This is a genomic window from Luteimonas sp. TWI596 (assembly GCF_039674105.1).
In the GTDB taxonomy this organism is placed as follows: domain Bacteria; phylum Pseudomonadota; class Gammaproteobacteria; order Xanthomonadales; family Xanthomonadaceae; genus Luteimonas.
In genome coordinates, this window is sequence record NZ_JBDJMU010000010.1 from 1 (window position 1) to 54,082 (window position 54,082).

Annotated in this window: 55 protein-coding genes and 3 pseudogenes (1 of these 58 cut by a window edge); 20 read left to right on the forward strand and 38 right to left on the reverse strand. The window is 70.3% G+C overall.

All coding sequences use genetic code 11. From position 1 onward, the window contains the following. Nucleotides 1–174: leucine zipper domain-containing protein (locus tag ABE487_RS09210; protein ID WP_346451583.1), on the reverse strand; the 174-nt coding region annotated here is incomplete at its 3' end. Between the two features lie 90 nt (nucleotides 175–264). On the opposite strand from ABE487_RS09210, the gene ABE487_RS09215 reads away from it, so the two are divergent. Then, nucleotides 265–948 carry a LysM domain-containing protein gene (locus ABE487_RS09215; RefSeq protein WP_346451125.1) on the forward strand — a complete coding sequence of 228 codons (684 nt, stop codon included), beginning with the start codon at nucleotides 265–267 and terminating at the stop codon, nucleotides 946–948. A gap of 120 nt (nucleotides 949–1,068) precedes the next feature. On the opposite strand, the gene ABE487_RS09220 is transcribed toward ABE487_RS09215, so the two are convergent. Both ABE487_RS09220 and ABE487_RS09225 read right to left on the reverse strand, forming a co-directional pair. Continuing rightward, on the reverse strand, nucleotides 1,069–1,587 hold the full coding sequence (locus tag ABE487_RS09220) for a hypothetical protein (RefSeq protein ID WP_346446960.1): 519 nt from the start codon (nucleotides 1,585–1,587) through the stop codon (nucleotides 1,069–1,071). Between the two features lie 70 nt (nucleotides 1,588–1,657). Then, complete coding sequence (locus tag ABE487_RS09225; protein ID WP_346446959.1) at nucleotides 1,658–2,365, reverse strand: SGNH/GDSL hydrolase family protein; 708 nt, start codon at nucleotides 2,363–2,365, stop codon at nucleotides 1,658–1,660. A gap of 222 nt (nucleotides 2,366–2,587) precedes the next feature. Here ABE487_RS09225 and ABE487_RS09230 point away from each other — a divergent pair, with 222 nt between their 5' ends. The 5 genes from ABE487_RS09230 to ABE487_RS09250 are packed head-to-tail and all read left to right on the forward strand — an operon-like array spanning nucleotide 2,588 to nucleotide 6,034. Then, complete coding sequence (locus tag ABE487_RS09230) at nucleotides 2,588–2,968, forward strand: diacylglycerol kinase (RefSeq protein ID WP_346446958.1); 381 nt, start codon at nucleotides 2,588–2,590, stop codon at nucleotides 2,966–2,968. 52 nt (nucleotides 2,969–3,020) lie between these two features. Next, nucleotides 3,021–3,800, forward strand: coding sequence for a TerC family protein (locus ABE487_RS09235; RefSeq protein WP_346442990.1), 780 nt, complete (start codon nucleotides 3,021–3,023; stop codon nucleotides 3,798–3,800). Nucleotides 3,801–3,804: 4 nt separating this feature from the next. Then, a complete protein-coding gene (lgt, locus tag ABE487_RS09240) occupies nucleotides 3,805–4,695 on the forward strand; it encodes a prolipoprotein diacylglyceryl transferase (RefSeq protein WP_346442988.1) in 891 nt (296 codons plus the stop codon). A 2-nt stretch (nucleotides 4,696–4,697) separates the two neighbouring features. Beyond that, on the forward strand, nucleotides 4,698–5,492 hold the full coding sequence (locus ABE487_RS09245) for a thymidylate synthase (RefSeq protein WP_346451127.1): 795 nt from the start codon (nucleotides 4,698–4,700) through the stop codon (nucleotides 5,490–5,492). Beyond that, entirely contained in the window at nucleotides 5,489–6,034 is a 546-nt protein-coding gene (locus ABE487_RS09250; RefSeq protein ID WP_346451128.1) for a dihydrofolate reductase, read from the forward strand. Before ABE487_RS09245 ends, ABE487_RS09250 begins: the two co-directional genes overlap by 4 nt. Here the strand turns inward: ABE487_RS09250 and ABE487_RS09255 are convergent. From ABE487_RS09255 to ABE487_RS09305, 11 genes and pseudogenes are all read right to left on the reverse strand, one after another. Next, entirely contained in the window at nucleotides 6,019–6,636 is a 618-nt protein-coding gene (locus ABE487_RS09255) for a DUF1287 domain-containing protein (RefSeq protein WP_346451130.1), read from the reverse strand. The genes ABE487_RS09250 and ABE487_RS09255 overlap by 16 nt on opposite strands. 5 nt (nucleotides 6,637–6,641) lie before the next feature. Beyond that, nucleotides 6,642–7,469: pseudogene (locus ABE487_RS09260) on the reverse strand (symmetrical bis(5'-nucleosyl)-tetraphosphatase); the annotation flags it as partial. Further along, nucleotides 7,469–7,852, reverse strand: coding sequence for a Co2+/Mg2+ efflux protein ApaG (gene apaG / locus ABE487_RS09265; protein ID WP_047137325.1), 384 nt, complete (start codon nucleotides 7,850–7,852; stop codon nucleotides 7,469–7,471). The gene apaG and the pseudogene ABE487_RS09260, both read right to left, overlap by 1 nt. A gap of 38 nt (nucleotides 7,853–7,890) precedes the next feature. Beyond that, nucleotides 7,891–8,700, reverse strand: coding sequence for a 16S rRNA (adenine(1518)-N(6)/adenine(1519)-N(6))-dimethyltransferase RsmA (rsmA, locus tag ABE487_RS09270; protein WP_346451132.1), 810 nt, complete (start codon nucleotides 8,698–8,700; stop codon nucleotides 7,891–7,893). 28 nt (nucleotides 8,701–8,728) lie between these two features. Further along, nucleotides 8,729–9,076, reverse strand: coding sequence for a tRNA-binding protein (locus ABE487_RS09275; RefSeq protein ID WP_346442979.1), 348 nt, complete (start codon nucleotides 9,074–9,076; stop codon nucleotides 8,729–8,731). After that, complete coding sequence (gene pdxA, locus ABE487_RS09280) at nucleotides 9,073–10,053, reverse strand: 4-hydroxythreonine-4-phosphate dehydrogenase PdxA (RefSeq protein ID WP_346446955.1); 981 nt, start codon at nucleotides 10,051–10,053, stop codon at nucleotides 9,073–9,075. The genes ABE487_RS09275 and pdxA overlap by 4 nt, the downstream gene beginning before the upstream one ends. Before the next feature lie 3 nt (nucleotides 10,054–10,056). Further along, a complete protein-coding gene (locus ABE487_RS09285) occupies nucleotides 10,057–11,376 on the reverse strand; it encodes a peptidylprolyl isomerase (protein WP_346451133.1) in 1,320 nt (439 codons plus the stop codon). Then, nucleotides 11,373–13,850 (reverse strand): LPS-assembly protein LptD, encoded by a 2,478-nt coding sequence (gene lptD / locus ABE487_RS09290; RefSeq protein WP_346442974.1) that lies wholly within the window; start codon nucleotides 13,848–13,850, stop codon nucleotides 11,373–11,375. Before lptD ends, ABE487_RS09285 begins: the two co-directional genes overlap by 4 nt. Nucleotides 13,851–13,953: 103 nt before the next feature. Next, nucleotides 13,954–14,865 (reverse strand): histone deacetylase family protein, encoded by a 912-nt coding sequence (locus ABE487_RS09295; protein ID WP_346443091.1) that lies wholly within the window; start codon nucleotides 14,863–14,865, stop codon nucleotides 13,954–13,956. 40 nt (nucleotides 14,866–14,905) lie between these two features. Next, nucleotides 14,906–15,457, reverse strand: a complete 552-nt coding sequence (locus ABE487_RS09300) for a cob(I)yrinic acid a,c-diamide adenosyltransferase (RefSeq protein WP_346442973.1) — start codon at nucleotides 15,455–15,457, stop codon at nucleotides 14,906–14,908. 5 nt (nucleotides 15,458–15,462) lie between these two features. After that, nucleotides 15,463–16,050 (reverse strand): hypothetical protein, encoded by a 588-nt coding sequence (locus tag ABE487_RS09305; protein ID WP_346442971.1) that lies wholly within the window; start codon nucleotides 16,048–16,050, stop codon nucleotides 15,463–15,465. A 100-nt stretch (nucleotides 16,051–16,150) separates the two neighbouring features. On the opposite strand from ABE487_RS09305, the gene ubiH reads away from it, so the two are divergent. The 3 genes from ubiH (at nucleotide 16,151) to ABE487_RS09320 (ending at nucleotide 18,845) form a co-directional block, all read left to right on the forward strand. Then, nucleotides 16,151–17,359, forward strand: a complete 1,209-nt coding sequence (gene ubiH / locus ABE487_RS09310) for a 2-octaprenyl-6-methoxyphenyl hydroxylase (protein ID WP_346451134.1) — start codon at nucleotides 16,151–16,153, stop codon at nucleotides 17,357–17,359. Continuing rightward, a complete protein-coding gene (locus tag ABE487_RS09315) occupies nucleotides 17,356–18,534 on the forward strand; it encodes an FAD-dependent oxidoreductase (RefSeq protein ID WP_346451135.1) in 1,179 nt (392 codons plus the stop codon). Before ubiH ends, ABE487_RS09315 begins: the two co-directional genes overlap by 4 nt. A gap of 89 nt (nucleotides 18,535–18,623) precedes the next feature. Next, entirely contained in the window at nucleotides 18,624–18,845 is a 222-nt protein-coding gene (locus tag ABE487_RS09320; RefSeq protein WP_346451136.1) for a hypothetical protein, read from the forward strand. Between the two features lie 22 nt (nucleotides 18,846–18,867). Here the strand turns inward: ABE487_RS09320 and ABE487_RS09325 are convergent, their stop codons facing one another. From ABE487_RS09325 to ABE487_RS09355, 7 genes and pseudogenes are all read right to left on the reverse strand, one after another. Beyond that, nucleotides 18,868–19,809, reverse strand: coding sequence for a DUF808 domain-containing protein (locus ABE487_RS09325; RefSeq protein WP_346442964.1), 942 nt, complete (start codon nucleotides 19,807–19,809; stop codon nucleotides 18,868–18,870). A 78-nt stretch (nucleotides 19,810–19,887) separates the two neighbouring features. Further along, nucleotides 19,888–20,226 carry a hypothetical protein gene (locus tag ABE487_RS09330; RefSeq protein ID WP_346442962.1) on the reverse strand — a complete coding sequence of 113 codons (339 nt, stop codon included), beginning with the start codon at nucleotides 20,224–20,226 and terminating at the stop codon, nucleotides 19,888–19,890. A gap of 21 nt (nucleotides 20,227–20,247) precedes the next feature. Further along, entirely contained in the window at nucleotides 20,248–21,345 is a 1,098-nt protein-coding gene (gene rlmM / locus ABE487_RS09335; RefSeq protein WP_346451138.1) for a 23S rRNA (cytidine(2498)-2'-O)-methyltransferase RlmM, read from the reverse strand. A gap of 1 nt (nucleotide 21,346) precedes the next feature. Then, the gene (locus ABE487_RS09340) at nucleotides 21,347–21,907 is read right to left on the reverse strand and encodes a nucleoside deaminase (protein ID WP_346451140.1); all 561 of its coding nucleotides are present in this window, start codon (nucleotides 21,905–21,907) and stop codon (nucleotides 21,347–21,349) included. A 40-nt stretch (nucleotides 21,908–21,947) separates the two neighbouring features. Then, complete coding sequence (locus ABE487_RS09345; RefSeq protein ID WP_346451142.1) at nucleotides 21,948–22,325, reverse strand: hypothetical protein; 378 nt, start codon at nucleotides 22,323–22,325, stop codon at nucleotides 21,948–21,950. Nucleotides 22,326–22,419: 94 nt separating this feature from the next. Continuing rightward, nucleotides 22,420–22,970 (reverse strand): annotated as a pseudogene (locus tag ABE487_RS09350) (CPBP family intramembrane glutamic endopeptidase). Nucleotides 22,971–23,104: 134 nt separating this feature from the next. Further along, complete coding sequence (locus tag ABE487_RS09355) at nucleotides 23,105–24,874, reverse strand: glutamine--tRNA ligase/YqeY domain fusion protein (RefSeq protein WP_346451144.1); 1,770 nt, start codon at nucleotides 24,872–24,874, stop codon at nucleotides 23,105–23,107. 244 nt (nucleotides 24,875–25,118) lie between these two features. Here ABE487_RS09355 and ABE487_RS09360 point away from each other — a divergent pair, with 244 nt between their 5' ends. The 3 genes from ABE487_RS09360 to msrA all read left to right on the forward strand — a co-directional run bounded on the left by ABE487_RS09360 (nucleotide 25,119) and on the right by msrA (nucleotide 28,984). Continuing rightward, nucleotides 25,119–27,269 (forward strand): diguanylate cyclase, encoded by a 2,151-nt coding sequence (locus ABE487_RS09360; protein WP_346451145.1) that lies wholly within the window; start codon nucleotides 25,119–25,121, stop codon nucleotides 27,267–27,269. 62 nt (nucleotides 27,270–27,331) lie between these two features. Next, nucleotides 27,332–28,264 (forward strand): DMT family transporter, encoded by a 933-nt coding sequence (locus ABE487_RS09365; RefSeq protein ID WP_346451147.1) that lies wholly within the window; start codon nucleotides 27,332–27,334, stop codon nucleotides 28,262–28,264. A gap of 66 nt (nucleotides 28,265–28,330) precedes the next feature. After that, on the forward strand, nucleotides 28,331–28,984 hold the full coding sequence (msrA, locus tag ABE487_RS09370) for a peptide-methionine (S)-S-oxide reductase MsrA (RefSeq protein ID WP_346442949.1): 654 nt from the start codon (nucleotides 28,331–28,333) through the stop codon (nucleotides 28,982–28,984). Nucleotides 28,985–29,005: 21 nt separating this feature from the next. Here the strand turns inward: msrA and ABE487_RS09375 are convergent, their stop codons facing one another. The 4 genes from ABE487_RS09375 to ABE487_RS09390 form a co-directional block, all read right to left on the reverse strand. Beyond that, nucleotides 29,006–29,926 carry a LysR substrate-binding domain-containing protein gene (locus tag ABE487_RS09375; protein ID WP_346442948.1) on the reverse strand — a complete coding sequence of 307 codons (921 nt, stop codon included), beginning with the start codon at nucleotides 29,924–29,926 and terminating at the stop codon, nucleotides 29,006–29,008. Between the two features lie 94 nt (nucleotides 29,927–30,020). Beyond that, on the reverse strand, nucleotides 30,021–31,601 hold the full coding sequence (gene ahpF / locus ABE487_RS09380) for an alkyl hydroperoxide reductase subunit F (protein ID WP_346451148.1): 1,581 nt from the start codon (nucleotides 31,599–31,601) through the stop codon (nucleotides 30,021–30,023). Between the two features lie 170 nt (nucleotides 31,602–31,771). Further along, entirely contained in the window at nucleotides 31,772–32,335 is a 564-nt protein-coding gene (gene ahpC / locus ABE487_RS09385; RefSeq protein WP_346446945.1) for an alkyl hydroperoxide reductase subunit C, read from the reverse strand. A 700-nt stretch (nucleotides 32,336–33,035) separates the two neighbouring features. Continuing rightward, the gene (locus tag ABE487_RS09390) at nucleotides 33,036–33,998 is read right to left on the reverse strand and encodes an alpha/beta hydrolase (protein WP_346451150.1); all 963 of its coding nucleotides are present in this window, start codon (nucleotides 33,996–33,998) and stop codon (nucleotides 33,036–33,038) included. Between ABE487_RS09390 and prmC the strand changes: the two genes are divergently transcribed. The 3 genes and pseudogenes from prmC to ABE487_RS09405 all read left to right on the forward strand — a co-directional run. Then, nucleotides 33,997–34,836: a peptide chain release factor N(5)-glutamine methyltransferase gene (gene prmC / locus ABE487_RS09395; protein WP_346446943.1), complete on the forward strand. Its 840-nt coding sequence runs from the start codon at nucleotides 33,997–33,999 to the stop codon at nucleotides 34,834–34,836. The genes ABE487_RS09390 and prmC overlap by 2 nt on opposite strands. A 46-nt stretch (nucleotides 34,837–34,882) precedes the next feature. Next, nucleotides 34,883–35,824 carry a prolyl aminopeptidase gene (pip, locus tag ABE487_RS09400; RefSeq protein WP_346446941.1) on the forward strand — a complete coding sequence of 314 codons (942 nt, stop codon included), beginning with the start codon at nucleotides 34,883–34,885 and terminating at the stop codon, nucleotides 35,822–35,824. Nucleotides 35,825–35,946: 122 nt separating this feature from the next. Further along, nucleotides 35,947–36,165, forward strand: a pseudogene (locus ABE487_RS09405) (alkylphosphonate utilization protein); the annotation flags it as partial. 38 nt (nucleotides 36,166–36,203) lie between these two features. Here ABE487_RS09405 and ABE487_RS09410 read toward each other — a convergent pair. Genes ABE487_RS09410 through ABE487_RS09420 form a run of 3 tightly spaced genes read right to left on the reverse strand, consistent with a single transcriptional unit; the run spans nucleotide 36,204 to nucleotide 38,371 of the window. Next, on the reverse strand, nucleotides 36,204–36,770 hold the full coding sequence (locus ABE487_RS09410) for an NUDIX hydrolase (protein WP_346446940.1): 567 nt from the start codon (nucleotides 36,768–36,770) through the stop codon (nucleotides 36,204–36,206). Between the two features lie 54 nt (nucleotides 36,771–36,824). Next, nucleotides 36,825–37,781 (reverse strand): 5'-3' exonuclease H3TH domain-containing protein, encoded by a 957-nt coding sequence (locus tag ABE487_RS09415; RefSeq protein ID WP_346451152.1) that lies wholly within the window; start codon nucleotides 37,779–37,781, stop codon nucleotides 36,825–36,827. Next, nucleotides 37,778–38,371 (reverse strand): nitroreductase, encoded by a 594-nt coding sequence (locus tag ABE487_RS09420; protein WP_346451154.1) that lies wholly within the window; start codon nucleotides 38,369–38,371, stop codon nucleotides 37,778–37,780. Before ABE487_RS09420 ends, ABE487_RS09415 begins: the two co-directional genes overlap by 4 nt. Before the next feature lie 72 nt (nucleotides 38,372–38,443). Here ABE487_RS09420 and ABE487_RS09425 point away from each other — a divergent pair, with 72 nt between their 5' ends. Then, nucleotides 38,444–40,756 (forward strand): DUF1631 family protein, encoded by a 2,313-nt coding sequence (locus tag ABE487_RS09425; RefSeq protein WP_346451155.1) that lies wholly within the window; start codon nucleotides 38,444–38,446, stop codon nucleotides 40,754–40,756. Between the two features lie 42 nt (nucleotides 40,757–40,798). On the opposite strand, the gene ABE487_RS09430 is transcribed toward ABE487_RS09425, so the two are convergent. From ABE487_RS09430 to ABE487_RS09460, 7 genes are all read right to left on the reverse strand, one after another. Further along, a complete protein-coding gene (locus ABE487_RS09430) occupies nucleotides 40,799–41,254 on the reverse strand; it encodes a DUF3106 domain-containing protein (RefSeq protein WP_346451156.1) in 456 nt (151 codons plus the stop codon). A gap of 3 nt (nucleotides 41,255–41,257) precedes the next feature. Further along, nucleotides 41,258–41,653 (reverse strand): hypothetical protein, encoded by a 396-nt coding sequence (locus ABE487_RS09435; protein ID WP_346446933.1) that lies wholly within the window; start codon nucleotides 41,651–41,653, stop codon nucleotides 41,258–41,260. Continuing rightward, nucleotides 41,650–42,264: an RNA polymerase sigma factor gene (locus ABE487_RS09440; RefSeq protein WP_346446932.1), complete on the reverse strand. Its 615-nt coding sequence runs from the start codon at nucleotides 42,262–42,264 to the stop codon at nucleotides 41,650–41,652. Before ABE487_RS09440 ends, ABE487_RS09435 begins: the two co-directional genes overlap by 4 nt. Nucleotides 42,265–42,471: 207 nt before the next feature. Continuing rightward, nucleotides 42,472–43,869, reverse strand: coding sequence for an NAD(P)(+) transhydrogenase (Re/Si-specific) subunit beta (locus ABE487_RS09445; RefSeq protein WP_346451158.1), 1,398 nt, complete (start codon nucleotides 43,867–43,869; stop codon nucleotides 42,472–42,474). 112 nt (nucleotides 43,870–43,981) lie between these two features. Next, the gene (locus ABE487_RS09450; RefSeq protein WP_346445747.1) at nucleotides 43,982–44,281 is read right to left on the reverse strand and encodes an NAD(P) transhydrogenase subunit alpha; all 300 of its coding nucleotides are present in this window, start codon (nucleotides 44,279–44,281) and stop codon (nucleotides 43,982–43,984) included. Further along, entirely contained in the window at nucleotides 44,278–45,393 is a 1,116-nt protein-coding gene (locus ABE487_RS09455) for an NAD(P) transhydrogenase subunit alpha (protein ID WP_346451220.1), read from the reverse strand. The genes ABE487_RS09450 and ABE487_RS09455 overlap by 4 nt, the downstream gene beginning before the upstream one ends. 128 nt (nucleotides 45,394–45,521) lie before the next feature. Then, nucleotides 45,522–46,271: a sulfite exporter TauE/SafE family protein gene (locus ABE487_RS09460; RefSeq protein WP_346451160.1), complete on the reverse strand. Its 750-nt coding sequence runs from the start codon at nucleotides 46,269–46,271 to the stop codon at nucleotides 45,522–45,524. A 93-nt stretch (nucleotides 46,272–46,364) separates the two neighbouring features. Here ABE487_RS09460 and ABE487_RS09465 point away from each other — a divergent pair, with 93 nt between their 5' ends. Further along, nucleotides 46,365–47,270, forward strand: a complete 906-nt coding sequence (locus ABE487_RS09465; protein WP_346451161.1) for a LysR family transcriptional regulator — start codon at nucleotides 46,365–46,367, stop codon at nucleotides 47,268–47,270. Nucleotides 47,271–47,290: 20 nt separating this feature from the next. Here the strand turns inward: ABE487_RS09465 and ABE487_RS09470 are convergent, their stop codons facing one another. The 3 genes from ABE487_RS09470 to ABE487_RS09480 all read right to left on the reverse strand — a co-directional run bounded on the left by ABE487_RS09470 (nucleotide 47,291) and on the right by ABE487_RS09480 (nucleotide 49,685). After that, the gene (locus ABE487_RS09470; protein ID WP_346445743.1) at nucleotides 47,291–47,758 is read right to left on the reverse strand and encodes a DUF2269 domain-containing protein; all 468 of its coding nucleotides are present in this window, start codon (nucleotides 47,756–47,758) and stop codon (nucleotides 47,291–47,293) included. After that, the gene (locus ABE487_RS09475) at nucleotides 47,739–49,058 is read right to left on the reverse strand and encodes an SDR family oxidoreductase (protein ID WP_346446923.1); all 1,320 of its coding nucleotides are present in this window, start codon (nucleotides 49,056–49,058) and stop codon (nucleotides 47,739–47,741) included. The genes ABE487_RS09470 and ABE487_RS09475 overlap by 20 nt, the downstream gene beginning before the upstream one ends. Nucleotides 49,059–49,271: 213 nt before the next feature. After that, complete coding sequence (locus ABE487_RS09480; protein ID WP_346445050.1) at nucleotides 49,272–49,685, reverse strand: hypothetical protein; 414 nt, start codon at nucleotides 49,683–49,685, stop codon at nucleotides 49,272–49,274. Between the two features lie 98 nt (nucleotides 49,686–49,783). On the opposite strand from ABE487_RS09480, the gene sufT reads away from it, so the two are divergent. The 3 genes from sufT to ABE487_RS09495 all read left to right on the forward strand — a co-directional run. Beyond that, nucleotides 49,784–50,335, forward strand: a complete 552-nt coding sequence (gene sufT / locus ABE487_RS09485; protein ID WP_346445113.1) for a putative Fe-S cluster assembly protein SufT — start codon at nucleotides 49,784–49,786, stop codon at nucleotides 50,333–50,335. 437 nt (nucleotides 50,336–50,772) lie between these two features. After that, the gene (locus ABE487_RS09490) at nucleotides 50,773–52,506 is read left to right on the forward strand and encodes a S8 family peptidase (RefSeq protein ID WP_346445052.1); all 1,734 of its coding nucleotides are present in this window, start codon (nucleotides 50,773–50,775) and stop codon (nucleotides 52,504–52,506) included. A 133-nt stretch (nucleotides 52,507–52,639) separates the two neighbouring features. Further along, nucleotides 52,640–54,082 carry the 5' portion of a pre-peptidase C-terminal domain-containing protein gene (locus ABE487_RS09495; protein WP_346451162.1) on the forward strand. It continues 879 nt past the right edge of the window, so 1,443 of the gene's 2,322 nt are visible here — the first part of the coding sequence; its start codon is at nucleotides 52,640–52,642; its stop codon lies off the right edge, out of view.

The window sequence follows — 54,082 nt, forward strand, 5'->3', positions numbered from 1 at the left end:
CGCCAGCCCAGCCGCCCCTTCGCAGCGGAAGCGATCGAGCCACTTGTAGGCGGTACGCGGACTGACACCGCACGCCTGCGCAGCTTCTACCACCCGCAATCCTTCTTGCAGCACCCGGCGCACCAGAAGCGCTCGACCATGGGGCGTCAATCGGGCATGTTTATGCAGGTTCATCCGGGGCTCCTGGGGCTGGGTTGGCTTGGTAACCCCCCATCTTCCAGAGACGCCCCGGATGAACAACCTACTGAAAGATCACAGCTAGCGATGACCGCGATCGGCAGCACCTCGTCCCATCACATCGCCTGGGGCGATACCCTCAGTGCACTGGCCGTCCGCTATGGCACCTCGGTTGATGCCCTGATGTCGGCCAACAGCCAGATCCGCGACCCCAACAAGATCTACGCCGGCGACACGCTCAACATCCCCGGTGCCGCAGGCGGCGCAGGCGGCAGCCAGGGGAACGGCAGCGTCGGCGGCACGGGCGCGGTCGGCGATACAGGGGCGGTCGGCGACACGGGGGGGGTCGATGCGCGCAACCCGGCCGCGATCGCCGAGCAGTTCATCGGCCGTAACGCAGGCGAACTCAAGTACAGCGACGAGCTCCCGATGCAGTCGTGGGTGCCCAACAACGTCAACTGTGCAAACTTCGTCTCGGCGGTGCTGCAGAAGGCCGGTGTCATCGACGCCGGGCAGGCCAGCGCCTCGGTCGATCAGTTGGCCAGCAACCTCAAGGGCGACGGTTGGCAGACGGTGTCGCTCGCCGATGCCCGGCCTGGCGACGTCGTATTGATGCAGAAGAACGGCCAGTCGCATGTGGTGCTGTTTGCTGGCTTCGAAGGCGGCAAGCCGCAGTTCATCGGCTCCAACAACGTCAACGCCGATGGCTCGCAGCGCATCAGCTGGGGCGGTGCCTCGGGCAACTACGAGATCATCACCCCGCCGCGCTGAGGCGTCATTGCGATGACCCGCACAAGGCCGGCAATTGCCGGCCTCTGTGTCTGTGTGGCATTCGTCCGTGTGCTCAGGGGCGCGCAGCGGCCCCCGGCGGTGCGCGCCCGCTCGCCGACGCTAGAACCCGAACAGCTGACGCGGGGCCGCATGCGTTTCCGGCCACGTCAGCCAGGCCACATCGGACGGCCCGATCGCGTGGTCGAGCACCGTCCATCGGGGCGTAGGGGGATCCAGCTCCGTCGATGCGCCGTCGTCGGTCGGCGGCTCACGCGCGTCCTCATCGGCGCTGCTCTGTGCAGGCTGCGCGCGCAGCAAGGCCACATAGACATCGGACATGCCACCGGCCGCGGCACGTTCGGCGTAAGGCGTGCCGGCATAGTCCGGACGACCGCCCCCGGGCGCGCGCAGCGTGCCTTGCAGGAACGCCCAGTCGCCCAGCCGGTCCAGGCGCTCGACCTCGACGACCACGCGATCACCGAGCGCGCTGCGCAGTGGCGCGGTGGCGGCGTCGAGCAGCACGTCGTAGCCCGGCGCACCCGGGTGTTGCGGCGCAACGGTCGATTGTGCGAATGCGTGCGACATGGGAACTCCCAGGGTCAGCGCGGCCAGCAGGCCGGCGGCGAGGCGGTGGCGCATGGCCGTGCTCCGGGTCGATACCGGTCGCAGTCTGGTCCGACCCGCATTCGGGCCGGGTGAACGCCCGGTATCAACGGACCAGATAGGGGCCGATGATGTCGCGCCACAGGGCGTAGCCGGCAGCGTTCATATGCAGGCGATCTTCGATGAACAGGTCTTCGCGCGGCACCCCGTTCGCATCCAGCATCGGGGTGAAGACATCGATGTAGGCGACGTTGCGCTGGGTCGCGGCCCAGGCGCGCAGTGCGTCATTGGCCTGACGCTGGATGCCCAGCAGGTTCGCGCGCGACGGGCTGGGCTTGATGCCGAGCAGCGCGATCTGAGTGCCCGGCAGTTCGGCGTGGATGCGCCGGACGAAGGCCTGCGTGTCGGCCAGTACCTGTTGCGCCGAACGTCCGTCGGCGGTGTCGTTATCGCCGGCGTAGAGCACGATCTGCCGCGGCCGGTAGCGCAGCGTGATCTCATCGGCGTACCACACCGAGTCACGCACCTGCGAGCCGCCGAAGCCGCGGTTGAGCACCGGCACGTCGGGAAAGTCCATCGCCAGCGTGTCCCAGAAGCGCACCGATGAGCTGCCGGTGAACACCACCGGCCGTTCCGGCGGCGGCGTTGCGGCATCCTGGGCGGCGAACCGAGCCATGTCGGCCGCCCATTCGGGTGACGACACCGGATCCAGGCCTGCGGTGAAACTGCGCGAGCTGGCGCAGCCGGCCAGCAGCACCGCGACGAGCGACAGGACGGCGGCGGCGTGGAGACGGGCGAAAAACAGTGCGTACATCGGGACAGGACCGGGTTCGAACGAGCCGCCAGTCAAACAGCCCCTGTCGCGCGATGCAAACCACGGCCGGCCCGGGGCCTGGGATGTGGCAGAATCGCCCGGTCGCGACTGTCCCTCCCGATCCGGTCTGTCATGCTTTCGACCCCTCCGCGGCCCGTGCTCCGCGTCCTGCCGGTGCGCATCCGGCGTTCGGCGACGGCTCGCCGGGCGCGGGCGTGAGCGATGGCCGACGACACCGGACATTGGCCGCGCGGGCCGGCACGCATGCTCAAGGCCACGGTGTGGTCCTGCCAGGGCCTGCGTGCGGCCTGGCTGCACGAGTCGTCATTCCGGCTCGAGGTCTGTGTGCTGGCGGTCCTCGCGCCGCTGGCGCTGTGGCTGGGCGACACCGGCGTGGAACGGGCGCTGCTGCTCGGCAGCTGCCTGCTGGTGCTGGCGATGGAGTTGTTGAATTCGGCGATCGAGGCGGTGATCGAGCGCTACGGCGCCGAGCACCACGAGCTTGCCGGACGGGCCAAGGACATGGGATCGGCCGCGGTGTTCGTGACGATGATCAATGTGGTGGCGGTATGGACGCTGATCCTGCTGCCGCGCTGGCTGTAGACGCCGCCGCGAGCCCCGCGGTGGCTGGACCCCAAACGAGGATGCCCTCCCCATGATGGAACTGCTGACCGACCCCCAGGTCTGGATCCTGCTGATCACGCTCAGTGCGATCGAGATCGTGCTGGGCATCGACAACCTGGTCTTCATCTCGATCGCCGTCGGCAAGCTGCCCGTCGAGAAGCGCGAGTTCGCGCGCAAGTTCGGTATCGCCGTGGCCTGCATCACGCGCATCGGCCTGCTGTTGACGCTGGCCTGGCTGGCGCGGCTGACCGATCCGCTGTTCGAGTTGTTCGGTCGTGGCATCTCGGTGCGCGATCTGATCCTGATTCTCGGCGGCTTGTTCCTGATCGTGAAGGGCGCGATGGAGATCCGCGAGCAGCTCAAGGGCGAGGATCCTGAAGCCCACGGCAGCATCGGCAAGGCGACTGCGTCGTTCGGTGCGGTGATCGCGCAGATCGCGGTCATCGACATCGTGTTCTCGCTCGACTCGGTGATCGCCGCGGTCGGCATGGCCGGCGAGTACGTGCCGGTGATGGTCTGCGCGATCCTGCTGGCGGTGACGGTGATGCTGCTCGCGGCGCAGCCGCTGGGCAAGTTCATCGACGCCAACCCGACGGTGAAAATGCTGGCGCTGGCGTTCATCGTGCTGATCGGTGTCTACCTGCTGCTCGACGGGTTCGGCCTGCACATTCCCAAGGGGTACATCTACGGCTCGATGGGATTCTCGGCGTTCGTCGAAATGCTCAACCTGTGGGCCAAGCGCAACGCGATGCGCAATCGCGGCGAGGTGACGCCGCCGGTCGACGCGCCCACGCATCCGCTGCCGCGCTGATCCGATGATCATCCTTCACCAGATCGATCCGATCGCGCTGCAACTGCCGCAGATCGGCCCGTTCCATCCGTCGGTCCACTGGTACGGCGTCATGTACCTGCTGGGCTTCGGTATGGCCTGGTGGCTGGGGCGGCTGCGCATCCGCGCCGGCCGCCTGCCCGGCGTCGATGTCGAGCGCTTCGGCGACCTGCTGTTCAACGGCATCCTCGGCGTGATCCTGGGTGGCCGCATCGGCTACGTGCTGTTCTACACGCCGGGCGAGCTGATGGCCGACCCGTTGATGCTGTTCAAGGTCTGGGACGGCGGCATGAGTTTCCACGGCGGCCTGCTCGGCGTGCTGGTGGCGGCCTGGTGGTGGGCGCGGCGCCAGCGCCTGCACTTCTTCGACGTGATGGACTTCGTGGCGCCGCTGGTGCCGCCGGGCCTGGGCTTCGGCCGGCTGGGCAACTACATCGGCGCCGAGCTGTGGGGCAAGTACACCCAGGCCGGCTGGGGCGTGGTGTTTCCGACCGATCCGGCCTTCGCGGGCTGGTCGGCCGAGCGCCTGCAGGCCGAGTTTGCGACCGGTGCGCTGGATCAGTTCGCACGCCACCCCTCGCAGCTCTACCAGGCGTGCCTGGAGGGGCTGGCGATGTTCGTCATCCTGTGGGTGTTCTCGCGCAAGCCGCGTGCGCGCTACGCGGTCTCGGGGATGTTCGCGTTGCTCTACGGCGTGTTCCGGATCCTGGTCGAGTTCGTGCGCGTGCCCGATGCGAACATCGGCTATCTGGCGTTCGGCTGGGTCACCCAGGGTCAATTGCTGTCGCTGCCGCTGGTCGCGCTGGGCCTGTTCCTGCTGTGGCGCTCGCGCAGCGCGCCGGTGCTGCAGCCGGCCGTGCCTGTGCAGGCGGGCTGAGCATGCGCCAGTACATGGATCTGCTGCGCCACGTGCTCGAGCACGGCAGCGACAAGGCCGACCGCACCGGCACCGGTACGCGCAGCGTATTCGGCTGGCAGATGCGCTTCGATCTGGCCGATGGCTTTCCGCTGGTCACGACCAAGAAGCTGCACCTGCGCTCGATCGTCCATGAGCTGCTGTGGTTCCTGAAAGGCGAGACCAACATCGGCTACCTGAAGGCCCACAAGGTCGGCATCTGGGACGAGTGGGCCGACGCCGACGGCGAACTGGGACCGGTCTACGGCAAGCAGTGGCGCCGCTGGACCGGCAGCGACGGCCGCGAGCTCGACCAGATCCGCTGGGTCGTCGATGAGATCGTACGCAATCCCGACTCGCGCCGGCTGATCGTCAGTGCCTGGAACGTCGCCGACCTGCCGCAGATGGCGCTGATGCCCTGCCACACGATGTTCCAGTTCTATGTCGTCGACGGCCGCCTGAGCTGCCAGCTCTACCAGCGCAGCGGCGATATCTTCCTCGGCGTGCCGTTCAACATCGCCAGCTATGCGCTGCTCACGCACATGGTCGCGCAGGCGACCGGGCTGGGCGTGGGCGATTTCGTGCACACGCTCGGCGACGCGCACCTGTACGCCAACCACTTCGAGCAGGCGCGCGAGCAGCTCACGCGCACGCCGCGCCCGCTGCCGCGGCTGCGCTTGAACCCGGCGGTGAGCGATTTGTTCGCGTTCGGCTACGACGACATCGCTTTCGACGGTTACGACCCGTTACCGGCGATCAAGGCGCCGGTCGCGGTATGACCGAGCGGCAGTCGGCCGTGTCCGGCATGGCGGCCGAACGCGACACGCCGCGAATCGTGTTGATCGCCGCGCTCGATCGCAATCGCGCGATCGGCGGCGGCAATGCGCTGCTGTGGCATCTGCCCGACGACCTGAAGCGCTTCAAGGCGTTGACGCTGGGCCAGCCGGTGCTGATGGGGCGACGCACCGCCGAGTCGATCGGCCGCGCGCTGCCCGGTCGCCGCAATCTGGTGCTCACGCGTTCGGGCCGTGCGCCGTTCGACGGCATGGAGGCGGTCGCGTCGCTCGATGCGGCGCTCGCGCTGGCCGCAGGCGACGGCGCCCAGGCGCTGTGCGTGATCGGCGGCGGCGAGGTCTACGCGCTGGCGTTGGCGCGCGCCACGCACTTGTCGCTGACCTGCGTCGATGCCGAGGTCGACGGCGCCGATGCCTGGTTTCCGGCGTTCGATGCCGCCGACTGGATCCAGACCGCGCGGCATGAGCACGCCGCCGACACGCGCCACGCGCACGCCTTCGCATTCGTCGACTACCGCCGCGCCTGAGCGGCCGACGCCGGCGCGAGCATCGGTCGGTAATGGCCGATGATGCGCCAGCGCAGCAACACGTTTTCCTCGCGCGTGCCGCGGGCGATGTTGTGCAGCACCAGGGGCGTGCCGTCGCCGGCCTTGCGGTCGGACACGATGCCGATGTGCAGCAGGCCGCTGTCCAGGCGCCAGGCGACGATGTCGCCCGCTCGGTAATCGCCGCGGGCTTGCACGACGGGCCGCGACCAGCCCTGGCGCGCGAACCAGGTCGTCTGGTTGGGGACGCGTCGATGGTCGATGTGCGGGTCGGCGGCCAGGTGCCGCCACTGGCGCGGGTAGGCCTGCGGATGGGCGCGCTTGTCCTGATGGATGCGCTGCTGCAGATCGATGCCCTGCGTGCGCAGCGCGCGCACCACGACATCGGTGCAGACGCCGCGGTCGGCCGGCACGTCGCCGCCGGGATAGTCCAGGCGCACGTAGGCCGGGTCGTAGCGGACGGTGACGCCGACCTGACGCCGGGCCGCGTCCGCCAGCGGATGCGCGAAGGCCGCCGCCGACAGCAACAGTCCGGCCAGTGCGAGCGCCGCCAGTGCGGCGTGCGGGCCCGGACGCCGCCTCATCTCGCCGGTGGCGGCACGTCGCGTCCGGGCACCTGCACGATGCGCAGCGTCTCGGCATCGAGCTGCAGTGCGGTCAGCTTGCCGCCCCACACCGCGCCGGTGTCGAGCGCGTGGATGCCGTGGCCGATGAACAGGCCCAGCGTCGACCAGTGACCGCAGACGATCTTCAGGTCTCGCTCGGCACGCCCCGGGACCTCGTACCAGGGATAGAGCCCCGGCTGCTGGGTGCCGGGCGCGCCCTTCTCTTCGAATGCGATGCGGCCCTTGGGCGCGCAATAGCGCATGCGGGTGAAGATGTTGATGATCGCGCGATCGCGATCAGGCCCGGTCAGGTTCGGCGACCACGCCGGGCGATCGCCGTACATGTTGCGCAGCAGCTTGCGATAGCCGGGGCTGCGCAGCTTGCGTTCGATCTCGGCGGCGTGCTTCTCGGCCAGTTGGGTGGTCCAGCGCGGCGCAAGACCGGCGTGCAGCATCATCCAGCCCAGCGCGCGGTCCACGTGCAGCAGCGGACAGGCGCGCAGCCAGTCGAGCAGCACGTCGCGGTCGTGCGCGAACAGCACACCGCGCAGATCCGGATTGACCTTGCGCTGGTCCTCTTCGCGACGCTCGGCGATCGCCAGCAGCGACAGGTCGTGGTTGCCCAGCACGCTGACGACGTTCTCGCGCAGCGAGTGCACCAGCCGCAGCGTCTCGACCGATTCGCCGCCGCGATTGACCAAGTCGCCGCAGAACCACAGCCGGTCGACGGCCGGATCGAAGCGGATCGCCTCGAGCAATCGCGCGGTCGCACCGTAGCAACCCTGCAGGTCGCCGATCGCCCAGATCGCCATCAGTGCAGGGTACGCGGGACCGACAGCGTGAACGGCGGGATCGGGGCGTCGAAGTGCGCGCCGTCGTCGCCGACCATGTCGTAGCTGCCCTCCATCGTCCCGACCGCCGTCGACAGCACGGCGCCGGAGGTGTACGTGAAGGCCTCGCCCGGCTCGAGCCGCGGCTGTTCGCCGACGACACCGTCGCCATGCACTTCCTCGACGCGGCCATTGGCGTCGGTGATGATCCAGTGGCGCGAGACGAGCTGGGCCGGCAACCGGCCGACATTGCGGATACGGATGGTGTAGGCGAAAACGTAGCGATCGTCGTCGGGGGTCGATTCCTCGTCGAGGAAGCGCGTCGCGATCTGGATTTCGAGGGTGTAGTCGGCAGTCTCGTCCATGGCGCGCTCAGTGTAGCGGGCGGCAATGAATGCTTCGACTATGTCGTGGCCGTATGGTTGGCCAGGCGCACGAAATCGGCGACCGACAACTGCTCGGCGCGCTGCTGGGGGTCGATGCCGGCCGCGATGATCGCCTCGGCCTCCATCGTGCCGCCCAGCGCGTTGCGCAGCGTCTTGCGGCGCTGGCCGAAGGCCGCGCGGACGATGTTGGCAAAACGCATGGGATCGTCGATGCCGATGCGTTCGGGCGCGCGCGGGACCAGCCGCACGACCGCCGAATCGACTTTCGGCGGCGGCCGGAACGCGCCCGGGCCGACCACGAACAATGCAGTGACATCGCAGTAGGCCTGCAGCATCACACTCAGTCGCCCATAGACCTTGCTGCCCGGCCCGGCGGCCATGCGCTCGACCACTTCCTTCTGCAGCATGAAGTGCATGTCGACGATCGCGGCGGCATGCGCCAGGGCGTGGAACAGGATCGGCGAGGACAGGTTGTAGGGCAGGTTGCCGACCAGCCGGATCGGCGTGCCGTCCGCGAGCGCGGTCAGGTCGACGTCGAGCACGTTGGCATGGACCAGGGTCAACGCGCCATGCGCAGCCGCCTGCGCAGTCAGCGGCGCCAACAGGTCACGGTCGAACTCGATCGCCGTCAGGCTGCCATGGCGGTCGAGCAGCGGGAACGTCATCGCGCCCTGGCCGGGCCCGATCTCGACCAGGCGCTCGCCGGGCTTGGGGGCGATCGCCAGCACGATCTTGTCGACGACCCCGCGCTCGTGCAGGAAGTTCTGGCCGAGCGATTTCTTGGGCGGTTCGGTGAAGCTGCCGGAGGCGGCGGAGGATCGGATCATGGGACGGGTCGCAGAAAAAGAAGGGAGCTCACAGCAGCCGGGTGCCGGGCGCGATGTCGCCATCGGGAACGCACAGCCGGACCTTGCCTTCGGCGTCATGGAAACCGGTGATCAGGCACTCCGACATCAGCGGCCCGATCTGCTTGGGCGGGAAGTTCACCACGCCCACGACCAGCCGGCCGACCAATGTTTGCGGCGCATAGTGGTCGGTGATCTGCGCGCTGGACTTGCGCACGCCGATCTCCGGGCCGAAGTCGACCTGCAGCACATAGGCCGGGCGCCGCGCCTTGGGGAACACCTCGGCAGACACCACGCGGCCCACACGCAGGTCCACGCGCAGGAAATCGTCCCAGCCGATCGGCGTGCCCGCGGTCATGCCGCGGCCCTGCGGTGGCGGGCGAGCGCCGCGCACTGGTCGATCGCGCAGAACAGGCTCGACGGGTCGGCGCGGCCGCTGCCGGCGAGTTCGAGTGCCGTCCCGTGGTCCACCGCGACCCGGGGATAGGGCAGGCCCAGGGTCAGATTGACCGCCGATTCGAAGCCGTTGTGCTTGAGCACTGGCAGGCCCTGATCGTGGTACATCGCCAGCACCGCGTCGACATCGGCCAGACGCATGGGCAGGAAGGCGGTATCGGCCGGCAGTGGGCCGTCGAGGGCGAGGCCTTCGGCACGCAGGCGCGCCAGCAGGGGGGCGATGATGTCGCGCTCCTCGAAGCCCAGATGGCCGTCCTCGCCGGCATGGGGATTGAGGCCGAGGACTGCGATCCGCGGTGCCTGCAGCCCGAAGTCGCGACGCAACGCAGCATCGAGGATGCGCAACACGCGCTCGAGCGTGGGCGCGGTGATGGCATCGGGGACGGCGCGCAGTGGCAGGTGGGTGGTCGCCAGCGCCACGCGCAGTTGCGGATTGGCGAGCATCATCACCACATCGCAGCCGGCGTCGTCGGCCAGCAGTTCGGTCGTGCCGGTGTAGGGCACGCCGCCGGCATTGATCGCCGCCTTGTGCACCGGGCCGGTCACCAGGCCGTCGAAGCGGCCTTCGCGGCAGCCGGCCGCAGCATGCAGCAGGGCATCGACGATGCTGCGTGCATTGCGCGGATCGGGCGTGCCGAAGGCGGGGACGTGCGCATGCGGGAATTCGATCAGGCGCAACGTGCCCGGGGGGACCTGTGGGGCCTGGGCATCGGCGAAAGCGATCGGCAGCGCGATCGCATCGGCGGCTCGGCGCAAGGCCTCACGATCGCCGATCGCGACCAGGTCGGCCCCGCAAGCGCGCCAGGCGGCGCGCACGCACAGCTCCGGGCCGACGCCGGCCGGCTCGCCCGGCACCAGCGCCAGCCTGGGCCGGGTCATCGCTCAGCCGCCGCCGCCGATCTCAGGATCGGGATTGGGGCCGATGCGGACGCTGACGTAGGCCTCACCGCGCATCTCGCGCACGTAGCGGTCCCACTCGTCCTCGAGCTTGCGTTGGCCGATGGCCTCGCGCGCCTGTGCGCGCCGGTTGTTGTCGTTGCCGGCCGACTGGCGGCTGGCCATGCGCTGGACGATATGCCAGCCAGCCTGCGTGCGGAAGGGCTGGGAGACATCGCCGTCGCCGAGCGCGGCGACCTGGCCGCCGAAGTCCGGGCCGAACTCGTCCTGGGTGAACCAGCCCAGGTCGCCGCCGTTGGCCTTGGTGGCATTGTCCTCGGAGCTGTCGCGGGCGATCTGCGCGAAATCGGCGCCGCCCACGATGCGCGCGCGCAGCGAGTCGGCGCGCGCCTTGGCGGCGCTGTCGTCCTCGCCCTGGGCGCGGATCAGGATGTGGCGGGCCTGGTACTCGGTGACCGTGCCGGCGCCGCCACTCTGGCTCGCGTCGCGCACGTCCACCAGCTGCAGCAGCTGGAAGCCGCTGGGGCCACGGATCGGGCCGATGACCTGGCCGGGCTGCAGCGACGTGACCGAGGTCGCGAACGCCGCCGGGATCTCGTCGGTCCGGCGCCAGCCCAGGTCGCCGCCTTCCAGCGCGTTCGGGCTGTCGGAGTAGCGCACCGCTGCGGCCGAGAACTCCATCTCGCCGCGGTCGATGAGGCCCTTGATGCCGTTGATCTTCTGCTGGCCGGTCTGGATCTGCTCGGGCGTGGCGCCCTCGGGCAGGGCGACGAGGATGTGCGCCAGGCGGTACTGGGCGCCGGTGGCCTGCGCCGACAGGGCGGCATCGACCTCGGCGTCGCTGACCGAGATGCGGGTCTGCGCGAAGCGCTGGCGCATGCGCTGGATCAGCAGCTCGTCGCGCAGCGAGGCGCGGAAGTCGTCGAACGACATGCCGTCGCCGGCCAGCTGGCGACGCAGCTGGTCCATCGAGAAGTTGTTCTGCTGCGCGATCGCGGCGATGGCCTGGTCGACTTCTTCGTCGCTGACGCGCACGCCCGTCTGCTGGGCGCGTGCGGTCTGCAGGCGCAGCGTGATCAAGCGCTCGAGCACCTGCCGCTCGAGGATCTCCTGCGGCGGCAACTGGTCCTGGCGGGTCGCGTACTGCGCGCGGATGTTGTTCACCGCGCGGTCGAGTTCGCTGGCGAGGATCACGTCCTCGTCGACGACCGCGGCGATGCGATCGAGCGGTTGCAGGGTCTGGGCATGCGCGGCGGCGGCGCACAGCACGATGGCGGCCGCGAGGGAACGGATCAGTGTCTTCATTGGCTCAGGCCGGGAGTGATGGAGTCATCGTCGTCGCTGTTGCGCAGTTCCGACGGCGGCACGAGATAGAGGTCGTCACGGTAATAGCCCAGAATAGCACGGCGCAGACGGCCTTCCGTGTCCGGTCCGGCCGACCCCAGGCCCTTGAGTTCGACTTCGAACATGATGGCGTTGTTCATCTCGCCCTGGCGGTTGCGCAGGTAGCGCCGGCCGACCACGCGGGTCGCCAGGCAGCAACTGTCCCACTGCACGCCGGCCACCGCTTCGAGCAGCTGGTTGTCGGCGAGCGAGTAGTAATAGCGCCCGACCAGGCTCCAGGTCGGGTTGATCGGATACAGGAACGACAGGTCGGCCTGCTCGATGAGGTTGCTGCGCCGGCGGTAGGCAAAGTTGACGATGCCGTCGTCGCCGATCAGATACCGGGTGCGGACACTGGCCAGGTCCTCGCGGCGGAGCTTGGGGTCCCACTGGTAGCCGGCGCTGATCGTCCAGCGGTCGTTGATCGCGTAGGTCGAGTCGGCGACCCAGGCCGAGCGCCCGCGCTCGATCTGGGTCTCGTTGCCGACCGTCACCCGCGAGTCGTCCAGGTACACGATCTGGCCCAGGCTCGCGCTGAGTTTCTCGCGGCCATCGGACTCGCGTATCAAGCGCGTGCTCACCGCCAGCGTCACCTGGTTGGCGTCGGCCTGGCGGTCGGCGCCCGAGTAGCGATTGTCGCGGAACAACTGGCCCCAGCCGAAGGTCAGCGGGCTGGTGTCGAACAACGGCAGTGCCGACTGGTCGCGATACGGCGAGTGCAGGTAGTAGAGCCGCGGCTCGAGGGTATGCAGGTAGTCCTCGCCACGGAACCGGGTGTTGCGGTCGAAGAACAGCCCCGCATCGAGCGATGCGATCGGCTGGCTGCGGCTGGGCGCGGTGTCGCGCAACTGGCCGAAGGCCGCCTGGTACTGGCCCTGCAGTGCGTCGGGGATCGGGACCCCGCCACCGATGCCCAGCGCGCCGCGCGCGCGCTGGTCGGCGATCGAGTCAGCCAGCTCCCGGTCCAGCCCGTAGGCGGTATGCCGCCAGGCGAGGGTGGGGCGCAGGAACCAGCTCGGGCCTTCGAGCGGCATCGAGATGTAGGGCTTGAGGTCGACCCGGCTGCCGCCGGGCTTGGTGACGTCGTCAACGTGCGAGAACCGGGTCGCGGTGGCGTTGACGCCGGCGGTGAACCAGCGGCCGTACGGCCGTTCCCAGCTGAAGTAGGCGTGCGGCAGGCGGTTGTAGGGCAGGATCGACTCGGGCAGCGTGTAGTCGGTCAGCATCTGGTAGTCGGCCAGCACGCCGGCGTTCCAGTAGCCTTGCGGGCCCGACCGGCCCTGGCCGAACACGCCGAGCTGGCTGACGCCGCTGATCGACGAGATGCCGTCGACGTTGTTGCTGGCGTCTTCCAGATACCGCGGGTCGCTCATCCAGGTCAGGTTCGCACGAGCCTGCCAGGTCGGATTGAGGTCGGCAGAGCCGCTGAAGCTCAAGAACCCGCGGTCGTCCTTGCGGCGGTTCTTGGCAATCGGCACCTGGGTCTGCTCGAGCTCGCGCTCGCGGCTGGCGAGCTTGTCGGACGGCAGATAGGCCACGTCGAGCACGCCGCGGGTGGCGTCGGTCATGAACCGGAACTCGGTGCCCAACTGCAGACCGCGTTTGCTCATCCAGCGCGGCTCGAGCGTCATGTCGTAGTTCGGCGCCAGGTTCAGGTAGATCGGCTGCGAGTAGTCGAAGCCGTTGCGGCTGGACTGCGAGATCCGTGGATAGAGCAGGCCGGAGATGCGGCGCTCGTCGATCGGGAAGCGGAACCACGGCACGTACAGCACCGGGACCTTGCCCACGCGCAGGGTCGCGTTGCGCGCGGTGCCCATGCCCAGGTCGGTGTTGACGTCGATCTGCTGGGCCTTGAGCTCCCACCAGCGGTCGCTGGGCGGGCAGGTCGAGTAGGTCGAGCCCAGCAGCGCCCCCTGCGCGCCCTCCATGCGGATGTGGTCGGCACCGCCGTTGCCCCGCCGGGCCGTGAGCTGGTAGCGCACGTTGTCCATGCGGTAGGCCTCGGACAAGGTGTCGCCCTGCAACGTGTCGGCGACCACGCGCATGCCTGCATCCTGGTAGCGGACGTTGCCGCTGGCAACGAACGTGCCGTCCTCCTCGGAGTAGTCGAGATCGTCGGTGCCCAGGAACTGGTCGCCGCGCCGCAGCGTCACATTGCCCGAGAAGCTGCTGCTCTCGCCGGTGACCCCTTCGAAAGCGTCGCCGTCGATGTCGGTCGGCTGACTTTCACGGTCCTCGACCGAGCCCACCGGTGCCTGGGCGTCGGCGAAGGCCGGGACGGCATCCTCGACCGGGCACAGCGCCCAGTAGTTGGGGCGTGGCAGGTCGTCGGCCTGGGCCGTGAGCGACAGCGCGATGCAGAACGGAAGGGGCAGCAGGCGGAGGGCGGGGCGCACGGTCGATCCGTTCGGCCAAAACGGGCGCCAGCATGCCGCATCCCATGTGTAGCGGCAATGCAGCCCCTCGACCTTCCGTTCACGTCCGCAGGCGCGGCCCCGCTCAGCCTGCCAGTGCCTGAAGGTGGGCCACGGCGCACTCGCGCAGCGCTTGCAGGTCGTAGCCGCCTTCGAGCATCGACACCAGGCGCCCCTCGGCGTGGCGGTCGGCCAGTGCGACCAGTTCGCGGGTCAGCCAGGCGAAGTCCTCGGCCTCGAGCTCGAGTTGGGCCAGCGGATCGAGGCGATGGGCATCGAAGCCGGCCGACACCAGCACCAGTTGCGGGGCGAAGGCATCGATCTCGGGCAGGATCCGCTCCCGCCAGGCCTCGCAGAAACGGGCGCTGCCGGTGCCTGGCGCCAGTGGGATGTTGACGATGTTGCCGACCCCGCGCTCGCGGCGCAGGCCGGTATCGGGGAACAGCGGCAACTGGTGCGAGCTCAGATACTGCACCCGCGGCTCCTGCTCGAAGATCGCCTGGGTGCCGTTGCCGTGGTGCACGTCGAAATCGACGATCGACACCCGCATCAGCCCGTAGCGGTCCAGTGCGTGGGCCGCGGCGACGGCGATGTTGTTGAACAGGCAGAACCCCATCGCGATGTCGGCGGTGGCGTGGTGGCCGGGGGGGCGCACAGCGCAGAACGCCCGGCGCAGTTCGCCGTTGCAGACCAGATCGACCGCGGCGACACCGGCGCCCGCGGCATACAGCGCGGCCTGGGCCGAGCCGGGCGAGAGCACGGTGTCGGCGTCGAGTGGGATGCGGCCGGTCGGCTGCGATTCGAGCACCGTCTGCAGCAGGGTCTCGTCGTGCACCCGCAGCAGTTGCCCCCGGGTCGCGGCCGGGGCCTGGCGCAGATCGAGGTCGGGGAACGCGGCCCGCAGCGCCTCGATCACCGCGACCAGCCGCTGCGGTCGCTCGGCATGGTCGGGGCCGGTGTCGTGGTCCAGGCACGCGGCATGCGAGAACACCGGCACCTGCCGGTCGTCGCCGCCGAAGCCGATCGGGTGGTGCATGTCAGGCGTGCCGCCGGGGTTGCCACAGCACCTCGCCGTGGCCGTCGCCCCGGGCGAGCACCCGGGCCAGCACGAACAGCAGGTCAGACAGGCGGTTGAGATAGCGCAGTGCCTGCGGCCGGACCGTCTCCACGCGCGACAGCGCGACAGCCTCGCGCTCGGCGCGGCGCACGATGGTGCGCACGAGGTGGCAGCGCGCCGCGGCCTCGCCGCCGCCGGGCAGGATGAAGTCCCGCAATGGAGGCAGCGTGTCGTTGTAGCGGTCGAGCTGCGCTTCGAGTTCCGCGATGTCCGCGTCTTCGATCGCGGCGTGGCCGGGGATGCACAGTTCGCCGCCCAGGTCGAACAGCCGGTGCTGGAGCGCGGTCAGCAGCGTGCGCACGTCCTCGGGCAGCGGCGTGGCGAGCAGCAGGCCGAGGGCCGAATTCGCCTCGTCGACAGTGCCGTAGGCCGCCACCCGCAGCGCGTCCTTGCCGGTCCGGCTGCCGTCTCCCAGGCCGGTCGAGCCGTCGTCGCCGGTGCGGGTGTAGATCCTGGAGAGGCGATGGCCCATTGCGCTCAGTCGGCGCCGAGGGTGTGGGCCGCGGCCGGTCGCGGCAGAACGCGGGCCAGCAGCATGTGGGCCATGACGGCGGCGGCGACGTAAAGCGCGGTCGTCCACAGGTAGGCCGGCAGCCAGTCAGTGTAGTTCTTCCACCAGCCGGCCAGGGTCGGCGACGTGACGCTGTCGCTGATCCAGTAGAAGCTGCCCTGGGCCAACAGGTGGCAAAGCGCGACCGATACGATCAGCGCGGCTGCAAGCCTGGCCAGCGCGACGGATGCGCGTCTCCCGCGGTACCCGCCCAACCAGGCGCCGCCCATCCACAGCGCGAAATGGGCCGGGATCAGGCACCAGTAGGCCGGCGATACGCAGTAGTGCTGCCAGAACGACAGCCCCTGGGCGTGGATGACGAGGGCATCGATCGCCACGGCCAGGATCATCAGTGCCGGAAATGCCAGGCGCGTCCATGGCCGCAAATAGAGACCGCCGAGGAAGAACACCGCCCAGGAGGCATCGGGAACCGCCGCGAAGTGATGCACGCGGGTTGCGGCCATGAGCAAGGCCAGCGAGGCGAGGATCATGGCGCGGCGGGCGGTGGCGGACATGCTGCTGTTCCCGGCGGAGACGGACGTGACCGGCATTCTATCGGAGCGCCGGCAAGCCGGCGTGGCGCGGAGCACCGGGCCGAACGCTTATCATCGCGCCATGAACCATGCACATCAGGTCCTGATCGTCGGTGGCGGGCTGGTCGGTGCCAGTCTGGCGATCGCCCTCGATCGCGCCGGCGTCGACACCGGGCTGGTCGAGGCGACGCCGCCCGAAGCGATGCCGGCGGTGTTCGACGAGCGCAATCTCAGCTTCGCCGAGGCCACGGTCAACGCGCTGACCGCGCTGGGCGTGCTGCAGAAACTGCAGATGCCGCCGGGCCCGATCCGCCGCATCCACGTCAGCCGCCAGGGCGACTTCGGCCGCCTGCGGCTGGACGCCGCCGACTACGGCCGCGACCAGTTCGGGCAGGTCGTCGTCGCCCGCGACTTCGGTCAGGCGCTGGAGGCGCGGCTGGGCGAACTGTCGCATCTGACCCGCTACCGGCCCGCGCGCTTCATCGGGCTGGAGCCGGAGGCCGATGGCCGTCGCATCGCGCGCATCGCGGGCAGCGACGGCGAGCAACGGATTGGTGCGGCGCTGGTTGTCGCCGCCGACGGCACGGCGTCCGCCGTCCGTGCGGCATTGGGCATCGACACCCAGGAACACGACTATCGCCAGGACCTGTTCGTCGCGCGGCTGCGCACGGCGCGGGCGCCGGACGGCAGCGCGTTCGAACGCCTGACCGACAGCGGCCCGACCGCGCTGCTGCCGCGTGGAGATCGCCACTACGGTCTGGTGCACGGCGTCGATCGCGACGCCGCCGACGCGGTCGCCGCCCTCGACGAGGCCGCGTTCCTGGCCCGCGTGCAAACGGCGTTCGGCTGGCGTGCGGGTCGGTTCGAGACCGTCGGCCCGCGGAGCCGCTACCCGCTGCGCCGCGTCGTCGCCGAATGCACGGCCGCTGCACGCGCGGTGCTCGTCGGCAATGCAGCGCAGACCCTGCATCCGATCGGCGCGCAGGGCTTCAACCTCGGCTTGCGCGATGCGCTGACGCTGGCCGAACTGGTCGCCGACGGTGGCGATCCCGGCGCGCCAGCATTGCTGGCGGCCTGGGCGGCGCGCCGCCATGAGGATCGTACGCGTACGCTGGCGTTCTCCGACGGCCTGGCGCGGCTGACCGCGAATCCGTCGCCGCTGCTGCGCCCGTTGCGCAGCGCCGGGTTGCTGGCGCTCGACGCCGACCGCAGCCTGCAGGCGATGCTCGCCGGCGGCGCGATGGGCTACCGCGGCGACGTGCCGGCGCTGTGTCGCGGAGCCACGGCATGAGCCGGCGCGGCGTGCGCGATGTCGTGGTCGTCGGCGGTGGCGTGGTCGGTGCGGCCTGTGCGTTGGCGCTCGCTGGCCAGGACCTGGACGTGGTGCTGGTCGAGGCCCGGCCGCCGGCCGGCTGGACGCCGGCCGAGCCGGACCTGCGCGTGTATGCGTTCGCGCACGACAACGCGCGCTTGCTGGCGCAGGTCGGCGTCTGGGACGCGGTGCGCGCCGCACGCGCCCACCCCTATCGGCGCATGCGGGTCTGGGACGCCGGCGGCGGCAGCGAACTGGACTTCGACGCCGATGCGCTGGGCATGCGTGAGCTGGGCTGGATCGTCGAGCACGGCCTGCTGGTGGATCGGCTCTGGGCGCAGTTGGCCGCGGCCGGGGTCGAGGTGCGCAGCCCGGCGACGGTCGAGGCGCTGGAAACGGCCGCAGGTTCGGTCGCGCTGCGGCTGGCCGACGGCCGCCGGATCGAGGCGCGGCTGGCGATTGCGGCCGACGGCGCTGGCTCGGCGCTCCGCCGGCTGGCTGGAATCGGTGCGCAGGCCCACGACTACGGCCAGAGCGGCGTGGTGGGATATGTGCGCGGTGAGCGGCCGCACGAGGACACAGCCTGGCAGCGCTTTCTGCCGACCGGCCCGCTGGCGTTGCTGCCTTGCGGCGACGGCACCTGTTCGATCGTCTGGACGCTGCCGGCCGACGAGGCCGCGCGCGTGCGCAGCCTGGGCGACGTCGCGTTCGCCGACGCGCTGACGCGCGCCGCGGAAGGGCGCTTCGGGCACCTGACGCCGGTCTCGGCGCGGGCGGCCTTTCCGCTGCGCCGCCAACTGGTCGACAGCCAGCACGCCGGGCGCGTGCTGGTGATCGGCGATGCCGCGCATGTGGTGCATCCGCTGGCCGGCCAGGGCGTGAACCTGGGGCTGCGCGATGTCGCAGGCCTGGCGGAGGCGGTGGCACAGGCCCGCCGCCGCGGTGCGCCCTGGGATGCGCCGCATCGACTGGCGCGCTGGGCGCGCACCCGGCGCAGCGACAACACCGTCGCGGCCCACGCATTCGAGGCCATCAACCGCGTCTATTCGACCGACGCGCTGGCACCGACGCTGCTGCGCAGCCACGCGCTGGGCATCGCGCAGGCGCTGCCGCCGCTGCGCAATCTGCTGTGGGCGCGCGCGGCCGGTCGCTGAGCCGACGCGGCGTCGCCGGCCTGTGGGCGGCGGCCTGCGCGGCAGCGTGGCTGGGCGCGGCGCCTGCATTCGCGCTGCGACAGTGTCCGATGGTCAGCGACGATGCGGGGCTGTTCGCGTTTCTCGGCGTCGCCTGCCTCGTGTTGGCGGTCGTCGTCGGCAGCGCGGTGCCCTGGACGACGTTCCGCCGGCTCCGTGGGCGGCGGGCCGCAGTTGTCGCCGTGGGCATGCTGCTGGCGATCGCCGCGATGCTGGCGATCTGGGGCGCGGGTCTCTGGGTCTGGGGCACCTGGGCGGTCATGCGCTGCTGACCAGGCGGCGCCCGTTGTCGTGTCAGCCCGCCGGTGGGTGCGCCTTGTCCGGACGCAGGCGGCGGACGCCCGACACCACTGCGACTGCCAGGCCGCCGGCAACCACGCCCACGACCGCATTGATCAGCGTCGGGACCAGCGCGTCGAGCACGGTGCCGATCGTCGGCAAGGCACCCAGGCCGGTTGCGGCCTCGTCGATCCAGGTCGCCAGATCGTGGATGGCGTGGGTGATGATGCCGCCGCCGACCAGGAACATCGCGGCGGTCCCGACGATCGCCAATCCTTTCATCAGCCAGGGGGCGGCACGCAGGATCGCGCGGCCCGCCGCCTGCGCCGTTGCCGAGGCGCGACGGGTCAGCGCCAGGCCGGCGTCGTCGAGTTTCACGATACCCGCGACCAGGCCGTAGACCCCGGCGGTCACCAGCGCCGAGATGCCGACGAGCACGCCCAACTGGGTCGCGAAGGGTTGACCGGCGACGGTGCCCAGGGCGATCGCGATGATTTCGGCCGACAGGATCAGGTCGGTACGCACCGCGCCGCGGATCTTGTCGCGCTCGAACGCCACCGGATCGACATCGGCCGCAGCCAGCGCTGCGGTGCGTGCGGGCTTGTCGGCATCATCGCGCGCGCGGTGCACGAGCTTGTGCAGAACCTTCTCGAAGCCCTCGTAGCACAGGAACAGGCCGCCGGCCATCAGCAGCGGGGTGACCAGCCACGGTAGCCAGGCGCTGATCGCCAGGGCGCCGGGCACCAGAATCAACTTGTTGCGCGCCGACCCTTTGGCGACCGCCCAGACGACCGGCAGTTCGCGGTCGGCCTGCACGCCGGTGACCTGCTGCGCGTTGAGGGCCAGATCGTCGCCGAGCACGCCCGCGGTCTTGCGCGCGGCGACCTTGGTCATCAACGCGACATCGTCGAGCACGGTCGCGATATCGTCGAGCAGGGTCAGCAGGCTGAAAGCCATCGCTAGGGCGCCAAAAAAGAGAGGTCGGCGCGCAGTATCCGTCAGCGCGGTGAGCGCGCGATCACGCGCCCCGGGACGTCACCGGGCCAGCGCGTAGGCGGCGAGCGCGAAGGCCAGCGCCGCGGCGGTCGCAGCGGCCACGGCCAGCCGGTTGGACAGCACCAGCCGCCGCTCCAGGCGCTCGGCGCCCAGTTGCAGGACCTCGATGGTCTTCTGCATGTCGGCGGCGAGTTTGGCGATGGAGTCGGCGTTTTGGCTCGCCGCGTCCTGCAACTCGCCGATCTGCGCGTCGATCACGTCCATCCGCCGCTGCTGGCCAAGATCGGCCTGGGGCGGGGTGCGGGTGAAGATCGGCCGTGCCAGGCGCACGATCTCGGGCAGGTACGGGGCGACGGCGGTGATCCAGCCTGCGGCCATGGGAAGTCCTCCAGTGCGCGCCTACTCGACGCTGGCGTAGACCGTGATCTCTTCGCGGTCATGGTAGAGCTGGCGGGCACGGACCGTCAGCGTCGCATGCTCACCTGCGTTGTTGGCGAACAGGTCCAGCGCCAGCAATGTTTCCTGCCAGCGCTTCTTCATCGGCAGCTTGAGATTGAAGATCGCGTGCCGGCACCAGCCCTCGCGGAACCAGGTGGCCATGCGTTCGGCCACGCGGCGCGGCTGCTCGACCATGTCGCACACCAGCCAGTCGACCGGACCGACGGGTTGATAGCGGAAGCCGTCGACGCGGTGGTGATCGACCAGGCCGGTGTCGAGCAGGTCGGCCTGCATCGGCCCGTTGTCGACTGCGACCACGCGCATGTGCTCGCGCGTCAGCACCCAGGTCCAGCCGCCGGGGGCCGCGCCCAGATCGACCGCGCGCATGCCCGGCTTGATGCGCGCATTGCGCTCGCGCTCGGTCAGCAGGGTCATGAAAGCCTCTTCGAGCTTCAGCGCCGAGCGCGACGGCGCCTCGGTGTGGGTGCGCAGGCGCGGGATGCCCATCGCCCAGGGCGCGCTGTCGCCGACGACCGATTGCGCGATGAACGCGTGGGTCCCGCTGACGAAGAAGACATGCAGGCGCGGGAAGCGCGCTTCGTCCTTCTGGCTCAGGAAGCCGCGCTTGCGCAGCGCAGGGCGCAGCGCGTTGCCGAAACTGCGCGCCAGGCCGGCGAGCTGCTTGCCGTCGTCGGAATCGGGATGCTCGACGATCAGCTCGCCATGACGTCCGCGGCCGGCCAGGGCTTCGAAGATCGGCGTGATCCGATCGCTCGGGTCCAGGTCGCGCAGTTCGGCCAGCAGCATCAGCTTCTGGCGCGCGAAGATCAGTTCGCGGAACGGCAGTTCGTGAGTCAGGGCCGGGCCGTTGTCGGAATGGAACAGCACATAGCCGTCGCCGCGCCGGGTCTGCGCATAGCCGGCAACGCGCACGCCAGCGGCGCGTTCGGTCAGCTCGGCGGCCAGGTCGGACTCGAAACCGGGGCGGCAATAGCACAGCAGGCCGCTGACCGGCGGGACGGTGTCGGGGTCCGGCTGGGCCGGGTCGATGTCGCGCATGTCAGTACTTCGCTCCTTCGGACTCGCCGTAGGCGCGCAGCACCTTGCAGGCCTCCTCGCGCAGCAGGTCGCGCACGACCGCGATGCCGCGCTCGGTCAGTGCGCCGACCCAGTCCTCGGGCAGCGGGCCTTCGTCGAACGGCGTCAGCGCCTCGACATCCTCGGCGCGGGCGCCGATCAGCAACCGGTCGATGCCGGCCCACACGGTGGCGCCGTAGCACATGCAGCACGGCTGCGACGAGGTCGCCAGGGTGACCGGGCCGATGCGCTCGTTGAGCCGCGGCGTCTGCAGCCGTTGCTGGGCCAGCATGTAGGCCATCGTCTCGGCGTGGGCGACCGAGCAGGTGTGGGGCATCACCCGGTTCACGCCGACCGCCACGATGCGGTCCTGGCCGTCGAAAACCGCGGCGCCGAACGGGCCGCCACTGGCGGCCTCGACATTGCGCTGCGACAGCGCGATCGCGAGTGCGACCTTGGCCTCGTCGCCGGGATAGGCGCGCGCCGTGTCGACGTGCTCGTGGACCCAGGCGGGCAGGGTGAGGTGGACTTGTGCGTACAGCATTGCGGATCCCTTGGAAGAAGACAGGCGGCGAAGGCCGCGGTCAGCGCGTGTGCACGCGCATCGGTGCCGCTTCGCAGCGGTTGGAGACGCAGCGACAGGCCTCGATCTGCCGGAAGCCGCAGACCGATGCCAGGCCGCGCGCGGCGCAGTCGGCGGCGACGGCCTGCGGATCGACCGCAGCGTCGCGATGGACGCAGGCCGGATAGACGCCGCAGCAGTTGCCGACATTCTTGACTGCGCAGTCGGCATCGACGTTGCAGCCGGTGTCGGGGGCCAGCGGATTGCCGGCCCCGGCCGACAGAGCGGGAGGCGCGCCGGCCGGCGGCGATGTTGGCGTGTGCGGCGCCGCGCAGGCTGCAAGCGCGAGCACCGAGACCAGGGCGCAGAGGCCGAACAGCAGGGAGCGCAAACGATTCATCGGCGCGATGGTACCGCTCCGGCCCCGTCAGCGTGTCGAGCGCGCGATGTGCTCGCGTGTCGGGCGCGGGCGCGGCGAGCGAACCGGCGTCGCCTCAGACCCAGCCCAGGTACAGCGTGGTCACGCCCCAGGTGTCGATCAGACCATGCGCCAGCACCAGCGCCCAGAGGTTGCGGCCCGAGCGCAGGTAGGCCGCGCAGAACAGCCCGCCCACCAGGCCGGTCAGCACGATTCCCGCCAGCCCCTGATCTGCATGCATCAGACCGAACACGACGCCGCCGGCCAGGATCGCGAGGGCGTCGCCGGCGCGCGTGGTACGCAACAGCGCCGTGAGCTGATGCATCAAAAAGGCACGGAAGACGAGCTCTTCGCCAACGCCGCGCTGAGCCAGGCGCCCAGAACCAGGTCGCGCGCCATCGGGAGGTTGCCGCGCAGCGCGCCGTAACCGCTGTGATCCACCGGCGTCCCGGTCAGTCGGTCGACCAGCGGTTCGAGCACCGGGCCGACGATGCCTGCGACCAGGACGACCAGCGCAGCCGTCCAGCCGAGCGTCGCCCACAGGCGCTGTCGCCCGACGCCGGCGGCCGGCCAGCGGCGCGTCTCGACCAGCACCCAGGTCACGGCGAGCGCGCCGACGATCGGCATCCGCCAGGGAAAGGGCAGCCACGGGACGTCGGCCAGCGACAGCACCGTTGCGATCGCCCCGAGGCGAACGAGCGGGTGCGTCATCCACGGCGGACTGGCGTGCTCGTCCGGCACCGACGTGGGCGTGTCGGCGATCAGCCGCCGGGCTTGGCCGATGCCCAGACGTCGCGCAAGGTGACGCTGCGGTTGAACACCGGCCGGTCGGTGGCGTGGTCGTAGCGGTCGGCGACGAAGTAGCCCAGACGTTCGAACTGGAACGCCTGCTCCGGCGCGGCCTGCGCGGCGGCCGGCTCTACGTAGCCGGTGGTGCTGCGCTTGGAGTCGGGATTGAGATGGTCGCGGTAGGTCTTGCCGGCGGATTCGTCGTCCGGCTTCTCGACGACGAACAGGCGGTCGTAAAGCCGCACTTCGGCTTCGACTGCATGCGCCGCACTGACCCAGTGGATCGTGCCTTTGACCTTGCGGTTGGCGCCTTCCATGCCGGGCCGCGACTCGGGATCGAGCGTGCCGCGCAGTTCGACAATCGCACCGTCGGCGTCCTTGATCACTTCGTCGACGCGCACGATGCCGGCGCCACGCAGGCGGACCTCGCCACCGGGCACCAGTCGCTTCCAGCCCTTGGGCGGCACTTCGGCGAAATCCTCGCGCTCGATCCACAGCTGGCGCGAGAACGGCACCTCGCGCGTGCCCTGCGCCTCGTCCTTGGGATGGTTGGGGAAGGTCAGCGTTTCGGCATGGCCCTCGGGCAGGTTGCTCAGCACCAGCTTGAGCGGGTCGATCACCGCCATGCGCCGCGGCGCGCGCGCATCGAGGTCGTCGCGCAGCGCACCTTCGAGCACCGAGAAGTCGATCACCGAATTCTGCTTGCTGATGCCGACCCGGTCCACCAGCAACCGCAGGCTCGAGGGTGTGTAGCCGCGGCGACGCAGCCCCTGCAGCGTGTACATGCGCGGGTCGTCCCAGCCGTCGACCAGGCCGTCGGCGACCAGTTGGGTGAGCTTGCGCTTGCTCATCACGGTGTAGTTGATGTTCAGGCGCGAGAACTCGATCTGGCGCGGCTTGCCCGCCACCACCGGCAGGCCGCGTGCGCTCAAGGAGGCGAGCAGTTCGCGATGTCCGGCCAGGTCGACCCGGTCGACGACCCAGTCGTAGAGCGGCCGATGGTCTTCGAATTCCAGCGTGCACAGCGAATGGGTGATGCCTTCGACCGCATCGCCCAGCGCGTGCGCATAGTCGTACATCGGGTAGATCGGCCAGGCATCGCCGGTGTTCTGGTGGGCGAGGTGCTTGATCCGGTACAGCGCCGGGTCGCGCAGGTTCATGTTGCCGCTGGCCATGTCGATCTTCGCGCGCAGCGTGCGCGTGCCGTCGGCGAACTCGCCGGCGCGCATGCGCCGGAACAGGTCCAGGTTCTCGTCCACGCTGCGGTCACGGAACGGCGAGTTCCGACCCGGCTCGGTCAGGGTGCCGCGGTACTGGCGGACCTGTTCGGCGGTCAGGTCGCAGACGAAGGCATCGCCCTGCGCGATGAGCTTCTCGGCGGCCAGGTAATAGACCTCGAAGTAATCCGAGGCGTGGCGCAGTTCGGCCCAGTCGAATCCCAGCCAGCGCACGTCGTCCTCGATCGCGCGCACGAACGCCAGGTCTTCCTTCTCCGGGTTGGTGTCGTCGAAGCGCAGGTTGCAGCGCCCGCCGAACTCGTCGGCGATGCCGAAGTCCAGGCAAATCGCCTTGGCGTGACCAATGTGCAGATACCCGTTGGGCTCAGGCGGAAAACGGGTCCGGACCGTGGTGTGCCGGCCGCTGGCGAGGTCGTCGCGGACGATCTGCCGGATGAAGTCCTGGCGGACCGGAGCGGCGGCATCGGTGGGCGGGGCGGCGGATTCGATCGGACCTGCGGACATGGGGCGGACGGCTCGGGAGAGGCGGAATGAACTGCGCAGTGTAGCGGACCGGTCGGCGGAGACTGCGGTGGCGGGAGCTGCCCGCAGTGCCGCGCTTCTGTGACCGCCAATGACATAATAGTGTGACGGAGTACGGATTTCCGACGGGAAGGAGCAGGATGCAGCGCGACAGCGACAACGCGCGCGGGCAACGCGTGGGCGACGATGCGTCGGCCGCGCGCTGGCGTGTGCGAGAGGGCCGCCGATGACGAGCAGCGAACGTGCGCGTGCGATTCCCGGCCATGGTTGGGTACTGGCCGGCTGCCTGCTGTTATTGCTGGGCCTGTTCGTCGCGTTGGTCGCCTCCACCCAGTTGCGGCCGGGTGAGCGCCGCGCGGTCGAGATCCTGGCGCCCGCGCCCGATGCGGCCCCCGAGGTCGAGGCGCGCTTGCGCTTCACGCTGCCCAGCGGCGATGCCGCCGGCGGACGCTGGGCGCTGTGGTTTCCCCGCGAGATGGTCGAGGGGCTGCAGTTGTACGCAGCCGATGGCTGGCACAGCGAGCCGCGCGGCTTCTTTCGGGTCGGCGATGACGAGGGCATGTTGCCGACCGGCTACGGCTTCGTGTTGCCGGACTGGCAAGGCCCGGTGGAACTGACGCTGCATGCCGACCGGCCGCTCCCGGCGACGATGCGGCCGGTGTTGGCCCGCGCTGTCGATGTGCGACGGATCGAGCGCTCGGGCGTCGCGCTGGCCGGTGCGGTCTACGGCGGGCTGATGGCCCTGGCGGCGATGGCGCTGGCACTGGCGCACGCCTCGCGCGACCGCCTGTTCGTCGGGTTCTTCGGCTATGTGGTCGTGTTGGTGCTGCTGCTGCAGGCCCGCAACGGGCATCTGTACGGTTTGCCCGGCGCGTCGCTGCTGGGGGCGTGGCGCGAGCAGGGCGTCTCGGCCCTGGCCCTGCTGTATGCCGCGGTCTGGCTGTCGCTGGTGCGTGCCTACGCGATGCCCGGGCGCGGCGATCGTCTGGTGGGCATCGTCCGCGTGTTGGGGGGCGTGTTGACGGCGCTGGCCGTAGTCTGTGCCCTGCGCCTGCCGGCGCTCGATGGCGTCATGGAACGCATCACCGCGTACGGCTGGCTGCTGGCAGGCGTTGCTGGGCTGGCAATGCTGGTCGACGGCGCCCGCCGCGGTGTCGTGCTGTCCGGCTGGCTGCTGGTGACCGCGCTGGTGCCCGTCGTCGCCGGCGCCTGGGCGGCGCTGGTCCGGCACGGGCTCGTCCCCGACGTACCGCTCGTCCATCTGGGGTATCAGGGCGGCGCGGTGGCCTTCGTGCTGGTGTTGGGCCTGGCGCTGGTGCAGCGCATCGGCGACTACCGCGACCAGCGCGACCGCGACCGGATCGCGCGGCTGGAGACCGAGCGCCGCATGCGGCGGGAGGCCGCCCGCGCGAACCTGTCGGCCGCCCTGCAGGCCCAGCTTGACGGACTGGACGCGGGGGACCTGCCGGCCTGCGGCTTTCGCTTGCTGGTCGAACACCTGATGCCCTTGGTGCCTGCCGAGTCGTGCGCGGTGATGCTGCGTGGCTATCTTGGCGTGGACCGGGTGTTCGTCGAGCCGGTCGGTGTGGCCGCGCGCGTCGAACGCAGCCTGGGCTCGCGCGAACAGGCCCTGCGCCGGCTGGCCGTGGCAGGTGTGGCGACCCAGCAACCCGCGCCGGAAGAGGGGCGCGGGCCGGCGATCGAGGCGTGGGTGCCGTTGCAGATGCGTACGCCGGTCTGGGGCGTGCTGGTGATGCGCCGTGCCGGCGACGCTGGATTCCTGCCCGAGGACATGGCGTTGATCGCCGAGCTGCTGCGGCTGGTGCAGCAGCACGTCGACCAGGCGGCGGCCGCGCTCAAGCTGCGCCGTTCGGCGGAGATGGACGCGCTGACCGGGACGATGAACCGCCGCATGCTCGATCAGTGGGTGGCGCGGATCTTCGCCGATGCGGTCCGCGACGAACGGCCGGTGTCGGTGCTGTTCGTCGATCTGGACCACTTCAAGTCGGTCAACGACCGGTATGGCCATGCCTGCGGCGACGACTGCCTGCGCCGGGTTGCTGCCGCGCTGCAGGGCGCGTTGAGCGACGGCGCGGTGTTCGGCCGCTACGGCGGCGAGGAGTTCATCGTCGTGCTGCCGGGCCTGGAGGGCGCAAGGGCGCGGATCATCGGCGAGCGCATGCGCATGGCGGTCGAGGAGGTCGATGTCCGCCACGAAGGCGCACGCGTCGGGCTGTCGGTCAGCATCGGCATCGCGACCCGACGCCGCGGCGAGCGCACCGCCGCCGAGACACTGGCGCGCGCAGACAAGGCGCTCTACGCCGCCAAGCACGAGGGCAGGAACCGCGTCCGGATGGCGCCGGCGGTGTTCGCCTGAGGTGCTGGCCGGGGGCAGGGCGCTGCTACGCTGCCGTTCCCCCCCATCGTCGGATTGGTGCCATGCAGGAGGTTCCCGCCGGCCGCGCCGCGCTCGCGAGCATGCTGGCCGGCGCCGTATTGATCGGCAGCAATGGCCTGATGGTGCGCCTGGCCGGCACGCCGCCGACGATTTCGGCGTTCTACCGCATGCTGTTCGCTGGCGCGCTGCTGATCCTGTGGGTCGCGCTGCGCCGCGATTGGCGGCCCATTCCTGCGCGACTGTGGTGGCTGGCATTGCTGCCTGCCGCCGCGTTTGCGGCCGATCTGTGGTTATGGCATCGCAGCATCCTGCTGATCGGCCCCGGTCTGGCGACGCTGCTGGCGAACGCGCAGGTGTTCTTCATGGCGCTGGCCGGCATGCTGCTGTTCGGCGAACGCCTGGGGCCGCGCTTTTTGGGCGGCATCGTGCTCGCGTTCGCGGGGCTGTGGCTGCTGCTGGGCGCCGACTGGGCCACGCTGCCGGCCGACTACCGCTGGGGCGTGTGGCTGGGGCTGGGAACCGGGCTGTGCTACGCGGTCTACAATATCGGTCTGCGCCAGGTGCAGCGCGCCGGGCTGCGGTTGGCGCCGCTGCGCGCCGCGCCGATCGCGCAGGTGCTGGCGCTGGTGTCGTTGCTGTGTGCGGTGCTGCTGGGCCTGGCGGGTCTGGCCGAAGGCGTGTCGTTCGCGATCCCGAGCTGGCGTGCCCTGGCCTGGTTGCTGTTGCTGGCCGGGCTCGGGCACTGCCTGAGCTGGATGCTGATCTCGCGGGCGATGCAGCAGTTGCCGGTCGCGCTGGTGGGCCTGTTGTTGCTCGCCCAGCCGGTCTGCGCGTTCGTGCTCGATCTGGTGGTGCTGCAGCGACCGACGGTGCCGCGCGAATGGCTGGGGCTGGCGTGTACCCTGGCCGGCATCTTCCTCGCCGGGCTGAAGGGCCGCGATCGCGCACGGGCCTCGCAGCCGCAGCGCCCTTGAACCCCGGGTCGGGATGCCGCATCCATGAGGGGCGGCGACCGGCCGCATCCGCAGGAGGGTTGGACGATGCTGGGAATCGGAGCGTGGAAGCAGCGCCTGCCACGGGCGCAGGACGCACTGCCCGGCCGCGACACGCCGCTGCCGCTGCACAATGCGCATGCCGTGCATGGCCGTCCGCTGCGCGATGCCTTCGACGGCCTGGAGCAGGTGCAGTTCGGCATGGGCTGCTTCTGGGGCGCGGAGCGCAAGTTCTGGTCGCTGCCCGGCGTGGTGACGACGGCGGTCGGCTACGCCGGCGGGCTGACCCCCAACCCGACCTACCGCGAGGTGTGCTCGGGCCAGACCGGGCATGCCGAGGTCGTGCTGGTGGTCTACGACCCGGCGCAGGTCGCCTTCGAGCATCTGCTGCAGCTGTTCTGGGAAGGCCACGATCCCACCCAGGGCATGCGTCAGGGCAACGACGTCGGTACCCAGTACCGCTCGGCGATCTACTGCACCACCGCCGACCAGCATGCGCTGGCGGTGCGCAGCCGCGATGCCTACCAGGCGGGGTTGCAGGCCGCGGGCTTTCCGGCGATCACCACCGAGCTCGCGGGGCCGCCCGCGCCGACGTTCTACTACGCCGAGGACGAGCACCAGCAGTATCTGCACAAGCATCCGGGCGGCTACTGCGGGCTGGGCGGCACCGGCGTCGCCTGCCCGGTGGGCGTGGCGCTGTAGCGTCGCCGACGCGCGGAAAGCTCAGGCGGCGCGCGGCGCCGCCGGGTCGAGCAAGCCGGCCGGCAGCGCGCGCAGCGCCTCGGCCAGTCGCAGCAGGAATTCGTGCATCGCCGAGCTGCGGCGCCACACCATCGCGATCCGCCGCGTCGGGCGGGTATCGCTGAAATCGAGCAAGTGCAGGTGCGGCGACGGCGCCACCGGTGGTTTGGTCGCGAGCACCGGCAGCAGGGTCACGCCGACGTTTGCGGCGACCATCTGGCGCAGCGTCTCCAGGCTCGTGGCGCGGAACTCCGCGTGCTCGGCGGCGCCCGACAACCGGCACACATCCAGCGCCTGCTCGCGCATGCAGTGCCCGTCCTCGAGCAGCAGCAGCTTCTGCTGCGACAGCGCCGGCAGGTCCAGGCGGTCCTGCGCGGCCAGCGGATGACGGTCGGATACCGCGAGCACGAAGGGCTCTTCGAACAGGAACTGCGTGTGCAACTGCTCATCGTCGAGCGGCAGGGCGAGAATCGCCGCGTCGAGCCGGCCGTCGTGCAGCCGAGACAGCAGCACGTCGCTCTTTTCCTCGATCAGCAGCAGCTCGAGTTCGGGGAAGCGTGCGCGCACCAGCGGCACGGCGTGCGGCAGCAGATAGGGACCGAGCGTGGGAAACACGCCGAGCCGGATCGAGCCGGCCTCGGGGTCGGCGCTGCGCCGCGCGACGTCCTTCATCTGTTCGATGTCGGCGACGATCCGACGCGCGCGCTCGGCGATCTGCTGGCCGGTCGGCGTCAGCATGACCTTGCGCGGCGCCCGCTCCACCAGCGCCACGCCCAGTTCCTCTTCCAGCTTGCGGATCTGCGTCGACAGCGTCGGCTGGCTGACGAAGCAACTGGCGGCGGCGCGGCCGAAATGCCGATGTTCGGCCAATGCGACGAAGTAGCGCAGATCCCGCAGGTTCATCGCTGTGCGCTCCAATTGCCCTGCGCCGACGCGCTGCCCGGTCGCCGCGATGCGACGATCGGGCAGGCCGCATGGTGCGCGGGCGCGCCCATGCTCAGGCGGCCGCCGCCTGAGCGGCCGGCGCCGAGTGCCGGATCAGATGGTCGAACGCGCTCAGTGCCGCCTTCGACCCTTCGCCCATCGCGATGACGATCTGCTTGTAGGGCACGGTGGTCGCATCGCCGGCGGCGAACACGCCCGGCACGCTGGTCTGGCCGCGGGCATCGACGACGATCTCGCCGCGCGGACTCAACTCGACCACGCCCTTCAACCATTCGGTGTTGGGCAGCAGGCCGATCTGCACGAACACGCCTTCGAGCTCGACACGGTGGTCGCTGCCGCCAACGCGGTCGCGGTACACCAGGCCATTGACGCGGCTGCCGTCGCCGAGCACCTCGGTCGTCTGCGCGCTGGTGACGATGCGCACGTTCGCCAGGCTGCGCAGCTTGCGCTGCAGTACCTCGTCGGCGCGCAGCTGCGCGTCGAACTCGATCAACGTGACGTGGGCGACGATGCCGGCCAGGTCGATCGCGGCCTCGACGCCGGAGTTGCCGCCGCCGATCACCGCCACGCGCTTGCCCTTGAACAGCGGCCCGTCGCAATGCGGACAGTAGGCCACGCCCTTGTTGCGGTATTGATCCTCGCCCGGCACGTTCATCTGCCGCCAGCGCGCGCCGGTGGCCAGTACCACGCTGCGCGAGCGCAGCGAGGCGCCGTTCTCCAACTGCACCTCGATCAGCCCGTCGTCGCCGGCCGGCACCAGACGCGTCCCGCGCTGCAGGGTCATGATGTCGACCTCGTACTCGCGCACGTGCTGCTCGAGCGCAGCGGCGAGCTTCGGGCCCTCGGTCTCCTTAACCGAGATGAAATTCTCGATCGCCATCGTGTCGAGCACCTGGCCGCCGAAACGCTCGGCGGCGATGCCGGTGCGGATGCCCTTGCGCGCGGCGTAGATCGCCGCAGCCGCGCCGGCCGGGCCACCGCCCACGACCAGCACCTCGAACGGTGCCTTGTCGGCGATCTTCGCGGCCGCGCGCTTCGCCGCACCGGTGTCGAGCTTGGCGACGATCTGCTCGAGCGTCATCCGGCCCTGATCGAACTTCTCGCCGTTGAGGAACACGGTCGGCACCGACATGATCTCGCGCGCCTCGACCTCGTCCTGGAACAGGGCGCCGTCGATGGCCACGTGGCGGATGCGCGGATTGAGCACGGCCGCCAGATTCAGCGCCTGCACCACGTCCGGGCAGTTCTGGCACGACAACGAGTAATAGGTTTCGAACAGGTAGTCGCCCTCGAGCGCGGCGACCTGCTCGAGTGTCTCCTGCGCGGCCTTCGACGGATGGCCGCCGACCTGCAGCAGCGCCAGCACCAGCGAGGTGAACTCATGCCCCATCGGCAGGCCGGCGAAGCGCAGCGAGATGTCGTGACCGGGTGAGGTCAGCGCAAACGACGGGCGCCGCGCATCGTCACCGCCCACATCGATCGTGATGCGATCGCTGGCTTGGGCGAGATCGTCGAGCAGACTGCGCAGCTCGTCAGACTTGGGGCTGTCGTCGAGCGAGGCCACGATGTGGATCGGGCGCACGGCGCGGGCCAGGTAGCCCTTGAGCTGGGCTTTGAGGTCGGCTTCCAACATGGACGGCTCCTGGAGGCAGGGTGGGCGGCGCGCGACGCGCCGTGATCGCGCATCGGGCGGCGGGAGGGAGGCGAACCGGAAACCGCGCGTTGTGCACGGGCTCCGGTTCGCCTCCATCCCCGAGGCGGGGATGGAGGCGGCCGCGGCACGCGCCGCGGCCGGCACGCGGATCAGATCTTGCCGACCAGATCCAGCGACGGTGCCAAGGTCTTCTCGCCTTCCTTCCACTTGGCCGGGCAGACCTCGTTCGGATTGGCGGCGACGTACTGCGCGGCCTTGAGCTTGCGCAAGGTCTCGGTGACATCGCGGGCGATGGCGTTGTCGTGGATCTCCAGCGTCTTGATCACGCCTTCGGGGTTGATGACGAAGGTACCGCGCAGCGCGAGGCCTTCTTCCTCGATGTGCACGCCGAACGCGCGGGTCAGCTGATGGGTCGGGTCGCCGACCAGCGGGAACTGCGCCTTGCCGACGGCCGGCGAGGTCTCGTGCCACACCTTGTGCGAGAAGTGCGTGTCGGTGGTGACGATGTAGACCTCGGCGCCGGCCTTCTGGAACTCGGCGTAATGCTCGGCGGCGTCCTCGACCTCGGTCGGGCAATTGAAGGTGAAGGCGGCCGGCATGAAGATCAGCACCGACCACTTGCCCTTCAGGCTCTCGTTGCTGACTTCGACGAACTCGCCGTTCTGGAACGCAGTGGCCTTGAACGGCTTGATCTCGGTGTTGATGAGGGACATGGAAACTCCTTGGGTGAAGAGGGTGCGGCCGTGAACGGCCGGCGGCCGGAGAGACCGGCTGGGCATAGGTTAGGCGCGCTCTATCGATATGTAAAATCGATAAGTTGAATCCTATCGATAGGTTCAGGCTATCGTTTGCGGATGGGCGGATTTGCCCATGAAAACGCTTGCAATGGCTGTTGCACTGCAGCAATATCAGGCGCAAGGGGCCGGTCGACGCAACATCGGTGACTCGCCCAGGCGGTCCAGGCCGCACACTCCGTTCCGTGTCCGTACCTCCCTCCCACACGTGTCACGGAATCTTTGAAGGCGGCTTCGGCCGCCTTCATTTTGTCTGTCTGCAAGCGCGAGGACGGGCTTTGCTCCGGACGGGCAGCCGCCTGCTGGCCGGAAACCGCTCTCCCCTCGGCAAGGCCGCTGCACGGTCCGGCCACGCGACAACACTACCCGGCTCGATCCGTCAGGATAAAACCGGGGTCAGAGTGCAATTTCGCGGGGCGAAAATTGCACTCTGACCCCGGTTTTGGACCCCCGGTTTTGTGAGGCGCGCGCGGCCGAGTCAAGGCTTGCAAATGCCACGCGTGCGTCGCGTGGCCGGACCGCGAAGCGGCCCCGAAAGAGGGGAAGGCGGCTTCTGTCGGCGGGCAGTGGCCGGTCTGAACTGGAGAATTAGTCTTCCCTCCCCCCCAAAAGAAGACCCTCAGTCGGTCAGCGCGCCCGCCGCGTTGCGAGCTGCATCTGGTCCGGACGCTGATGTCGGCCCCGTCGTGGACACGAAGTCCAGCACCGCAGGCAGCACCGTCGGGGCCCGCGCCGGGTTGTAGAACGCGGCTGCGGGCGCGAAATGACGCGCACCAGTCAGCACCCGCAGCGTCGAGGCCTCGCCGTGACCGCGTAGCGCCGCGTCCAGGCGCCGGCTGTTGTCCACGTCGACTGTGCGGTCGGCATCGCCGTGCACCAACAGGAATGGCGGCTCGTCGCCATCGACGAACCGCAGCGCCATCGCGTCGGGCCATTGCGTGCGCGGCCCGAACACGGGCGCCAGGCGCGGTCCGATCGCAAAGTCATAGGGGCCGGCCAGGCCGATCACCCCGGCCAACTCGCGCGGTGCCATGCCGACCGCCGCAAGATGGCGCGCATCGGTGCCCAGCAGCGCCGCGATCTGCGCGCCGGCCGAGTGCCCGGCGACGAACAGCCGTCGCGGATCGCCGCCGTACGCCTGTACGTGATCGCGGGTCCAGCGCACCGCCCGCGCCGCGTCGCCGACGAAATCGGGAAAGCCGGCCGCCGGATACGTGCGGTAGTCGGCAACGATCGCGAAGATGCCGTGCTGCGCCAGCCGGCTGCCGACGAAGCGGTACTGCGCCCGGCGGCCATGCCGCCACGCACCGCCATAGAAGAACACCACGACGGGTGCGCCGCTGACCGGTGCGGCCGGCCGGTAGATGTCGAGCGACAGCGCGCGGTCGACGTCGTAGACCGCGCTGGCCGCGGGGCGTTCGCTGTGTCGGTTGACCACTGCGAAGAACGCGCTCTGGCAGGCGCAGAGCGTGAGCGCGAACAGCGCCGCAAGGCAGATGCGCAGCGATGAAGGCATCGGCGGTCGCTCAAGCGAGAAGGCGGCCACCATGCCGGCGTCCGCACCGCTACGATGTGAAGTCATGGCTACGTCTTCTCCCCGACTCGATGCGCTGCTGCGCGCCGCCGCGTCGCGTATCGACGCCACCGACGCCCGCTGGCTGCTCGCGCATGCCGTCGAGCGCTCGCACAGCTGGCTGTTCGCGCACGGCGACGCCCCCATCGAGCCGGCGCAGGCCGCGCGCTTCGAGGCGTTGGTGGCGCGCCGCGCTGCGGGCGAGCCGGTCGCCTACCTGATCGGCCGTCGTGGGTTCTGGCGGTTCGACCTGGCGGTGTCCCCGGCGACGCTGATTCCTCGACCCGAGACCGAGCGGCTGGTCGAACTGGCGCTGGCACGGCTGCCGGCCGGGCCCGGCGCCGCGGTCGCCGACCTGGGCACCGGCAGCGGTGCGGTTGCGCTCGCGCTTGCGGTCGAGCGTCCGGACGTCGAGGTGGTCGCGACCGATTCAAGTGAAGACGCACTCGCCGTCGCGCGCGCCAATGCCGCCGAACTGGAGCTGGCGCGCGTGACGTTCCTGGCCGGCGACTGGTACGCGCCGCTCGCAGGCCGCCGCTTCGATGTGTTGGTCAGCAACCCGCCGTACATCGAGGCGGACGATCCCCACCTGGCCCGCGGCGATCTGCGCTTCGAGCCGCCAACCGCGCTGGCCTCCGGCGACGACGGCCTCGATGCGATCCGCGTGCTGGCCGGTGGCGCCTGTGCGCATCTGCGCCCCGGCGGCTGGTTGCTGGTCGAACATGGGCTGGCGCAGGGTGCGGCAGTGCGCGCGCTGTTCGAAGCGGCCGGGCTTGGCGAGGTGGCGACCGTGCGCGATCTCGAGCAGCGCGACCGCGTGACCTTCGGACGCGCCGAAGGCACCTGACCGCGGCTGTTAGAATGGCGGCCGGTTCCTTTTCGGATGCCCGTGCATGCGACAGCTCTATCCTGCCATCGAACCCTACGACACCGGTTCGCTGGCCGTCGACGATCGACACGTCCTCTACTACGAACAGTGCGGCAACCCGAAGGGCAAGCCGGTCGTGCTGCTGCACGGCGGTCCGGGCGGCGGTTGCAGCCCGAAGATGCGCTGCTTCCACGATCCGGCGAAGTACCGCATCGTGCTGTTCGACCAGCGTGGCGCGGGACGCTCGACGCCGCATGCCGATCTGGTCGCCAACACCACCTGGGATCTGGTCGCCGACATCGAGCGCCTGCGCGAGCACCTGGGCATCGAGCAGTGGCAGGTCTTCGGTGGCTCGTGGGGGTCGACGCTGGCGCTGGCCTACGCCCAGCGTCACGCGCGCCGGGTCACCGAACTGGTCCTGCGCGGCATCTTCATGCTGCGTCGCGACGAACTGGAATGGTTCTACCAGGAAGGCGCATCGCGGCTGTTCCCGGAGGCCTGGCAGCAGTACATCGCCGCGATTCCGCAGAACGAGCGCGGCGACCTGATCGCTGCATTCCACAAGCGCCTGACCAGCGACGACGAGGGCGTGCGCCTGGACGCTGCGCGCGCGTGGAGCGTCTGGGAAGGCGCCACGAGCTTCTTGCACATCGACGAGGACTTCGCCGACAGCCACGCCGATGCGCAGTTCGCGCTCGCATTTGCGCGTATCGAGAACCACTACTTCGTCAACGGCGGCTTCTTCGAGGTCGACGACCAGCTGCTGCGCGACGCCTACCGCATCGTCGACATCCCCGGCGTCATCGTGCACGGCCGCTATGACGTCGTCTGCCCGGTGCAGAACGCCTGGGACCTGCACCAGGTCTGGCCGAAGGCCGAGCTGGTGATCACGCCGGCGTCGGGTCACTCGGCGTTCGAGGCCGAGAACATCGACGCGCTGGTCCGCGCGACCGACCGCTTCGCCTGATCCACTGTGCGCCCGCAGCCGCGGGCGCACGTGCTCTTGCTCACGCACCCGCGTGTGGCACGCCTTCATCGATGCGCCGGACGCCGGCGCGCACCACGGGACATCGCACCATGTCGGAAGAAGACACCCTCGTCGTCAAGGACAGCAACGGCACCACGCTCGCCGATGGCGACTCGGTCACGCTGATCAAGGACCTCAAGGTCAAGGGCACCAGCGTCACGCTCAAGCGCGGCACGCTGGTCAAGAACATCCGTCTCACTGACGACGCCGACCTGATCGAGTGCAACGCCGAGAAGGTCAAGGGCCTGGTGCTGCGCACCGAGTTCCTCAAGAAGGCCTGAGCGCAGACGGTGCCGGGCGCAGGCCCGGCCGGTGGCCGTCAGTCGACCCGGGTGCCGTCAGGCTCGTGGTCGATCATCCAAAGCCCTGCCCAGAGTTTGAGGTCGAGCTCATAGCCTTCGGCATGCTTGCGCATCAGCCAGGCCGGCGCACTGGCGCGCGGTACGGCGTGGACGATGATGTCCTCGTCGTCGATGCCGCCGCCGGCGCCGACCCGGGTCAGCTCGCGGGCACGGACGAACGCCACGCGCTCGCTGCTCATCCCCGCCGTCGTCGGGCCGGTCAGCAGCACATCGATGCGGCCGGCCGACCAGCCGGTCTCTTCGATCAGTTCGCGCCTGGCCGCGTCTTCGAGTGCGTCGGAGCTACCGCGGTCGCCGACCAGACCGGCCGGCATCTCGATCGTGCGCGCTCCCAGCGGCACCCGGAACTGCTCGACGAACAGCACCTCGTCGTCCGGCGTGACCGCAATGATCAGCACCGCCATGCCGTTGCCGCCGTGGGTGCGCTCGCACGATTCCCACTTGCCTCGGCGCACCAGCCGCAGCCAGTCGCCCTGGTAGAGCACCTCCGCCGCTTCGGCGGGTCCCGCGTCCGGATTCGTCATGCGCCGATGGTAGTCGCCTCGCCATGGCGCCGGTAGCAGGGCGATGATCGACGCTCAGGCATCGGCGAGCGGCGCCCACTCCAGACCGGCGGCCGCATGCAGCCGCCGCCGGGTCAGGGGGCCGAAGCGCAACGCGGCGCACAGCGCCGACAGCGCCTGCGCATCGCCGTCGCGCCGCGCGAAACCGTTCGCGCCCTCGCCCAGCGGCGCATCGCAGGCGATCGTCGTCAGCTGGCGGAACAGCCGCGCGGCGTCGGCGTGCAGGCGCAGCTTCGCACCCGCCTGGGCGGCGCCGCGGAAGCGCAGGAACGCGATTTCGTCGCTGCGCGCCAGCAACGCATCGAGCGTGCCGAAGTGGTGCAGCAGGCTGGCGGCGGTCTTGCAGCCGATGCCCGGTACGCCGGGGATGTTGTCGATCGCGTCGCCGCACAGTGCCAGGTAATCGGCGATCTGATGCGCCTCCACGCCGTGGCGCGCACGCACGCCGGCCGCCGTCCAGCGCTGGCCGCGGGCGTAGTCCCACTGTTCGTCGGCGCCTTCGAGCAACTGCGACAGGTCCTTGTCGGCCGAGACGATGATGCCGTGGTGCGCGTGGCGGCGGCCGGCCTGTAGCGCGCTGCCGATCAGGTCGTCCGCCTCGTACTCGGTGTCGGCGAGCACGACCAGGCCGAGCGCGCGGCACAGCGCCTTGCAGTGGGCAAACTGCCGGCGCAACGCGTCGGGCGCGGGCGGGCGGTTGGCCTTGTAGGCCGGATACAGGCGGTTGCGGAAACAGCTGTCGAGCGCTTCGTCGAAGGCGATCGCGATGTGCCGTGGACGTTCGCGCTCGATCAGTTCGGCCAGGAATCGGGCGAAGCCCTGCACGGCATTGGTCGGCCAGCCCTCGGCGTCGTGGAACTCGTCGGGCATCGAGTGCCAGGCGCGGAACACGTAGAGGCTGGCGTCGACCAGATACAACGGCGCGGTGGGCGACGGAGCGGGCGACTGCACCGCGGGGGGCGTCAGGCTCACGGCGCGACCCAGTCCTGCAGCAGCGCGGACGGGTCCGGTCGCTCGCGCTCGGGTGGGTCGAGCCGCGGGCTGCCGATGTGGATGAATCCGGCGATGCGCTCGTGCGCGCCCAGGCCGAGGGCGGCGAGGATGTCGGGGTCGTAGGCCGGCCAGCCGGTCAGCCAGGACGCGCCGAAGCCGCAGGCCTGCGCGGCCTGCAGCAGCGCGAAGCACACGCTGCCGGCGGTCAACAAGCGTTCGACCTCGGGAATGGCGGTGTCCTGCGGGTCCAGGATCGCGACGACCGCGATCACCAGCGGCGCGTGCGAGAACCGGTGCCGGTCCTTGTCGAGCGCGCCGGCGCCGATCTCCGGGTCGCGCGCACGGGCGCGGGTGACCAACTGTTCGCCGAGCGCGTGGCGCGCATCGCCGGCGATGCGCAGGAAGCGGAACGGGACCCGCTTGCCGTGGTCGGGGACGCGGACCGCCGAGCGCAGCATGCGCAGCACGGTCGCGTCGTCGGGTCCGGGCGCGTCGAGCTGGCGCGCCGGCACCGAGCGCCGCGCATCGAGCGCGTCGAGAAGGCGTTCAGCATTTGGGAGTATCGTCACGGACTTGTGCCTCTGGTTTCGGAAAGCTAACTGCGGGGGCACTGTGCCCCCATCCCCCGATTCTCCCCCAAGATGACGCATCCCCACGACATCGGTCCGGTGCCGCATTCGCATCGACCTGCGCCGGGCGAGCCCGAGAGGGTGTTCGACGCGCTGCGACGCGAGGCGGTGACGGCGCTGGGCGACGTGCTGTCGGCGCTGTGGGACGAGGTCGAGGCCGAGGTCGAGCGCGACGCGCTCGGCGCCGCCGCCGATTACATGGCCGCTCAGGACGCACGATTGGCCGCACGCGCGTTGCGCATGCGTGCCCCGGTGCTGGCAGCGAGTTTCCGCGCCGCGATCGAGTCGGCATTCGAGCGGTGGCGCCGCGCCGCGCCGCCGCGGCCGGCCCACGATGCGATGGCGCTGATGTCCGAGGGCCAGTTGGAGTTGCATCTGGCGGTCCAGCAGCAGGTCGAGCTGCTCGAGCACCAGTGGCTCGGCCCGCTGCGCATGCTCGACGGCCGGATGGCAGTGCTGGCCTCGCGCCTGGGCGTCGCCGACGGCGCCGCGCACCCGCTGCGTCCGGCAGTGCCGGTCCAGGCGTTCGCCGGTCTACTCGATCCCGATGCGCTGCCGCGCGATCTGCGCGCCCGGCTGTTCGAGCAACTCGCTGCAAGGCTGCCGGCGGTGCTTGCCGGGCTCTACGCCCGCGCCGATGCGCTGCTCGACACCGCGTTCGGGCCGGTTTCGGTGACACCGGCCGCGCCCGGTGGCGGTCGCGCGCCTGCGTGGCAACCCGAGGGCGGGCTGGCCGAGGCGCGGGCGGATGTGACCAACGCCCCGCATGACGCCGCCCGGCTCGCGCAGGGGCCGTTGTCGGCGGATCTGGCGCGGCTGCTGGCCGCCGGCGGTCCGGACACGACCGATACCGATCCGCAGGGCGCCGAGCTCGCGCTGGTCCGGGCGCAGTTGCATCGGTGGCGGGCGCAGCTCGCGCGTACGCCGCCGTCCCACCCGCAGGATGCGCCCGCGCTCGATGCGCCGCCTCGTGCAACACCGGCCGTCGAGGCGGCGAAGCTGCTCAGCGTCGCGCGGCTGCTGCAGGGCGACGACCCCTCGCCGTATGCCCGGGTGCTGGCCGGGGACGACCGGCGGCGGCTGAGCGAGGTGATCCGGCTCGAACTCGCGCGCGGCCTGCGTGGCGTCGGCATCGATCCCGACCGAGCGCCGCTGAGCGGCGACGACGAAGACGCGATCGACCTGGTCGGCCTGCTGTTCCAGGCGCTGTTCGAGGCCAATGACTTGATGCAGCAGGCGCGCGATCTCTACGGCCGGCTGGTCATGCCCTGCCTCAAGGTCGCCTTGACCGACGAATCGCTGTTCAGCCAGCGCGGCCATCCCGCGCGCCGGCTGCTCGATGCGGTCACCGAGGCCTGCGACGGCAATACCGGCGACACCGCGGTCGACCGCGACCTGCTCGAACATGCCGGGCGGCTCGTCGACCGGGTCGTCGAGGAATACGAAACCGACCAGGCCGTGTTCGCGCTCGCGGCCGAGGAACTGCGCGAGCGGCTGGACCAGCAGCGCCGTCGCACGGAGGTCGCCGAGCGCCGCGCCGCCGAAGCGATCCATGGCCGCGAACGCCTGCAACAGGCACGCCGCGGCGTGGCCGCCCTCGTGACCGAGCGCATGAGTGCGCAACCGCTGACCGAGGCGGTCGCCCGGTTTCTCGATCAGCATTGGCGCCACCATCTCACTCAGACTTGGCTGCGCGACGGCCCCGACTCGCCGCGCCACCGGGCCGCGGTCGCGATCGGCGATGCGATGATCGGCATCGACCTCGACGCCGCAGCGGCCGATGGCGCCGCGGTCGCCGGCTCCTTGCGCGCGTTGCAGGGGCCGCTGGCCGATTGCTATGCCAGCGGTGGCCTCGATGCGGCGGCCGCGCGCGAGGAGATCACGCGCATCGTGGCCGCGCTCGCGCGTTGCGATGCGCCCAGGCGCATGCAGATCCCGCTGCCGGAGGACGAAGCGCTGGACGACGAGCCGTCCGATCCTGTGCTGCGCCTGGTCGATGGCACCGCGACGCCGGCATTCGATCCGACCATCGCCGCGCGGATGCGCCAACTGCGGCCGGGCCAGGGCCTGCGGCTGATCGACGAGCATGGTCGTCAATCGGTGGCCCGGGTGGCGTGGATCAGTCCGCTGACCTCGCGGCTGCTGATCGTCAACCGTCGCGGCGTGCGCCGGATGGTCGTCTCGCCCGAAGAACTGGCCGCGCTGGTCGGGGCAGGGCGTGCCCTCGTGCGCTCGATCGATGCCCCGTTCGACGAGGCCATGAAGCATCTTTGGCAGCACCTGAGTGCGGCCAACGACGACGGTGACAGCATGGCTGTGGGCTGATCGCCGCGGCGAGCTTGCCTACTTCGTGTGTCGGGGCCGGTGTCAGTGCGGCGGCCTTGCGGCCTCATCGTGCGGTTCGGGGGCGGGATTGGCCTGTGCCCAGTGGCGGCGCTGTTCGGGCGTCATCTGCTGCCAGCGCTCGCGCAGCGCGGTGCGCTCGGCGTCGGGCAGCGTGCGCAGCTTGGCGTACAACGCGCGGGCTTCTTCACGCTGCTCGGGCGGCAGCCGCTTCCAGCTGTGCATGCCGTGGCGGGCGTGCTCGCGTTCGGCCGGCGTCATCGACTGCCAGCGCTGGGCGTGGCCGAGCATCCGTCGACGTTTGTCGGCATCGGCGTCGTTCCAGCGGTCGCGGATCGGCGCGACGAGCTGGTCGCGCTGCTCGGGCGTGAGCCGGTCCCAGTCGGGCAGGGCCGGGCCGGGCTGGGCGGCTGCCAGGCTGGTCACTGACAGGCTGCCCAGCAGCAGGACCGTGCGGAGGAAGCGGGAAGGCAGGTGCATGGGTCACTCCATCGCAAGCAAGGTGGACTCGTTGGCGGCGAGCCACAGGTAGAAGTCCGGCGATTCCTCGTACGTCGCCAAGGCGTCGGCCATGCCGTCGTCGAGCGCGGCAGCGCCGTCGGCCTCGGCCAGGACCGGCGTGGACGCGGACGCGGCACTCGACGGAGCCGGTGGAGCGAGCGATTGCACACCGATCGCCAGCGCCAACACCGCGGCCAAGCCAGCCGCGGCCGGCCAGGCCCAACTGCGCCGTGCCGGCGCAGCAGTCGTGGCCACATGACGCGCGCGATGCAGACGCGCGGTGGTGCCGGCCGAGATCTGCGTCTGGGCACGGCCGTAGAGCGCACGCAGTGCGGCGTCGTCGTCCGCGGCGGTGCGCGGGTCGTTCGGCGGGATCATCGAAACTCCTCCAGTTGCCTCTGCAGCGCCTCGCGGGCGCGGAACAGATGGGTTTTTACCGAGCCTTCGCCGCACCCCATGATGCGGGCGGTGGTCCCGACGTCGAATTCCTCCAGCACCCGCAGCGTGAACGCCTCGCGCTGGCGTCGCGGCAGCTGGCGCAGCGCCTGGGCCAGACGCTGCCAGGCCTCGCGACCGTCGTGCGAGCGAGACGGATCGGGGCCGGCATCGGCCCAGTCGATCTCCTCGCCCTCTTGCGTGCGGGCGTCGGTGAGCCAGCTCAGCCGGAACGTGCGCCGGCGCTGGGTGTCGACGATCCGGCTGCGCAGCACCGTCCAGAACAGCGGCGTCCATTCCGACGCAGGGCGGTCGCGATAGCCGAGCATCCGGGTCATCGCGTCCTGCACCGCATCGAGCGCATCGTCGCGATGGCGCAGGCCGAGTTCGGCGAAACGGAAGGCCCGGCGCTCGACGCTCGCCAGGAACGCCTCGAGCGTGGCCGTCGGCGCGGCGTGGTGGGCGGCCGTCGCCGCGGGCAGGGAAGCGCTCACCGGCGCCAGCCTACCGCGCACGGCAGGCGTCTGCGGGTCGAACGGGCGGCTGCCATCCATCGTCGGGTCGTTGCGCCAGGGGCGGGGGGTGTCATGGACAACGTCTCGCGGCGTCGGCGGTTGACGCGGGCGCTGCGGATCGTTCGATGCGCCACCCCTGTTCATCGGCGATTGCGGCGCCCGGCCTGGCGTGTGTCCGCACGGCGCCCGGACCTTCGCGCCGGCCGATGCAGGAGCGCGCGGCGTTCGCTGGGTCGGCGGCGGGGCCTAATGGCCGCCGTCGAGCGCCTTGAGCTCGGCGACCAGGGCGCCGGCCGCCTCGGCGCCATCGCCGTAGAGCATGCGGGTGTTGTCGGCGTAGAACAGCGCGTTCTCGATGCCCGCAAAGCCCGTGCCCTTGCCGCGCTTGATGACCACGACGTTCTTCGAATCGATCACGTCCAGGATCGGCATGCCGTAGATCGGGCTCGCCGGATCGGTCTTGGCGACCGGGTTGACGACATCGTTGGCGCCGATGACCAGGGTGACGTCGGTGCTGGCGAACTCGGGGTTGATGTCGTCCATGTCGACGATCAGATCGTAGGGCACACCGGCCTCGGCCAGCAGCACGTTCATGTGCCCGGGCATGCGACCGGCGACCGGGTGGATGGCGAACTTGACCTTGACGCCGCGCTCGATCAGGCGTTGGCTCAGTTCGCGGATCTTGTGCTGGGCCTGGGCCACGGCCATGCCGTAGCCGGGCACGATCACCACCCGCTCGGCGTAGCCCATCATCGCCGCCACATCGCCGGCCTCGATCGGTTTCTGCGTGCCCTCGATCGCCTGCCCCTGCCCACCGCCGCCGAAGCTGGAGAACAGCACGCTGCGGATCGAGCGGTTCATCGCCTTGGCCATCAGACGGGTCAGCAGCATGCCGGCCGCGCCGACCATCGTGCCGGCGATCATCAGCGCCTCGTTGCCCAGCACGTAGCCTTCGAAGGCCACCGCCAGGCCGGTCAGCGCGTTGTACAGCGAGATCACCACCGGCATGTCGGCGCCGCCGATCGGTAGCGTCATCAGCATGCCCAGCGCGAGCGCCAAGGCGAAGAACGCGACGATCGCCGGCAGCTGGAGCGCATGCACCACCAGGCCGCCGACCAGGAGCGCGGCGACGAACACTGCGAGGTTGAACAGTTGCTGGCCGGGGAAGGCGTAGCGCTTGTCCATGCGCCCGTCGAGCTTGGCCCAGGCGATGACCGAACCCGACAATGCGATCGCGCCGATCAGTGCGCCCAGCGTCGCCAGCACCAGCGGCACCGAGGCGGGCGCGATGCCGTGCTGCGACCAGCGCAGCAGTTCGACCGCGCCGATCGCCGCCGCCGAGCCACCGCCCAGACCGTTGTAGAGCGCGACCATCTGCGGCATATCGGTGATCGCGACCTTCTTGCCCGACACCCAGGCCAACACCGTGCCCAGCGCGATCGCCGTCGCCATCAGGCCGAGGTTGTGCAGGCCGGGCACGAAGAACGTCGCCGCGGTCGCGAGCAGCATGCCCACGCCCGCCCATTGGATGCCCGAGCGTGCGGTCTTGGGCGAGGCCATGCGTTGCAGGCCGAGCAGGAACAGCGTTGCGGCGACGAAGTAGCTCGCCGCGATCAGCCCCGTGCGCAGGTCGAGGCCACTCATCGCGTCGTCGCCATCGTGGTGCCCCGGTCATGGGAGCGAAGATCGTGCCGCCATTGGGCCATCGTGCGGGCCGGGGGCAGGCGCCGCGACGGCGGCGAGGTGGACAGGTCGGTCACGGCGCGTCGCTCCGCTTGGCGGCGGGCTTGAACATCTCCAGCATCCGCTCGGTGACGACGTAGCCGCCGGCGGCGTTGCCCGCGCCCATCAGCACCGCAAGGAACCCGATCGCCTTCTCGAGCGTCGTGTCGGCATGACCCAGCACGACCATCGCGCCGATCAATACGATGCCGTGGATGAAGTTCGACCCCGACATCAGCGGCGTGTGCAGGATCACCGGCACGCGCGAGATGATCACGTGGCCGGCGATCGCGGCCAGCATCACGATGTACAGCGCTACGACTCCATCGATCATGCGGGACCTCCGGGTGTGGGGGCGATGGCCGGCACCTGCGGCCATACCGTCCGGGCCAGCAGTTCGTCGTTCCAGTCGAAGGCGAGGGCGCCATCGGCCACCAGCAGCGACACGAAATGCTGAACATTGCGTGCGTACATCTCGCTGGCATGGGTCGCGCCCAGGCTCGCCAGATCCAGCGGGCCGGCGACCGTCACGCCCGCGACCTCGACGGTCTGGCCGGGCACGGTCGCCGCGCAGTTGCCGCCGGTTTCGGCGGCCAGATCCACGATCACGCTGCCCGGCCGCATGCCGGCGACCATGTCGGCGTCGATGATCGTCGGCGCCCGCCGGCCAGGCACGGCGGCAGTGCACACCACGACATCGATGCCGGCCAGGTGCGCAGCCAGGCGGCGCTGTTGCTCCGCGCGCTCCTCGTCGGTCAGGGCGCGGGCATAGCCGCCTTCGCCGGCGGCGCTCACGCCCAGGTCGAGAAAGCGGGCGCCCAGCGATTCGATCTGCTCGCGCGTCTCCGGCCGCACGTCGAAGCCCTCGACCTGCGCGCCCAGGCGGCGCGCGGTTGCGATCGCCTGCAGTCCGGCGACACCGGCGCCGACCACGAGCACCTTCGAAGGCCGGATCGTGCCGGCGGCCGTCGTCAGCATCGGGAAGAACCGCGGCGCCAGCTGCGCGCCGATCAGGACCGCCTTGTAGCCGGCCATGCCGGCCTGCGAGCTGAGCACGTCCATCGCCTGCGCGCGCGTGGTGCGCGGGAGCCGTTCGAGCGGAAAGGCGAGAATGCCGCGCGTGCGCAGCGCCTCGGCGCGCGCCGGTTCGGCCTCGGGTTGCAAGGTGCCGATCAAGGCGGCGCCCGGCTTGAGCCGGGCGATCGTGTCGATGGGGGGCGCCTGCACGCACAGCACCAGGTCGGCCTGCGGCAGCGCCTCGTCGCCAACCAGCTGGGCGCCGGCCTCGACATAGGCGGCATCGGCAAAATGCGCGCCTTCGCCCAGGCCGCGCTGCGCGAGCACGGTGGCCCCGGCGGCGGTGAGTTTCCGCGCCGTTTCCGGCGTCAGCGCCACCCGGCGTTCGCCAGGTGCGGTTTCCTTCATCGCAAGCACGACGACCGCCATCACCACTCCCCGTGGGTCGAGGACACCGAACGAAGTCATCCGGGCCGGGCACGCTGTTGCTGTCGCCGATCCTAACCTGAATGCTGCTCCAGGTCAGCGGGTGCTTGCGGGCGTGGCAATGCAGTCGGTCAGCGCCAGGGGCGCGAGGTGAGTTCCAGGCCGAGCAGCAGCAGGCAGACGAGGAACCAGACGCGAAAGCGCGCCGGTGGGATGCGCTGGCGCAGCCGTCCGCCGACCCACATCCCGGCCAGCGCGGGCGCCACCGCCAGCGTGGAGAGACCGGCCTGTTCGAACCGGAACGCGCCGTGCGCGCCCAGCCCGATCGCCAGCGCCAGCGTCGAGACCGTGAACGACAGGCCCAGGGCCTGCACCAGCGTGTCGCGCTGCAGCCCCAGCGCCTGCAGGTACGGCACGGCCGGAATCACGAACACGCCCGTGGCACCGGTGACCGCGCCGGTCGCGACGCCGACGGTCGGCGACCACCAGCGCTCCTGGCGCCCAGGCACGGTCAGCGGCGGGGCGAGCAGGGCATGGCCGGCATAGCCGATGAGCGCCAGCCCGAGTGCGAACCCCGACCAGGTCGGATCGGTCGTGGCCAGTGCGCCGGCACCGGCGATCGTGCCGACCACGAGGCCCAGCAGCATCGGCCAGAGCCGGCGCATCAGGGGGCCGAGCGCCGGGCCGGCGGCCAGTTGCCAGACATTGGTCACCATCGAGGGCACCACCAGCATGGCCGCCGCCGCCGCGGGCGGCATGCCCAGCCCGAGCAGTCCCATCGCGATCGTGGGCAGGCCCATGCCGGTCAGGCCCTTCACCGCGCCTGCGAGCAGGAAGATGCCGACCAGTGCTGCGAGGGGGATAGTGATTGCCGTGTCCATGGCGCCATTGGGCGCCGGGCCGGCGGCGGGCACAATGCGGTTTTGGCCGCGCTACCCTTCGGCCGACCCGAAGGGCGTGTCCTGAGAGATCCCGTGCGAATCGACCTGTCCGACCTGCGCCTGTTCCTGCACATCGTCGATGCCGGCAGCATCAGCCAGGGCGCGGCGTGTGCGCACCTGGCACTGGCTTCGGCCAGCGAAAGGTTGCGACGGATCGAGTCCGATGCCGGCATCGCATTGCTCGAGCGACACGCCCGCGGTGTCCGTGCGACCGAGGCCGGCGAGGCGCTCGCGCATCATGCGCGGCGCATGCTGCGACGACACGGCATGTTGCGCGACGAACTGCAGGCGTTCGCCGCCGGCGCGCGCGGGACCTTGCGGCTGTACGCCAATACCGCGGCGATGACCGGTTTCCTGCCCAGGGTGCTTGCGCCGTGGTTGGCGGCCCGTCCGGCGGTCCGCATCGAGTTGAAGGAACGCACCAGCCTGGAGATCGTGCGTGCGGTCGCCGCGGGCCGCATCGAGGCTGGTGTGGTCGCCGACAGTGTCGACCCCGGCGGTCTGCAACTGGCGCCGGTGGCCGAAGACCGCCTGGTGCTGATCGTGCCGGTTGGGCATCCGCTTGCCGCGGTGCGCGAGGCGACGTTCGGCGATGCGCTCGCCCTGCCATTTGTCGGCCTGGCATCGGGCAGCGCGTTACAGGATCATCTCGACGTGCACGCCGCTGCCGCCGGTCGCGCGTTCGCGTTCCGGATCCGCGTTCGGACCTTCGAGGACCTGTGCATGTTGGTCGCGCAGGGGGTCGGCGTAGGCATCGTGCCGGTCGGCGCTTCGCAGCGTTACCGCCGCTCCCATCCCCATCGTGCGATTGCGCTCCGCGAGCCCTGGACGCGTCGCCGGCTCTGCGTGTGCGTGCGCGGTTGGCGAGCGCTGGCGCCGCCGATGCGCGACCTGCTCGCGCATCTGGGCGCCGGCCCGTCGCCCGAGGCCGACGGCTGATCTGCCGCGGACTGCGTCGCTCAGAGTGCTGGCTTGGCGGTCATCAGGTAGAAGATCACCAGGAACGAGAACAGCGCCGGCACGCCCATCGCCGCCCAGGTCCCGAGGTGCCGGTCGTAGGCAGGGGGTAGCGGCTGGCCGCTGGCGGCGGCTCGCTGGGCGATGTCGCGCAGCCGGATCTGGATGCCGACCACCGGCAGCCAGCACAGGCCGGCGATCACGAACAGCACGATCGACCAGTACAGCCACGCCGTCGACAGCGGAATGTGCAGCCGGTACGCCAGATAGACGCCGGTCAGCGGCTGCACGACGATCGTCGTGGCCGTGAACAGCCAGTCGGCGGCGACCACCAGCCGGGCGACCGCGGCGACCACCACCGGGTCGCGCTGGCGGCTCGCGAACAGCAGGTAGAACGCGGTGCCGACGCCGGTGCCGAACAGGAACGTCGACGACAGGATGTGCAGGAACTTAACGAGGGCGATGTCCATCAGGTGCGTCCAGTTTCGACAGGGCGTAGATCAACGCGAACACCGGCAGGTTCTTCAGCACCGGTCCATAGGGATGCGCCCAGTACTCGGGTAGCCAGAGACTGATGACCAGCGTGTAGAACGCGATCAGCGCCAATTGCGCGCGGTAGGCGGCGCGTCGCCAGCGGGGCCGCCAGACCGCCAGCCCGAGCAGCACGTCCAGCGCCGCGGCCCCATAGAGCGAGGGCAGGGCGAGCGCCTCGGGCACTTGCGCGCGCTGCAGCAGCTCCAGACTGGCCTGCACCGGGTAGACGACTGCCGACACCCAGGCGGTGGCCAGCCACATCAGCGAATTGGCCGTCCGCAGGACCGGAACCAGCGCGCGCAGGTGGGCCGCACGGCGCACGTCGGCGCGCGCGCCTGCCGCGAGGAAGCGAGTTATTGGGCGCAGTGGCCGGGCGAGCAAGGCCTGCCAGGCTGTCGCGTCGCCATGATTGCCAGCTTCGAGCATGCGCAGCGCATCGGCGTCCAGAATCTGGGCAAGCCCGGGAATGGGCCACCGCAACGCCATCCGCACCGCCCAGGCCGGCGCGGTCAGCACGTGCAGCCGTTGGCCCATCTGCGTCGCCAGGGCCCGCAGGTAGTCGGCGAACGCCAGCGGCGCAGGCCCGACCGCCTCGATCATCTGCGGTGGGTCAGGATGCTCGATCAGGGCGGTCACGCCGTCGAGCAGATCGTCGAGGTGGATCGGCTGGACGACCTGCCGACCGCCGCCCGGCAGGGCGATGATCGGTTGTGCCGCCAGCGTCAGAAACAAGCGCGTGCTGGCGCCGCACTCGGCGAAGACCAGCGACGGACGGATCACGATACTGCGGCCGGGAAATGCCGTCGCACAGGCGTCGCCTGCTGCCTTGCTGCGCCAGTAGGCCGTCGCAGCCTGTGCGTGGGCGCCCAGCGCCGAGATCTGCACGATCCGTGTCACGCCGGCCGCTGCCGCGAGCGCGAACAGCCTGCGCGGCCCGCTCACGTGGACCTGCTCGAAACTGACGTCGTCTGTTTCCCGGAAGATGCCCGCGGCATTCACCACGACATCGACCGTCCGCAGCACGTCCATCCACTGATCCGGGCACGGCCGTGCGAGATCGAGTGCGACGCGTCGTCCGGGGCCGGCATCGTCTGTCACATGCCGCATGGCGCGGATCACCGCATGGCCTGCACGCTCGAGCCGTTCCGCGAGCGCGCTGCCGATCAGCCCGTTGGCGCCCACCACCAGTACGGTCAGCGGCGGCGCGGTCGGATTGCCTTCATGCCTGCGCTGCACGCCGGCGCGGCAGCCAGGCTGTTCTTCACCGTGAGGGTGTCCTGGCGCAGTCATCGGCGCATCCGCGCGCCGGCGGCGGGAACCAATGCCACCAGCCAGTGGGTTTGGGGGCAGGCGTCGCACTGCCCTGGTTGCTGAAACGAAGGTCCAGACGCGGATCCTCTCGCGCAGCACAAGCCGGTCGGCTTGCGTGTCCGCCACCGTGTCACGGGCCTAGCGGGCGAGGACCGCCGCGATCACCAGCCCTGCGCCGAGCCACGCCAGATCAGTCGGCGTATTGGCCAGGCCGGCCAGCGTCCAGGCGTGGTGCGGCCCGAGCTTGAGTGCCGACTCCCAGGGCATGAGCCCCATCGGGCGGGCGAGCTGGGTGGCGACGATGCCCCAGTTGGCGATGACGATCGCCAGCAGCGTCGCGGCCGTGCCGGCGAGTGCACGTACCAGCCCGGGGCGGAGCCGGGCCAGGCGCACCAGCAGCGCGGCATCGAGCGCGGCCACCACGGCCATCCAGGCGCCTTGCGCGCCCAGCGCGTCGGCCAGCAGGATCCAGGCGGCGGCGATGCCGGCGCTGCCGAGCAGCAGCAGACCGATCGCCAGCGGCCAGCGCCGGGCGCGGGCGGGTTCGGACATGGAAGACAGCATCGCGGGAATGGTGGGTCAGCATACCGGCGCGCGGCGATACAATGACAGCCTTGTCGCGGCCACTTCCGGCCCTCATGTCCTGGGCCATGTACTCCCGCAGCAGCGAACCCGTCCGTTTCGAACGCGATTGCGAAGCCGTCCTCGTTCCCCAAGGCGAGGAGGTGACGCTGCCTGCCGGCAGTGCCGGCTACATCACCCAGGCGTTGGGCGGCAGCTACACCGTGTTCGTCGAGGGCAACCTGTTCCGGATCGCGGGCCGCGATGCCGATGCGATCGGCAAAGAGCCGCCGGTGCCGCTGGAACTGCCCGACGACGCCGACGACGCTGCGGTCGAACGCATGGTCTGGCACCAACTGCGCACCTGCTTCGACCCCGAGATCCCGATCAACGTCGTCGACCTGGGCCTGGTCTACGAGGCCGTGGTGATTCCTGTCGACAATGGGCACCGCAAGGTCGAGGTGCGGATGACGCTGACAGCGCCGGGCTGCGGCATGGGCGAGATCCTGGTCGACGACGTGCGCAGCAAGATCGAGCTCATCCCGACAGTCGACGAGGCCGACGTCGAGCTGGTGTTCGATCCGCCGTGGAACCGGTCGATGATGTCCGAGGCCGCGCAGCTCGAGACCGGCATGCTCTGACGGCGCCACCGCGCCGCGCATCCTCAGATCCACAGGGCCAGGCGCGCCGGGCGTGCGGCTGCGTGCCGGTGGGCGCGGTGATCCGATGCCGACGGCACGTGCCTGCCGGTATGCCGTGCACCCGCCCCAATGCGTTCTGACGTATCGCGCGCGGTGCGCGACACCTGCCCGGGCCACCTCCAAGCCGTCAGGGGTCAGAGGTGCTGCTCACATGGCTGAACGCAAGGCATCATGCAGAAGTGTGATGCCGGTCGCATTTATTATCGAAAAATTAATGGAAACCGCCATTGCACGCGAACATGGCTGTCGCGTAGCGTCAGTTTGCGGTCAGTTTCGTCATGTCCGCGTTCGTTGCGGACCGGCCATCGCCATCGCGATGCACCCGGCTCCGGCCCCGCGCCGCGGCTCCGGCGCACCCACCGTCTCGGGGGTTTTCCATGTCGAACACGTTCATTCCCTCCCGCCGCCTTCGGCGCCGCGTGCTTGCGGCGGCCACGCTGGTGGCCCTTGCCGCGCCGCTGGCCGCGACCCAGGCCGTCGAGCGGCTCGATCTTGCGGGGTTGCAGTCGGCCGAACAGCACGATCGCTTCATCGTCAAATACCGTGAGGGCAGCGCCGCGCAGGCACAGCCGGCCTCGATCAACGCGGCGCTGGGGACCGTGGCCGGTCGCCTGGCCGTCGGCGGCGGCAAGCAGCTGCGGCTCGAGCACCTGCGACGCACCGCGGTCGGCGCCGATGTCGTGCGCACCAGCCGCAAGCTGGACCGGGCCGATGCCGAGTCGGTGATGCGCCAACTCGCGGCCGATCCCGATGTCGAGTACGTCGAGGTCGACAAGCGCAACCGCGTGTTCTGGACCCCCAACGATCCGCGCTTTAACCAGCAGTACGGCTTCGGTACCGGCCCCGGGGGCATTCGTGCGACCACCGCCTGGGACGTGACGCGCGGTGCGGGTGCCGTCGTCGCGGTGCTCGATACCGGCATCACCTCGCACAGCGATCTCAATGCCAACATCCTGCCCGGCTACGACTTCATCACCGATCCGGCGATCGCAGGCGATGGCAACGGTCGCGATGCCGACCCCAGCGACCCGGGCGATTTCGACGGCATTTATCCCTCGAGCTGGCACGGCACGCACGTCGCGGGCACGGTCGCGGCGGTGACCAACAACGGCATCGGCGTTGCCGGCACGGCGCCGCTGGCCAAGGTGGTGCCCGTCCGTGTCCTCGGCCGTGGCGGCGGCTACGACTCCGACATCGCCGACGCGGTGATCTGGGCCTCGGGCGGCACGGTCGCCGGGGTGCCCGTGAACCAGAATCCGGCCGAGGTCATCAACCTGAGCCTGGGCGGACGCGGCACCTGCGGCAACACGATGCAGAGTGCGATCAACGGCGCGGTCGGTCGCGGCACCACGCTGGTGATCGCCGCCGGCAACAGCAACGCGAACGTCTCGGGCTTCTCGCCGGCCAACTGCGCCAACGTCATCGCGGTGGCCTCCAACACCAGCACCGGCGCACGTTCGAGCTTCTCCAACTACGGCACCGGGATCACGCTCTCGGCGCCCGGCTCAGGGATCGTGTCCACGCTCAACAGCGGCCAGACCACGCCGGGAAGCGAGAGCTACGCCTCCTACGACGGCACCTCGATGGCGGCGCCGCATGTCGCCGGTGTGGTCGCGCTGGTGCAGTCGGTGTCCAATCCGGCCAAGACGCCGGCCCAGATCAAGGCCCTGCTGACCAGCACGGCGCGCCCGTTCCCCTCGACGCCGTCCCAGCCGATCGGCGCGGGCATCGTCGATGCGAAGGCCGCGGTGGATGCCGCGTCGGGGGGCGGCGGCACCGGCCCGGGGCCCGATCCGGGCGATGGCAGCCTGGTCGTCGGCACGCCGATCACCGGCCTGTCGGGCGGCACCGGCAGCAGCCAGTTCTGGACGGTGAATGTGCCGTCGGGGGCGACCAACCTCGTCATCGCGCTGTCTGGGGGCAGCGGCGATGCCGACCTGTACGTCCGGTACGGTGCGCAGCCGACGACCTCGACCTGGGACTGCCGTCCCTATCGGTCGGGCAACAACGAAAGCTGCGCGTTCGCCGCGCCGCAGGCCGGGACGTACCACGTCCTGGTGCGCGGTTATTCATCGTTCTCGGGGGTCACGTTGCGCGCCGATCACGACTAGCGCGGCGGGGATGCAGGGCTCGGGGATAGAGGGCAGGCGGCACGCCATGATCGTCGCGCGTGTCGCCGGCGGAGCACACCGGTCTTCGGCGTGCTCCGTTTTTTCGGTGCAATCCAACGAGGGGTAGAAAGGGATGAAGACTCTGATCGCAAGCCTCACCGCCGGCGCGTTGTCGCTCGGCATCGCGACGGCGGCACCGCGCGACGCGCGACCCGCGGCGTTCGCCAACCGGTTGCCGGCCGAACACACCGTCGAGCTCAAGCGCATGCCGGGCGTGGATGTCGCCCGGCTGCGCGCCGAGGACGCCCGGCAATCGCGCACCCAGGGGCTGCGCCCGGTGCGGTTTGCCGCTCCGCTGGCCGTCGACCTGACCCCGGCCGATGCCGGTGACTGGGACGAGATCGCCGGCGGCAACCTGGTCTGGCGGCTGCGTGTGGAATCGAAGGATGCGCTGTCGTTGAACTTCGGCTTCTCCGAATACCACATGCCCGAGGGCGGGCGTCTGCTGGTCTATCCGGCGGGCCTGGACCGCAACGCCGACCCCGAGGCGATCCGTGCTTTCGACGCCGCCGACAACAAGCCGCACGGCGCGCTGTGGACGCCGATCGTGCCGGGCGACAGCGCGGTGCTGGAGGTCGTGGTGCCGAAGGCCAAGCTGCCCCAACTCAAGCTGCGGCTGACCAGTGTCAACCACGACTATGTCGGCTTCGGCCGGCTCGCGCGCGAGGGCGCGCTGGCGCAGACCAAGGGCGTGTCGGGTAGCTGCAACGTCGATGTGGTGTGCCCCGACGGCGACGACTTCCGTGAGGAGATCCCCTCGGTCGGTGCGTACTCGCGCTTCGGTATGTACTATTGCAGCGGATCGTTGCTCAACAACACCGCCGGCGACCGCAAGATGTACTTCCTGACCGCGCACCACTGCAACATGGGCACGGCGGACGCGGCGGCCAGCATCGTCGTGTACTGGAACTACGAGAACTCGACCTGCCGCACGCCGGACAGTTCCGCCAGTGGGGCCAACGGCGATGGCAGCCTGGCGCAGAACCAGACCGGTGCGGTCGTGCGCGCGACCCACGCAGGCTCGGACTTCACCCTGCTCGAGCTCGACACGCCGGCCGATCCGGCGTTCGCACTGAGCTGGTCGGGCTGGGACCGCCGCGACCTCGCCCCGAGCGGCGCCACCGGCATCCACCACCCGCGGGTGGCCGAGAAGCGCATTACCCATTCCGACAATCCGTTGCGCGTGGAAGGCTATCTGGGCGCCAGCGGTAACAGCCATCTGTGGGTGCAGTGGAACCCGCGCGGCACCACCGAAGGCGGATCCTCGGGCTCGCCGCTCTACAGCCCCGAGGGCCGTGTGATCGGTCAGCTCCACGGCGGCTACGCCTCGTGCTCGACGACCGGCGCCGACCACGTCGACTGGTACGGCCGGCTGTTCACCTCCTGGACCGGCGGCGGCACCGCGGCGACTTCGCTGGCGAGCTGGCTCGATGCGAGCGGCACCGGGGCGCAGTTCGTCGACACCCTGACCGCCGACGGCGGCCTCGAGCCGGGTGCGCCGACCGCCGACTTCACC

Excerpts from the sequence above, each read along its gene's own strand:
- rlmM (WP_346451138.1), bottom strand. The coding sequence starts at position 21,345 with ATGCGCGACATCGACCCGGCCCAGCCGGACCCCGACACCGTCCCGCCG.
- ABE487_RS09445 (WP_346451158.1), bottom strand. The coding sequence starts at position 43,869 with ATGAGTGGCCTCGACCTGCGCACGGGGCTGATCGCGGCGAGCTACTTC.
- lgt (WP_346442988.1), top strand. The coding sequence starts at position 3,805 with ATGATCATCCTTCACCAGATCGATCCGATCGCGCTGCAACTGCCGCAG.
- ABE487_RS09275 (WP_346442979.1), bottom strand. The coding sequence starts at position 9,076 with ATGACCGCGGGCACGCCGATCGGCTGGGACGATTTCCTGCGCGTGGAC.
- ABE487_RS09320 (WP_346451136.1), top strand. The coding sequence starts at position 18,624 with ATGGTCAGCGACGATGCGGGGCTGTTCGCGTTTCTCGGCGTCGCCTGC.
- ubiH (WP_346451134.1), top strand. The coding sequence starts at position 16,151 with ATGAACCATGCACATCAGGTCCTGATCGTCGGTGGCGGGCTGGTCGGT.
- ABE487_RS09235 (WP_346442990.1), top strand. The coding sequence starts at position 3,021 with ATGATGGAACTGCTGACCGACCCCCAGGTCTGGATCCTGCTGATCACG.
- ABE487_RS09300 (WP_346442973.1), bottom strand. The coding sequence starts at position 15,457 with ATGGGCCATCGCCTCTCCAGGATCTACACCCGCACCGGCGACGACGGC.
- ahpC (WP_346446945.1), bottom strand. The coding sequence starts at position 32,335 with ATGTCCCTCATCAACACCGAGATCAAGCCGTTCAAGGCCACTGCGTTC.
- pip (WP_346446941.1), top strand. The coding sequence starts at position 34,883 with ATGCGACAGCTCTATCCTGCCATCGAACCCTACGACACCGGTTCGCTG.
- ABE487_RS09355 (WP_346451144.1), bottom strand. The coding sequence starts at position 24,874 with ATGTCCGCAGGTCCGATCGAATCCGCCGCCCCGCCCACCGATGCCGCC.
- ABE487_RS09365 (WP_346451147.1), top strand. The coding sequence starts at position 27,332 with ATGCAGGAGGTTCCCGCCGGCCGCGCCGCGCTCGCGAGCATGCTGGCC.
- sufT (WP_346445113.1), top strand. The coding sequence starts at position 49,784 with ATGTACTCCCGCAGCAGCGAACCCGTCCGTTTCGAACGCGATTGCGAA.
- ABE487_RS09410 (WP_346446940.1), bottom strand. The coding sequence starts at position 36,770 with ATGACGAATCCGGACGCGGGACCCGCCGAAGCGGCGGAGGTGCTCTAC.
- ABE487_RS09390 (WP_346451150.1), bottom strand. The coding sequence starts at position 33,998 with ATGACTTCACATCGTAGCGGTGCGGACGCCGGCATGGTGGCCGCCTTC.
- ABE487_RS09305 (WP_346442971.1), bottom strand. The coding sequence starts at position 16,050 with ATGTCCGCCACCGCCCGCCGCGCCATGATCCTCGCCTCGCTGGCCTTG.
- ABE487_RS09325 (WP_346442964.1), bottom strand. The coding sequence starts at position 19,809 with ATGGCTTTCAGCCTGCTGACCCTGCTCGACGATATCGCGACCGTGCTC.
- prmC (WP_346446943.1), top strand. The coding sequence starts at position 33,997 with ATGGCTACGTCTTCTCCCCGACTCGATGCGCTGCTGCGCGCCGCCGCG.
- pdxA (WP_346446955.1), bottom strand. The coding sequence starts at position 10,053 with ATGACCCGGCCCAGGCTGGCGCTGGTGCCGGGCGAGCCGGCCGGCGTC.
- ABE487_RS09255 (WP_346451130.1), bottom strand. The coding sequence starts at position 6,636 with ATGAGGCGGCGTCCGGGCCCGCACGCCGCACTGGCGGCGCTCGCACTG.
- ABE487_RS09225 (WP_346446959.1), bottom strand. The coding sequence starts at position 2,365 with ATGTACGCACTGTTTTTCGCCCGTCTCCACGCCGCCGCCGTCCTGTCG.
- ABE487_RS09220 (WP_346446960.1), bottom strand. The coding sequence starts at position 1,587 with ATGCGCCACCGCCTCGCCGCCGGCCTGCTGGCCGCGCTGACCCTGGGA.
- rsmA (WP_346451132.1), bottom strand. The coding sequence starts at position 8,700 with ATGATCCGATCCTCCGCCGCCTCCGGCAGCTTCACCGAACCGCCCAAG.
- ABE487_RS09440 (WP_346446932.1), bottom strand. The coding sequence starts at position 42,264 with ATGGATGGCAGCCGCCCGTTCGACCCGCAGACGCCTGCCGTGCGCGGT.
- ABE487_RS09490 (WP_346445052.1), top strand. The coding sequence starts at position 50,773 with ATGTCGAACACGTTCATTCCCTCCCGCCGCCTTCGGCGCCGCGTGCTT.
- ABE487_RS09430 (WP_346451156.1), bottom strand. The coding sequence starts at position 41,254 with ATGCACCTGCCTTCCCGCTTCCTCCGCACGGTCCTGCTGCTGGGCAGC.
- ABE487_RS09285 (WP_346451133.1), bottom strand. The coding sequence starts at position 11,376 with ATGAAGACACTGATCCGTTCCCTCGCGGCCGCCATCGTGCTGTGCGCC.
- apaG (WP_047137325.1), bottom strand. The coding sequence starts at position 7,852 with ATGGACGAGACTGCCGACTACACCCTCGAAATCCAGATCGCGACGCGC.
- ABE487_RS09460 (WP_346451160.1), bottom strand. The coding sequence starts at position 46,271 with ATGGACACGGCAATCACTATCCCCCTCGCAGCACTGGTCGGCATCTTC.
- ahpF (WP_346451148.1), bottom strand. The coding sequence starts at position 31,601 with ATGTTGGAAGCCGACCTCAAAGCCCAGCTCAAGGGCTACCTGGCCCGC.
- msrA (WP_346442949.1), top strand. The coding sequence starts at position 28,331 with ATGCTGGGAATCGGAGCGTGGAAGCAGCGCCTGCCACGGGCGCAGGAC.
- ABE487_RS09230 (WP_346446958.1), top strand. The coding sequence starts at position 2,588 with ATGGCCGACGACACCGGACATTGGCCGCGCGGGCCGGCACGCATGCTC.
- ABE487_RS09315 (WP_346451135.1), top strand. The coding sequence starts at position 17,356 with ATGAGCCGGCGCGGCGTGCGCGATGTCGTGGTCGTCGGCGGTGGCGTG.
- ABE487_RS09435 (WP_346446933.1), bottom strand. The coding sequence starts at position 41,653 with ATGATCCCGCCGAACGACCCGCGCACCGCCGCGGACGACGACGCCGCA.
- ABE487_RS09245 (WP_346451127.1), top strand. The coding sequence starts at position 4,698 with ATGCGCCAGTACATGGATCTGCTGCGCCACGTGCTCGAGCACGGCAGC.
- ABE487_RS09360 (WP_346451145.1), top strand. The coding sequence starts at position 25,119 with ATGACGAGCAGCGAACGTGCGCGTGCGATTCCCGGCCATGGTTGGGTA.
- ABE487_RS09450 (WP_346445747.1), bottom strand. The coding sequence starts at position 44,281 with ATGATCGATGGAGTCGTAGCGCTGTACATCGTGATGCTGGCCGCGATC.
- ABE487_RS09455 (WP_346451220.1), bottom strand. The coding sequence starts at position 45,393 with ATGGCGGTCGTCGTGCTTGCGATGAAGGAAACCGCACCTGGCGAACGC.
- ABE487_RS09470 (WP_346445743.1), bottom strand. The coding sequence starts at position 47,758 with ATGGACATCGCCCTCGTTAAGTTCCTGCACATCCTGTCGTCGACGTTC.
- ABE487_RS09250 (WP_346451128.1), top strand. The coding sequence starts at position 5,489 with ATGACCGAGCGGCAGTCGGCCGTGTCCGGCATGGCGGCCGAACGCGAC.
- ABE487_RS09375 (WP_346442948.1), bottom strand. The coding sequence starts at position 29,926 with ATGAACCTGCGGGATCTGCGCTACTTCGTCGCATTGGCCGAACATCGG.
- ABE487_RS09425 (WP_346451155.1), top strand. The coding sequence starts at position 38,444 with ATGACGCATCCCCACGACATCGGTCCGGTGCCGCATTCGCATCGACCT.
- ABE487_RS09330 (WP_346442962.1), bottom strand. The coding sequence starts at position 20,226 with ATGGCCGCAGGCTGGATCACCGCCGTCGCCCCGTACCTGCCCGAGATC.
- ABE487_RS09215 (WP_346451125.1), top strand. The coding sequence starts at position 265 with ATGACCGCGATCGGCAGCACCTCGTCCCATCACATCGCCTGGGGCGAT.
- ABE487_RS09340 (WP_346451140.1), bottom strand. The coding sequence starts at position 21,907 with ATGCTGTACGCACAAGTCCACCTCACCCTGCCCGCCTGGGTCCACGAG.
- ABE487_RS09480 (WP_346445050.1), bottom strand. The coding sequence starts at position 49,685 with ATGTCCGAACCCGCCCGCGCCCGGCGCTGGCCGCTGGCGATCGGTCTG.
- ABE487_RS09345 (WP_346451142.1), bottom strand. The coding sequence starts at position 22,325 with ATGAATCGTTTGCGCTCCCTGCTGTTCGGCCTCTGCGCCCTGGTCTCG.